Origin of the sequence: Caproiciproducens sp. CPB-2, assembly GCF_036287215.1 — a bacterium.
Taxonomy (GTDB): Bacteria; Bacillota; Clostridia; order Oscillospirales; family Acutalibacteraceae; genus Caproiciproducens.
In genome coordinates this window covers 1,609,189-1,666,859 of sequence record NZ_CP142860.1, presented here as the reverse complement: position 1 = coordinate 1,666,859, position 57,671 = coordinate 1,609,189, and the positions used below count along the sequence as shown (strand labels likewise).

Sequence of the window (57,671 nt, the reverse complement as noted above, 5' to 3'; positions counted from 1 at the left end):
CGTGGGTAGGTCCTTATATTGCACGGCAAATTTGGAAAGCACGCGGATTACGCCGACCAGCTTATTCCTTACCAGCCGCAGAGCCTCCGTCATGATAATAATGTCCGTGTTGTCGCCCACATAGCAGGACGTCGCGCCAAGATGGATAATCGGCATGGCCTTAGGACACTGCTGCCCAAAGGCATAGACGTGCGACATCACGTCGTGGCGCACCACCCTCTCTCTCGCTTCGGCGACCTCATAATTGATGTCGTCCTGGAACCGGATCATTTCATCAATCTGTTCCTGCGTGATGTTCAGCCCGAGTTCTTTTTCAGCCTGCGCCAGCGCAATCCACAGCCTGCGCCATGTCCTGAATTTCTTATCCGGTGAAAACAAATATTTCATTTCGTCGTCCGCATAGCGCGACGAAAGCGGTGATTCATAAGTATTTTTCAATGATATGATCCTCCAAACAGGAATTTTACAGCCGTTTGATCGGTGTGCAGTAGTCATAATTCTTATTTGCAATCAGATAATCCGGCACGGACGCGGGATATTTTCCGGAGAAGCACGCGTCGCAGAAACCGCTGCACCCTCCCATCATTTTCGGCAGATTGTCAAGACGCAGAAAATCGATGGAATCCGCGAAGCTCATCTTCCCGATTTCCTCAATGCTGTGCTGACAGGCAATCAGATCGTCCTTGGACGGAATGTCCGTTCCGTAATAGCACGGCCATAAAAAAGGCGGAGAACTGATCCTGAGATGGACCTCCGTCGCCCCGGCGTCCTTCAGCATGGTGACGATGCGAGCGCTGGTTGTTCCGCGTACAATGGAATCGTCCAGCATAACCACCCGTTTCCCTTTTACGCAGGAGGAAAGCGCGTTCAGCTTGATCCGTACGCTGCGCACCCGCTCGGACTGGCTTGGCTTGATAAACGTCCGCCCGATATAGCTGTTCTTTACAATCCCCTTCTGATAGGGGATACCAGATTCCTCGCTGTAACCGATCGCGGCGTCAATTCCGGATTCCGGCACGCCTATTACGATATCCGCTTCGACCGGCTTTTGCCTTGCAAGCAGGCGCCCGGCTTCCTTTCTTGCCTCATAAACGCTTTTCCCGTCAATGTAGCTGTCCGTTCTCGCAAAATAAATATACTCAAAAACACAGAGCGATTTTTCCACGCTTACAGGGTCCTTGATGGAACGCAGACCGTTGCTGTCCACAACAACGATTTCCCCCGGTTCCACGTCGCGTACATACTCCGCCCCGCACGCGTCCAGCGCGCAGGTTTCGGACGCAAAGACATAGGAATTGTCAAGCCTGCCAATGCAAAGCGGCCGGAAGCCGTGCGGGTCGCGCGCGGCAATCAGCTTCTGCGGGCTCATGACCACGAGGGAATACGAGCCCTGAATTTTCGGAAGCGCGCGGTGGACGGCTTCCTCAATCGAAGGAGCGTCCACGCGCTCCCGCGCAATGATATAGGCGATGACTTCGGTATCGATCGTCGTCTGGAAAATACATCCCCTGTGTTCCAGCTCATGGCGAAGCTCATAGGCGTTCGTCAGATTCCCGTTATGGGCAATCGCGAGGGTTCCCTTGATATACCGCATGACAAGGGGCTGGGCGTTTTCGCGCACGCTGCCGCCCGCAGTGGAATAGCGGACATGGCCGACCGCCATCTGGCCGACAAGATCGTCAAGGATTTTATCGTTGAACGCTTCGGTGACAAGGCCCATGTCCTTCGAGTAGGAAATCACCCCGCGGTCGCAGACGGCAATTCCGCAGCTTTCCTGCCCCCTGTGCTGCAAAGCGAGAAGCCCGTTGTAAGCAGCGTAGGCGGGCGCCGTCCCGCCGTCGGAATAGATTCCGAAAACGCCGCATTCTTCGTGCGGTTTGGAAAGATCGTAATCCATCACAGAGCTGTTCAAATACTCACCATCCCTATACATTATAAGCCGATGCGCTTCATTACCTCGGCGTAAGCCTCTTCCACTCCGCCCAAATCTCTGCGGAAGCGGTCCTTGTCAAGTTTTTCGTGGGTGTTGACATCCCAGAAGCGGCAGGTATCCGGGGAAATTTCATCCGCAAGGATAATCCCGTCGGCGCAGCGGCCGAATTCCAGTTTGAAGTCAATCAGCTCGATGTTGACAGAGAGGAAAAACTCTTTCAGAATTTCGTTGATCTTCAGCGACATGGCGCTGATCTGATCGATTTCTTCCTTTGTGGCGAAATCGGCGGCGAGAATGTGATATTCGTTGACCATCGGGTCTCCCAGTTCATCATTCTTATAGCAGAATTCCAGCACGGTGCTCTTCATCGGGGTGCCTTCCTCCAGGCCGAGCCTTTTTGCGAGGCTGCCGGCCGCTTTATTGCGGACAATTACCTCAAGAGGGACGATTTTGACCTTCTTTACAAGTGTTTCCCGGTCACTCAATTCTTTGACAAAATGCGTTTTGATACCGTGTTTTTCCAGCAGCTGGAACAAATAATTGGACATTTTGTTGTTGACAACGCCTTTGCCGACGATTGTCCCCTTTTTCTGTCCGTTAAAGGCGGTTGCGTCGTCCTTGTAATCGACGATGCAGTAGTCCTTATCATCCGTTGCATAAACCTTTTTTGCCTTGCCCTCATAAAGAAGTTCACATTTTTTCATCATTATTTTCCTCCTATAACTCATTTATATCCATGATCTGAATACGCGGATTTTTCTTATCCATTGTTGAATGGAGCTGTCAGATAAAGTTCAGGAACTTGGAAACCTTCGTGATATCAATCACGGAAAGCTGGGTGGTTTCCACGTGCTGGGCGCAGGTCAGGAACGCATTGGCCGTATCCAGCGAAGTCAGGCAGGGAATACCGGATTCCACCGCGTTTCTGCGAATTTTATAGCCGTCCCTGTTGTGCACCACCCCGCGGGACGGAGTATTAATGACTAAATCGATTTTGCCCGAGGTAATATGGTCGAGGATATCCGGGCTGCCCGTCCCGATCTTATTGGTGCGGATGGTCGGGATATCGTGGTCGTTCAGGAAATCGGAGGTTCCCGCCGTAGCGTAAATCGTCCAACCAAGGTCGTAAAGCCCCCTGGCAATGGGCAGGGCCTCTTCCTTATCGCTGTCTTTCAGGGTGAAAATTACCCTGCCGTTTTTAATCATGTGTACGCCGGCGCCGTAAAACGACTTGATCAGCGCCTCGTCAAAGGTACGTGCAATTCCCAGCACCTCGCCGGTGGATTTCATTTCCGGACCAAGATTGACGTCGGCCCCGTAAAGCTTTTCAAAGGAGAAAACCGGCATTTTGATGGCGATCAGGTCTTTTTCCTTCTGCAGTCCGTAGTGGTAGCCCATGTCCGGCAGGGTCTTGCCAAAGAAGGTGCCGACAGCCAGCGGTACGATCGGGATCCCCGTTACCTTACTGATATAGGGCACGGTCCTGGAGGAACGCGGGTTTGCCTCGATGACATACACTTCCTGATCCTTGACGATAAACTGAATATTCAGCAGTCCCTTGACCTTCAGCGCTTTCGCGAGCCGGCGGGTATACTCCACAATCAGCTCCTGCATATCCTTCGGTACGCCGATGGCGGGATAAACGGAAATGCTGTCTCCGGAATGGATACCGGCGCGCTCAATATGCTGCATGACGCCCGGAATGACCGAGTCGATTCCGTCGCAGACGGCGTCGACCTCCACCTCGGTGCCCATGATGTATTTATCCACCAGAATCGGATGCTCCTGCGCAATCCGGTTGATGATGCCGATCTGCTCGACGATGTCTTCGTCGGCATACGCGATATGCATGCCCTGTCCGCCAAGCACATAGGAAGGCCGGACAAGCACCGGGTAGCCCAGCTCGTTTGCCGCCCGGATGGCTTCCTCACAGGTAAAGACCATACGGCCATCGGCACGCGGAATCTGGCATTCAAACAGGATTTTGTCAAAACGCTCCCTGTCCTCTGCTTCATCGATGCTGTCAAACGAGGTCCCAAGAATCGGAATGCCCATTTTTTCAATGGCCCCGGCCAGCTTGATGGCGGTCTGTCCGCCAAACTGCACGACGGCGCCGTCCGGTTTTTCCAGATCGACAATATGGCGCACATCCTCTTCGGTCAGCGGTTCAAAGTACAGCTTATCCGCAATGTCAAAGTCCGTGCTGACGGTTTCCGGATTGTTGTTGACGATGATGGTTTCATAGCCAAGGTCCCTCAGCGCCCAGACGCTGTGTACAGAACAGAAATCGAACTCGATCCCCTGCCCGATGCGGATGGGACCGGAACCGATAACAAGGATTTTCTTTCTGTCGCTCTGCGGTACGGATTCATTCTGGATGCCGTAGCTGGAGTAATAGTACGGCGTTTCCGCGTCGAACTCGGCCGCGCAGGTGTCGACCATCTTATAGATGGGATGGATGTCCCACTCGTCTTCCATTGCCCGGATTTCTTCTACGGTCTTGCCGCTTAACTGTGACAGGGTTTTGTCCAGGAACCCAAAGTCCTTTGCTTTCAGAAGCAGGGCCTTATCAATCGGCCGCGTGGCAAAAGCTTTTTCGACCTCGATGATCGAGAGCAGCTTGTCCAGGAACCAGAGGTCGATTTTCGTAATATCGTGAATCTTTTCCGGGGTCACGCCGCGCCTCAACGCTTCGGAAACCACCCAGAGCCGCCGGTCGTCGACGACATAAAGCCGCTGCTCCAGCTCGCTGTTCGTAAGGCTGTGGACATTGGGGTCGAGCAGGCTGAAAACATTCTGCTCCAGCGAGCGGATGGATTTCATCAAAGCCGCTTCAAAGGTCGGGGCAATCCCCATGACTTCGCCGGTCGCTTTCATCTGGGTGCCCAGGCTGCGTTTGGCGTAAACAAATTTATCAAACGGCCATCTCGGAATTTTCACCACGCAGTAGTCCAGCGTCGGCTCAAAGCACGCAAAGGTCTTTTTCGTAATGGCGTTCTGAATTTCATCCAGCGTATAGCCCAGCGCAATTTTGGAAGCCACCTTCGCGATCGGGTAGCCCGTCGCCTTGGAGGCAAGCGCGGAAGAACGGCTCACGCGGGGATTTACTTCGATCACGCAATACTCAAAGCTCTTCGGATTCAGAGCGAACTGAACGTTGCAGCCGCCTTCCACCTTCAGCTCCCGGATAATGGCAAGCGCGGCGGAACGGAGCATCTGCGTTTCCTTGTCCGCAAGCGTCTGACAGGGAGCGACGACAATGGAGTCGCCGGTATGGACGCCGACGGGGTCGAAGTTTTCCATGTTGCAGACCGTGATGCAGTTGCCGTTGCGGTCGCGCATGACTTCGTACTCGATTTCTTTCCAGCCGGAAATGCACCGCTCAATCAGCACCTGGTTCACACGGCTGCGGTGCAGGCCGAGTGTTGCGATCGAGAGCAGCTGCTCTTCGTCGGCCGCGATGCCGCCGCCGCTTCCTCCCAGTGTGTACGCGGGGCGCACAACAACGGGATAACCGATTTTCCTCGCGATTTTGACGCAGTCCTCAATATTTTCCGCAACGGCGCTCTGCGCGCAGGGCTGCTGGATGCGCTCCATGGCTTCCTTGAACAGCTCCCTGTCCTCCGCCATCCGGATGGTATCGGCGTTCGTGCCGATCATTTCCACGTTGTTTTCCTTTAAGAAGCCGGACTCCTCCAGTTCCACCGCAAGGTTCAGCGCGTTCTGGCCGCCCAGGGTCGGAAGGATACTGTCCGGATTTTCTTTGAGAATTACTTTTTTGATGGTTTCAACGGTCAGAGGCTCAATATAAACCTTATCGGCGATCTGCTTGTCCGTCATGATGGTCGCCGGGTTTGAGTTGATCAGGATGACCTCTACGCCCTCTTCGCGAAGCGCGCGGCAGGCCTGTGTGCCGGCGTAGTCGAACTCCGCGGCCTGACCGATAATGATCGGGCCGGAGCCGATGATGATTACCTTTTTGATATCTGCTCTCTTCATATCTGGCCTCCTCCTATCAGCTTGAGAAATTGATCGAAAAGAAAGCCTGTGTCAAGCGGGCCCGGAGAAGCTTCCGGATGATACTGCACAGAAAACACTTTTCCATTTTTATAGTTCAATCCCTCAATACTGCCGTCATTCATGCTGATAAAGCGGACGTCGGCTATTGAAGGATTGATCGTGTCGCCATTGACCACAAATCCGTGGTTCTGGGAAGTAATATACACCCTGTTGGTACTTAAATCCTTGACCGGGTGATTAATTCCTCTATGGCCATATTTCAATTTATAAGTATCAAATCCCTGAGAAAGCGCCATCAGCTGATGTCCCAGGCAGATCGCAAAGGTTGGGACGCCGTGAGCGTACACCCTTTTCAGTTCGGAAATAGCCTTTGTGCACTCCTTCGGGTCGCCGGGGCCGTTGGAGAGCATGATGCCGTCCGGCGAAAAAGACATCATATCCTCAAACGAGGCGTCGTACGGGAAGCATTTTACGGTACAGCCGCGCCTCACAAGCGAACGGATAATGTTGCTCTTCACCCCATAATCCGCCAGAGCGATCTTAACAGGCCCGTCGCCGTACACCTTCTGTTCCCCGCCGCTGACAAGAGGGACGCAGGATTCCAGCACAAAGGCGTCGATCTGTTTTTTCATTGCCGAGGGATCAATCTGATCTCCGTAAGCAATCATGCCGCGCATGGTGCCGCTTTCACGCAGCACCTTCGTGATGGTGCGCGTATCCACCCCCTGAATGCCGGGAACGTGGTTCTGCTTCAAAAAGGTGTTCAAATCCACGTCACAGCGGAAATTACTGGCCGCGCCGGAAACGGACCGTACAATAAAAGCCCGCAGCCACGGCTTTGTAGATTCCGTATCATCATAGCAGATGCCGTAATTTCCAATGAGAGGATAAGTCATGACAACACCCTGCCCCGCATAGGACGGGTCGGTCAGCAGCTCCGTGTAGCCGCACATGGCGCTGTTGAACACGACCTCGCAGAGGATGTCATGTTCATCGCCAAAACCTGCTCCCTCAAAGGTCATTCCATTTTCAAGCATCAGCAATGCTTTCATTTAATCACCAACCATTCTTATTATTAACATCAATCGCGATTGTTCAGACAGCAAATCGGCTCGTTACGCTTTGAAGGAACGGATGATTCTCTCCACCGCTTTTTCCGTATTTTCCTTCGTGTTAAAGGAAGTCAGGCGGAAATAGCCTTCGCCGCCCACTCCGAAGCCGGAACCCGGAGTACCGACCACGCCGGTTTTTTCAAGCAGCAGATCGAAAAATTCCCAGGAAGTAAGTCCGTCGGGCGTTTTCAGCCAGACATAGGGCGAGTTCACGCCGCCGTAGACTTCAAATCCCGCCTTTTGCAGGCCGTCCACAATGATCCTGGCATTCTTGAGATAGTAAGCGATATTTTCCCTGACCTCGCGCCGGCCTTTCTCGGAGAAAACCGCCTCTGCACCGCGCTGGACGACATAGGAAACACCGTTCATCTTTGTAGACTGGCGCCGGTCCCACAGCTTGTTCAGAGAGACTCCGCCAAACACCAGTTCCTTTGGAAGGATGGTGTACGCACAACGCGTTCCGGTAAAGCCGGCGGTCTTTGAGAAGCTTCTGAACTCGATCGCGCATTTTTTCGCGCCCTCTATTTCATAAATGCTGTGCGGCATGTCCTCTTCCGTGATAAATGCTTCGTACGCGGCGTCGTAGAGGATAACGGATTGATTCGCAAGCGCGTAATCCACCCACTTTTTCAGCTCCCCGCGGGTGATTCCCACACCGGAAGGATTGTTGGGGAAACAAAGATAGATCATATCGACGCGTTCTTTGGGCAGCTCGGGCAGAAAGCCGTTTTCTTTCCGACAGGGCATGTAAACGATCCTGCTCCATCCCCTGCCCACGCTGTACTCCCCTGCTCTTCCGGCCATCACATTGGTGTCTACGTAAACCGGGTAAACCGGGTCGCACACCGCAACCACGTTATCCACGCCGAAGATATCGCCGATGCTGCCGGTATCGCTTTTCGCGCCGTCGCTGACAAAAATCTCATCGATGTCAATCTGTACCCCGCGCTTTATAAAATCGTTTTCCGCGATCGCGGTACGAAGAAATTCATAACCGGCTTCCGGGCCGTAGCCGCGGAAGGTTTCCGCTTGGCCCATCTCCTCCGCGGCAGCCTGCATGGCCTTTACCACCGCTTTCGGCAGCGGGCGGGTAACATCCCCGATTCCCAGGCGGATAATCTCCGTTTCCGGGTGCTGTCTGGAAAATTCGTTTACCTTTTTCGCAATATCCACAAAGAGGTAGCTTGCGGGCAGTTTTATAAAGTTTTCGTTCACTTTTAACAAAATACTACATTCCCTTCCTCCATGATTTCCGGCAGACAGAAGCTAAATCTCTATCGTCCCGTCAAAGACGAATTCCGCCGGACCGCGCATCAATACCTTATCCGTCTTTTCTTCCCATTTGATATGCAAATCACCGCCCTTGAGATGGACGGTTATACTGCGGCCTGTCTTCCGGTTCGCCGCACAGGCGACCGCCACGGCGCACGCCCCGGTTCCGCACGCCCAGGTTTCCCCGGAGCCGCGTTCCCACACACGCATGTTCACTTCTTCCGGACTCAGCACCTGGACAAACTCAATGTTTGCCCTGTGCGGAAAAATTTTGTCGCACTCCAGCATCGGACCGATTTTTTCAATCTCCGCCTTGGTTACATCGTCGACAAACAGCACGCAGTGCGGATTTCCCATGGAAACGCAGGTCACCCTGTATTCCGTTTCACCGAACACAACAGGCTCGTCGATCATCCGGTCCTTGGGGTACGTCACCGGAATATTTCCGGCCTGAAAATCCGGTCCGTCCATGTCCACGGTAACGGAAACGACTTTCCCGTTCTCGACATCCAGGTAAAGCGTTTTTACGCCGCTCATGGTGTCGACCTTCAGAACGTCCTTTTTTACAATTCCGCGTTCATACACGTATTTGCCCACACAGCGGATCCCGTTGCCGCACATCATTGCCTGCGACCCGTCCGCGTTATAAATATCCATACGGCAGTCGGCTTTGTCGGACGGTTCAATTAAGATAATCCCATCCGAACCGACGCCGAAATGTCTGTCACTGAGCTTTATGGAAAGCCCGGATGGATTTTGGACTTTTTCCTCAAAACAGTTAATATAGATATAGTCGTTGCCGATGCCCTGCATCTTTGTGAATTTCAACAAAATCCACCTCCCTATAAATTCAGAATAATCATTGCGGTTTCTATCATTTTTTTGCCGGAATCCATACTTTTCTTTTGAATAAACCGGTGTGCCTGCGGTTCGGTAAAATTATTGCGTTCCATCAGAATATTTTTCGCCTGTTCAATCACCTGTTTTTCATCAAAGTTCCCGCTGGCGATCTTCTTTTTAATGGTAAGGCTGCTGTAATCGGAAATATTCAGCAGCATATTCACGGAAGAAATCAGGTCCATCCGGTTGATCGGCATGATTAAGCTGGCGCAGGAAAGCGATTCGGAAATATCCATCTGCTGGGACTTTACGATAAACAGAAAATCGTAATTGGAACCGACCGTTCTCGGAAGGTTCAGCGCCGGCATATCCATCAGCTTTACGCTGCAGACCACCACGCCTCCATGATAATGTCTGTTCGCAAAATCGATTACCTGCGAGCCGGTTGTACACACACCACTGACATTCAAACCGCCGGTACGGAGTACGGCCGCTATTTTTTTAGCGTAATCCGCGTTTGAATTCGCTACAAGAATACTGCTCATCTTTAACAACTCCGTAGAAAGGAATGTGGTGTTTACTGCAGCCCAATCAGAATTTATTCAGATACTGATCCAGTTCCCACTCCGTAACCGTAGTGGAAAAGTCGTACCACTCTCTTTCCTTCGCCTCGGTGTATTTGTTAAACACATGGTCGCCCAGGACTTTTTCGATAAAAGGGTCCGCCTTCATTTCCGAAACGGCAATGCTGAGGTCGGTCGGCAGCGCCTCTATTCCCGCAGCCGCTCTTTCCCCGATATCAAAATCATAAATGTTCGCGACAACCGCATCCGGCGGTGTCAGGTCGTTTTTGATTCCGTCCAGCCCCGCCGCGAGCAGCACCGCAAACTCGAGGTAAGGGTTGCAGGCGGGATCGGGATTGCGCAGCTCCACCCGCGTGCTTTGCCCCCTGGAGGCGGGCACACGGATCAGCGCGCTGCGGTTACTTAAGGTCCAGGCGATATTGCAGGGCGCTTCAAAGCCCGGAACCAGTCTCTTGTAGGAATTGACCAGCGGATTGGTAATGGCGCACATCCCCTTGATATGCTTTAAGATACCCGCAATAAAATTATATGCAATATGGCTCAGCCCGGTTTCGCTGTCCGGATCGTAAAAGGCATTCTTTCCGTCTTTAAACAAAGACATGTTGGTATGCATTCCGGAGCCGCAGCGCCCGTAAACCGGTTTGGGCATAAAGGTGGCGCAAAGCCCGTGAGAATCCGCACAGGACTTCACGACCATCTTAAAGGTCAGAATATTATCCGCCGCAGAAAGCGCTTCGCTGTATTTAAAATCGATCTCGTGCTGCGCAAAGGCGACTTCATGGTGCGACGCTTCGATTTCAAACCCCATCTCTTCAAGATTCAGGCAGATATCGCGGCGCGCGCTTTCGCCCAAGTCGGACGGCCCAAGATCAAAATAGCCGGCAGTATCGTGTGTGACGGTCGTGGGATGCCCGAATTCGTCCGTGTTGAACAGGAAAAATTCGCATTCGGGGCCCACGTTGAACGTGTATCCCATCTCCGCAGCTTCCTTCAGCGTCCTTTTCAGGACATAGCGGGGGTCGCCCTCAAACGGTTCTCCGTTCGGCTTATAGATATCGCAGATCAGCCGGGCGACACGGCCGTGCTGCGTGTGCCATGGAAGGATGGTAAAGGAATCCAGGTCCGGTCTGAGGTACATGTCGGACTCTTCAATCCTGACGAACCCTTCAATGGACGAGCCGTCGAACATGCACTGATTGTCAAGCGCCTTTTCAATCTGGCTGGTCGTAATGGCCACATTTTTCAAGGTACCCAGAATATCCGTAAACTGCATGCGGATAAACCGCACATTGTTTTCATCAATCATCCTGATGATGTCGTCTTTTGTATATTTACTCAAATCGATACCTCCCTGAAAATAAAAATAACAAGGGTGCTCCTTTACAGAACCTCCTTGTCTACATAATTTCAATAATAAGTATATTCTATTATATTCTGTAAGCAGTGTCAATCTTTTTCGAATTGAAAGGGACATTTCATTTTAATGCACAAATTTTCAATCGTTCCCCTTTATTTTCCGTCTTTTTGCAGAATTGATACGCTTGTCCTGCAAAATCAAGGATTTTTTTATAAATTTTAATTGTAAATGATTGTATCCGGGCTTTTGCTGTGCTAAACTGTTGAATTGAGAAGTATTATTAAGTCGAATAATACCGTTCTCAATTTTATATAGGAGGATATACCCATGTCTTATGTTAAAGAGCAACTCGCAAACGTAATCCAGCAAAATCCCAGCCAGCCCGAATTCATTCAGGCGGTAACCGAAGTTTTAACGTCCCTGACTCCGGTTATTGAGCAAAATTCCCAGTATCAGAAAGCCGGTATTCTGGAAAGGCTGACCGAGCCGGACAGACAAGTGAAGTTCCGCGTAGCCTGGGTGGACGACGCAGGCAACGTACGGGTAAACCGCGGCTACCGCGTTCAGTTTAACAATGCAATCGGACCGTATAAGGGCGGCCTTCGCTTTCATCCGTCCGTAAACATCGGTATCCTGAAATTTCTTGGATTTGAACAGATTTTCAAGAATTCTCTGACCGGCCTGCCGATCGGCGGAGGCAAAGGCGGTTCCGACTTTGACCCAAAAGGCAAATCCGACCGCGAAGTCATGGCCTTCTGCCAGAGCTTTATGACGGAGCTCTGCCGCCACATCGGACCGGACACAGACGTTCCCGCCGGCGATATCGGCGTAGGCGGCCGCGAAATCGGCTACCTGTTCGGCCAGTACAAGCGCCTCAGAAACGAATACTCCGGGATTCTGACAGGCAAGGGGCTGACCTTCGGCGGCTCCCTTGTCCGCACGGAAGCGACCGGTTTCGGCCTGCTTTACTTCACCGACGCAATGCTCCGTAAAAACGGCAAATCCATCGAAGGAAAAATCATCGATATTTCCGGTTCCGGCAATGTCGCCATTTATGCCTGCCAGAAGGCGCAGGAGCTCGGCGGAAAGGTCGTGACCATGAGCGATTCCACCGGCTGGATCTACGACGCCGAGGGAATCGATCTTAAGGCGATCAAGGAAATTAAGGAAATCAAGCGCGGACGCCTGTCCGAGTATCGGGCATATCGCCCGAATTCCGTATACCATGAAGGCAAAGGCGTTTGGAGTACTCCATGCGACATTGCGCTTCCCTGCGCCACCCAGAACGAACTGCTTCTCGACGACGCGAAAGAACTCGTGAAAAACGGCGTATTCGCCGTGGCGGAAGGCGCCAATATGCCGACCAGCATTGAAGCTACGGAATACTTCCAGGCAAACGGCGTTCTGTTTGCTCCCGGCAAGGCGTCCAACGCCGGCGGCGTCGCAACCTCCGCACTGGAAATGAGCCAGAACAGCATGCGTCTTTCCTGGAGCTTTGAGGAAGTCGATGTAAAACTGAAGAGCATTATGGAAAACATTTTCGCGAACGCCTCCGACGCCGCGGAAAGATACGGCTGCCCGAAGAATTATGTAACGGGCGCCAACATTGCGGGCTTCGTCAAGGTAGCGGATGCCATGCTTGCGCAGGGCACCATTTAATAGCAGGATTTAGAACATATTAATATAAAAAACCGCCGTCCGGAAAATGGTGTGCACCCCGTCAAGAGGACAATGAAAAAATAAAAAGATTTTTAGGACTGCTGTCCGCCGGAACCGGCGGGCAGCAATTTTTACGCAGCTTTTGCGTACTGTGCATGGAACTCCATGGGTGTCATAACAGACAATCGGCGCTGCAGTCGCCGGTAGTTGTAAAAGTAAATATACTCTGAAATGGCTTGCGTGATCTGTTTCCGGTCGGTGAATTTGCGTCCATAGTACATTTCCCGTTTGAGGATACCCCAAAAGCCTTCCATCGGCCCATTGTCAATACAGTGCGCCACTCTGGACATGCTTTGCTTCATCTTGGCGGCATGCAATTTCGAGTGAAAAGAACGGCTGGTATACTGGTACCCCCGGTCACTGTGAAATAGCGGGTGTGCGTCCGGATTAGCGGCCACGGCAGCATCCAGCGTATTGAATACCAACCTGTTGTCATTATGATCGCCTACGGCATAGGCAACGATGCGCCGGTCGTACAAGTCCAGAATAGCGCTCAGATAAACCTTGCGGATTTCCGGGCCGATGAAATACTTGAATTCCGTTACATCGGTCAACCATTTTCGGTTCGGAGCGTCCGCATAAAATTTGCGGTTCAAATAGTTTTTGGCAATGTATTCCGGCGATGCCGCACTTTTTGTGCACCCGTGCCGACGGTATTTGACGCTGGACTGAATATGAAGTGCACGGTCGATGCGGAGTACTCGCTTGTCGTTGACATGAATGCCATGATGCCTGTCCAACTCATCCCGTATTCTGCGGTATCCCATATCCGTATGCAGGCTATGGATTTTCTCGACCTCGCCTGCGATGAGTTCGTTTTCCAACTCGCGGCTGCTTTTCGGGTGCTTCAGCCATCTGTAATACGCCGAGCGCGTGATGTGCAGAAAGCCGCAGAGTTTCCAAACAGGGAATACCCGTTCCGCAGACAGCGTGCTTACCGCGCCGTAAGCCGCCGGATGCCTGATGAAGCTCAACGTCGCCTCCTCTCCAATTCCTTCACTTTTTTTAACAGAGCGTTCTCCATTTCCAGATCATAGTTTTTCCGTTCAAGCTGAGCAACCTTGTCTCTGAGTTCTTCTTCCGGCGTCCGGCTCGGAAGCGTCCCGGCCCGGTGTCCCCGCCGGTCCTCCAGCCCCGCCCTGCCCATATTTCGGTATTTCCTCGTCCAGGTGTAAACCTGCTGGTAAGAAACTCGATACTTAAGCGCTGTACCGCCGTAATCATTCCCGTTGACGATACACGCTTTTACGATCTCCATCCGTTCTTTCGCGGTTGTATCCCGGCCCTTCGTCATGCGACTCCCTCCCGTATGTATCCTGAAGTCTTCATGACAATTATATACCCTCAGCCAATCCCTGAGCTGCCGGGTATCACGGATTCCGTACTTTTCGCAGATTTCCTGAAGAGAACCTTTCCCAGCAAGATAATCCAAAACTGCCGATAGTTTCGTTTCCTTGCCGTATGCCCGGTCGTGTCCGTGGGTCAGAAACCCCGCAGGCCCTTCCGTCTTGTACCGACTGACCCAACGCGCAATCGTCTTGCAATCTACTCCCGCCTGTTTTCCTGCTTCGCTGTATCCAATTTTGCCTGACAAATACAATTCTACAATACGGATCTTTTCTTCGGCTGTTGTCTTCTTCCTATTCGGCATAATTTTACCCCCAGACTGAAGAACAGTGCTTTTTTATTTCACTGTCCTATCTGGGGGTAGCATATCAAAATTTCCGGACGGCGGTTTTTATGTGCTCATACCGTGCGGCCTGCACCGTTCAAAAGCGATTATTTGTGGTATTTGCCGTGATGGATGATTTGAAAGGCGCGGTATATCTGCTCGCAGAGCATCACACGGGCCAACTGATGAGGAAAAGTCATCGGCGACATGGAAAGACGGAAACCGGCCCTTTGTTTTACTGCCTCGCAGAGCCCAAACGAGCTTCCGATGACGAAACTGACCGTGCTGGTTCCGTTCACGGCCAGCGTGTTGATTTGATCGGAAAGCTGCCCGGAGGAAAGCTCTCTTCCTTCAATGCAAAGCGCAAACAAGGCGGAACTTCCCGCGGCGGAAAGAATGGAGTCCCCCTCTGTTTTCAGGGCGGCCCTGATCTGAGCGTCCGACGGATTGTCCGGCAGCCTGCACTCAGGCAGCTCGATGATGGAAAAGCCGCAGAATGGACGCAGCCTTTTTTCGTACTCCGCGCAGGCGTCCCTCCAATAGGCTTCCTTCAGTTTTCCGACACAGATAAGACGAACCGTAAGCATAATTCCACCTAAAAAATAATTCCCTTTCCCGTATTGTTTTCTCTCGGCGCAACGGAAAGCTGGAAATCGACGCCCTCCTTCAGCCCGGCCACGGAAAGAGAACAAAGGGCCGTTTGAAACGCAAGCTCCGGCGTGTTGTTTTCAGCGCTCAGGTGCGCCAGAATAAACCGCGTTGTTCCCTTTTGCGCCAGATTCGTAAGTTCATCCGCGCAGGCCTGATTAGAAAGGTGGCCCGTGTCGGACAAAATTCTCCGTTTCAGCGGGTACGGATATGGCCCGTTTTTCAGCATTCCAACGTCATGGTTTGATTCCAGCACCACCAGATCCGCGCCGGTCAGCTGATCGCGCACCGTGTCGGACAAAAAGCCGAGGTCGGTGGAAAAGCCGACGCTTCGACCGTCGTGGGTCTGCACACGGTATCCGACGCTTTCCGCACAGTCGTGGGAGGTACGGAAGGGCCTGATAAACATACCGGCACATTCCATTCCCTTTTCACCGATCACATCCGCCCGGAAAGTTCCGTTGGCGCACCCCATCTTTTCCAACGCATTTAAAGTGCCGGAAGAAGTGTAGACCGGAATGTGCTTCCGGGAAGCCAACACGCGCAGGCCCCGGATATGGTCGATATGTTCATGCGTGACAAAGATCGCTTTCACCGACTCGATTCCTATCCCGCAGGTTTCCAGCATATTGTTGAGCTGCTTTGCCGTTCTTCCCGCGTCGATCAGAATCCCCGCGCAGGAAGAGCCTATGTAATAACTGTTTCCGCTGCTTCCGCTGAAAAGCGGACATATTCTCGCCATAACGCTCCCCCAAATAAAGAAAAGGGAAAGACCGATGTCAATCCCTTTCAAATCGTTCAAAAATATTCAGATTGCCTGCGCCACTGCCGGCTCAGGAACATGAACCCGCTGAATATCCGCTCCTAAATTCAAAAGCTTCTGCTCTACATTTTCATATCCGCGCTCAATATGATTGATGTCCTCAATCTGAGTGGTGCCCGACGCCGCAAGCGCCGCAATCATCATCGCCGCACCGGCACGCAAGTCGGTTGCCTTTACAGGTGCCGCATTCAGGTGATCAACGCCTTCCACAACAGCAAGCTTGCCGTCAACGGAAATCTGCGCGCCCATTCTTCTGAGCTCTTCCACATAGCGGAAGCGATTGTCCCAGACACTCTCATTAATGATACTCGTCCCATTTGCCATAGAAAGAAGCACCGCGATCTGCGGCTGCATATCCGTCGGGAAACCCGGATGGGGCATTGTCTTGATATTGCATTTGTTCAGTTTTCCCGTCCGGCTGACGCGGACTGCGTCGTCGAATTCCTCCACCTGAACGCCCATTTCCTCCAGCTTTGCGGAAATGGATTCCAAGTGCTTGGGAATTACGTTTTTAACAAGGACATCCCCGCAGGTCGCCGCGGCGGCGACCATATAGGTACCCGCTTCAATCTGGTCTGGAATAATGGAATAGGTGGTTCCGGCCAGGTGGGTCACACCGTATATTTTGATCACGTCGGTGCCGGCGCCCCTGATATCCGCTCCCATGGAATTCAAAAAGTTGGCGAGGTCGACAATATGGGGTTCCTTTGCAGCATTTTCAATGACTGTCATTCCTTTTGCCTTTACAGCAGCCAACATAATATTTACGGTTGCGCCGACAGACACAACGTCAAGATAAATATTGGCTCCTGTTAAAGCCTGCGTATAGACGTCCACCATGCCGCCTTCCAGCTTATAGGCCGCGCCCAGGGCCGCAAAGCCCTTCAGGTGCTGATCAATCGGGCGGACCCCGAAGTCGCATCCGCCCGGCATGGTAACCACCGCGTGGTTAAAGCGGCCAAGCAAAGCGCCTAAAAGGTAATAAGACCCACGTATATGGCGCGCCAGTTCGTAGGACGCCACGTGGGTATGAATCGGTCTTGGATCAATTTCAATCGTCGATTTGTCGATATTGCGAATTTTAGCTCCCATATCATACAGGATCCTTGTAATGGAAGCAACGTCTGTAATATTCGGAATATTTTCAATACAGCACACATCATCTGCCAAAATCGCTGCCGGTATAATTGCAATCGCGGCATTCTTTGCACCGCTGATGCTGACTTCACCGGTCAGACGATTGCCACCTTTAATAACGTACTTGTCCAATGCGGCACGCTCCAATCTAAAGTTAAACAATACTATTATTACATTTTTACGCAAAATATTAAGCGTTTTCAATGAATATATTGTTGTAAATATTTTGAAAGTAATCAAGTAAAATATACGAAAAAAGCAGGAAAAAATAGCCAATTATTGATTTCGTTGCACTGTTAATGATCATAATACACAATGATGGAAAAGTCAATAACCAACAAAACAAATAGTCTGTTTTTGTAAATATTACTAAAAAGCGTTCTTTCCCCCGTTCTGGGAAACAGAACGCTTTCCGTATTTTGCCCAAACGTCACCTGCTGACATAACTCAGCGGATTCACCTTAGTGCCGTTTTTAATCACTTCAAAATGACAGTGCGGACCGGTGGAGTTTCCGGTGCTTCCGACAAGGGCGATTGCCTGCCCTTTGGAGACCCTTTGGCCCGCCGAAACCAGAATTTTGCTTGCATGGCCGTAAAGCGTCTGCAGCCCTCCGCCGTGGCTGATTTTTACACAATAGCCGTAGCCGCTGCTCCACCCCGCCGATACAACGGTGCCGCCGTCGGCCGCAACAATCGTTTTCCCGTAAGCGCTGCCGCCGGATATATCGATACCGGTATGGAAACTGCCCCAGCGCCATGTGAAATAAGTGGTAATGGTGTGAAGGGACGGAACCGGCCACATCAGGCTTCCGCTGCTGACGCCGGCGCCGCTGTATTTCGGACGCTTCTTGGTTCCCGTGATTACCACCTTATCGGTAGACGGCACCACAACGGTTCTGCTGATGACGTCGCGCTTCTGCTCAACGCCGTTTACATAATACACCTTGTCAACACATTTCTGCGTTCCGTTTACTCCCTCGGTCTTCACTTTGGAATAATCGGTATACTGGGAATCATCCTTGATCGTTACTGTTTTATACGAAAGAGGGACTTCATACGTCAAATTTTTGGTCAGCTGAACATCCAGCATAGGGACCGCAACCTGCAGGTTGATCAAATCCCCCGGCATCAGATTGTCCCCCAGCTGGTTGTTGTTGATTTTGTTCAGCTCGGAAATGGTCGTGTGGTTTACCTTGGCAATGGAAGTAACCGTGTCCCCCTCTTTTACGGTATAGGTTACCGCCGCCTGAGAAGTGCCGTTGATCAGTTTATCCATTGACTCGGTAGCCATAATGGTTGTGGTCGGAAACAGCCCGTTGATGGTCTCCACATCCTGCGCAAAGTCCACCGATGCGCTCGTGTCCCCGTCCTTTGCCTTGTTCAGAAAATTTTGCAGCATATAGCGCAGATCCGCGCTGCTTTTCACCGCGCCGAGCAGCTCGCCGTTTACATAAAGGCCGCTCGCTTCCTCAATGATTCCGTTTGACTGCTGGATAATCTTGTCGCAGACCGAATTAACCTCCAGAAAGCTGTTTGCATCCACTACTTCGAGTCGGAACGTGGGGGTGACATTGATATTGATATCACTGTCGGCCGTGTCGTGAACCATGCGCTGGCTCACCATTTCGCTCGCCTGTTCAAAGGTTTTTTCATCCTGAATGGTAGCGACTTCCTTCCCGTCATAAGCAAGAACCAAGCCGTAATTCAGTCCGTTCCAGAAATGCACGGTAGCCCCCAAAAGAAAAATTGCTCCTATGGGAACAACCATATTCAAAATCGAAAACACAAAACCCCTGTGACGGACAAAGCTTTTTCCCGTGACGGTAAGATACTCTTTAAAAACACGTCCGTAGCCCAGTTTTCTCGCCTGCGCGATCCTGTCGCGGGCAATGGAAAATCCTTCCCGGATGGACTGAAACTCTTCTTTCAGGCGGGCAATCCGTTTGCCGACTGTGGCGGCGTAGATCGATTTGCATAAATTCGTAAACGGTCTAAAAAACCGGGAAAGCCTGCGTCCGACTCTTTTCAGGATTCTGACCGTCTGGATACCTACAATATATAAATCATCCGCTGTTTGATTCAACATCTTATAACCGGAATCTCTGCATACGCTTTTTGTTTTCTTTAGCCTCGAGAGCTGCATGAAACAAAATCCTTTCGGGTTAATAAATTGTTACAAGTTTGTAATACGTTTTTAATCATATAACAAATTTGCCTATTTTGCAACCCGTTGGAATCAAATTAACAAATATGCAACAATTTGGCAATTAAAATTCAGCTTAAATAACGGAGCTTCTCCTCAGTCCACCCCATAATCACCGGAAGGAACGCTTTTGCCTCTTTCTTCGCGCCGTCAAGATCGTGTTCCAGATAATTTCCGCACTCCGCCGCCGCGGCCCCAGGGATAGCCCCTTCAAAATCAGCGATAAAGGCAAAGGCCTCGATGATCAGTTGAACAGCGTCCGCGTGGCTCAGGTTTCTGGTCAAAAAATAGAAACCGGTCCGGCAGCCCATTGGGCCAAAATAAATAATATGGTCCTTATGACTGCTGTTGCGTACAAAGGTCGCGAACAGATGCTCGATGGTGTGCATGGCGGCATTCGGGAGAAACGGCGGAATATTCGGCCTTCTCATCCTGATATCATAGGTTACGATATCGCCGTCGATACGGGAAGTGTAAATACCGGGCATCAGCTTGGTATGGTCGACACAAAAACTTGCGATTCTTTCCATTATAAATCTCCTTCATATAAAGAAAATGTTGTCCGTCAATTTTTCAAAATCATCCGTTTCCAGAAAACCGCCGATCAGGTGGAGACTATCCTCAACGGACTGCTCATAAAGCTCCGGAAAACTTTCCGTACGGACGGTCCCACTGTCCGCAGGCCAGCTCCATTCATTGTGCAGGATATTGGCGTAATCACACCCGTCGCCTTCGCTGAGCCCGCGGAAATGGCAGGAAACGGTCCGCTTCCCCTTTCTTTCCCTCCGCTCTATCCATGCCTGCTTCAGAGTGGTGCGGTCGTTTAAAAGGCCGAACACCGTGCGGCAGTCGTTGGTCGCCTGATACAGCGGGACGCCAGCGTCCTCAACCCCGAATAACCCGTGAAGCAAAAAAGCGTACAAATCCGCAATGTGGAGCTGGACATTATCATTCTTCGGGACCGTCTGTTTCAGGTCAAACTCCGTCGGCAGCGCCGCCCTTTCATACCGGAGCAGAATCACGTCGAGCGCGGATTCTATCTGGTTGTGCAGGATTTCTTCATCCTGCATCGGCTCCTGCTCAAGAAGCGCCTTCGCCCCGGACTGAATAAAAGGATGGCAAATCCGGTCCAAGGAGTAATGGCAAAGGAAGCCGTCGATATACGATAAAACCAGTGCCTTATTCGGCTGCCGCAGATAATATTCCCGCATCAGCGCCAGCGTTTTTGAAGGATTCTCCAGATGGAGCTTTCCGGCGTAGTCTTTCAGGCTCTCTCCCCTCTGCCACGGCAGATAGCGGTGGCAGTACAAAAAGTCCGGCCCCTGTGCTCCCCAAAGAAACGCGGCCAGATTCCGTTCACCGTTCGCCTGTGTCTGTTGCAACTGTTCCAGAACTCTTTGCGCATGGAGATAATGCGTGATCGCAGCCGGCATCTTCCAAGAACCACCTTCACAAAAATAAGAGCGCGGTATGTACCGCGCTCTTATTTTATCATATTCGTATTGTTTTTTAAAGAACTTTAGATAAAAAATCCTGCAGGCGCGGATTCTGCGGATGGTCGAAGAACTGATCCGGGGCGTCTTCTTCCAGAACCTGGCCGTCGTCCATAAAAAGTACGCGGGTGGCAACCTCACGGGCAAAGCCCATTTCATGTGTCACCACCACCATGGTCATCCCCTCGGCGGCAAGTTCCTTCATTACCTGTAAGACTTCTCCGACCATTTCGGGGTCGAGCGCGCTGGTGGGTTCATCAAAAAGCATGACGTCCGGGTTCATGGCAAGCGAACGCACAATCGCAATCCGCTGCTTTTGTCCGCCGGACAGCTGAAGCGGGTATGCTTCCGCCTTGTCCGCCAGCCCTATCCGCTCAAGCAGCTGTTTCGCCTGCTGCTCCGCCTGCTCCTGTGTTTTCAGCTTTAGCGTGATCGGCGCAAGCGTAATGTTCTGGAGCACCGTCAAATGCGGAAATAAATTGAAGTGCTGGAACACCATCCCCATCTTCTGACGGAGCTGGTTGATATCGCACTCCGGCACATTGATCTGAACGCCCTCAAACCAGACCTCGCCGTCGGTCGGCTGCTCAAGCAGATTCAGGCAGCGCAGGAACGTGCTTTTCCCGGAACCGGAAGGGCCGACAATTACAACCTTCTCGCCTTTTTCAATATTTTGGTCAATGCCCTTCAGAACATCCAGATCGCCGTTCAGGGTCTGGAACGTCTTATGCAGATTCTTAACGGTTATCACTTCTGTGCAGCCTCCTTTCAAGCTTGCCGAGCAGGGCGGTCAAGCCCATGACGATCAGCAGATAAATGCCCGCAACAGCCAGAAGGGAGGTGTACGGATCATAGGTGATGCTTCTGATGATATCGCCGCCCTTGGTCAGGTCCTGTATCGCGATGTAGCCCGCGACGGAGGTTTCCTTTAAGAGAGCGATAAATTCATTGCCGATTGCCGGCAGGACGTTTTTCAGAGCCTGAGGAAATACGATCTTCACCATGGTATCGCGCTGGTTCAGTCCGAGGGAACGCCCGGCCTCGACCTGCCCTTTGTCCACGGACTGGATCCCGCTCCGGATGACTTCCGCAACGTAAGCGCCGGAATTGATGCCGAACGCAAAGATCGCCGCGACAACCCGGTCCAGATTCACGGGCGGCTGAAAGACGATGTACCACATAATCATCAGCTGGACAACGACCGGCGTACCGCGTATCACCGTCAGGTATACACTGCACACTGCATTGAGAAATTTCAGCTTTGACTTGTCATTATTGTGCGTCACCTTGACAAGAGCGACGATGGTCCCCAGAATAATCCCGATGATGACCGCAAAAAAGGTAATCATAAGGGTATTTCCCAGACCGAACACTATGTTTGTATATCTGTTCTTCAGAATAAACGCATCATAGAATTTCTGCGGGAATTCCGAAAAATAAGAGAGCGGCAGGGCCGCCGTCAGTATATCCATAATTTACCCCCGTTTTTAAACTGAGAAAAGCAGGGGGAGCAGATTTTTCCGCCCGCCCTGCATTCTATTGATAAGTGGGAAAATCAGGCGCCCAGAGCCTCTTTGTACTTCTCAATAATCTTGTCAAGCTCACCGCTCGATTTTAATTCGCTCAGAACACTGTTGACGGTGTCCAGCATCGCTTTATCACCCTTCGGCACCGCGATGGCATACTGTTCGGTGGTCAGCGCCTCATCCAGCTTAACCAGTTTGTCGGAATTTTTTTCCACAAATTTCTTGGCCGGGAAATCGTCGATGACGACCGCGTCGATTTTGCCGTTGATCAGATCGGTGACGGCGTCTACGCCCTTGGCATAGCGCTCGGTGGAGCCAACCTTGATATCGTTCTTTCCGTCTTCATTGGTGCAATAGGTATCTCCGGTCGTCCCCTGCTGCACGCCGACCTTCTTGCCGTTCAGGTCCGTACGGGATTTGATCGCGCTGTCTTTTGATACGATGATCGCCTGGGAAGCGTCGAAATAGGTGTCGGAAAAATCGACATTTTTCTTTCTGTCCTCATTCGCGGTCATACCGGCGGCTACGAAGTTGGTCTTTCCGGAACCAAGCTCCGTGGTAAGAGTGTCGAAAGCAATATCGTTGATTTTCAGCTGAACGCCGAGCTTCTCGGCAATTTTATTGGAAATATCAATGTCGATGCCAACGATCTTGTCTCCGTCCTTGTACTCGAACGGCTCAAATTCCGCGTTGGTAGACATGATGACGACTCCGTCCGCCTTAACCTTATCCACGCTGGTCTGCTCGCCGGCCGAAGCGGCGGTCTGGCTGCCTGTCGCGGACGCCGTGGTTCCCGATTGGGCACAGCCCGCCGAAGAAAGCGTCATGGCGGCAACGAGTAAAAACGCCGCTATTTTAGAAAACTTTTTCATCTTGTTAACCCTCCGTAAAATGAAGTTGGATTTGTTTGTTTAGGATAGTTTGTATTATAGCGCATAAATATGCAAAAATCAAGTATTAATATAAATAAAAATTCATTTTAATGGATTTGTATGCATTTATGCCGTATTTTTACTCTGTTTTTGTGTATTCTTCCATACCGCATCCAGCAAGCAGCGAATGCATATCGCTTGGAAGCGTGCAGGAAAGGTCTGTTTCCCTTTGGGTGACCGGATGAATAAAATGAATATTCATGCAGTGGAGCGCCTGTCTTGAAAGGAACCGCAGGCCGCCGCCGTAAAAATCATCCCCCGCGAGGGGATGACCGATATGTGCCATATGCACGCGAATCTGATGGGTTCTGCCCGTCCTCAGCCGGAAGGAAACCAAGGTGTGTCCGCCGCCGCTGCTCAGCACCCTCCAATGCGTAACCGCCCTCTCCCCTTTTTCCGTGACCTCACGCTGAATGCTGTGCCCCTCTTTCAGCCCGATCGGTTCATCGATCGTTCCCTCTCCCATAAGAATTCCCTCACACACAGCAACATATTCCTTTTCAATTTTGGCGGCGAGCTGCGCCGCGCAGTAAGAATTTTTCGCCAGGACGACCAGCCCGGTTGTATCTTTATCCAACCGGTATACGGGACGGAAGGAAAGCCGCTCCCCTTTGGAAAGAGAATACGCCGCAGCCGCGTTTGCAAGGCTGTCGCAGTCGTGGCCGGGCGTTGGATACATCGGCATACCGGAAGGCTTATCGACAATCAGAAGATCGCTGTCCTCATAGACGACCGCAAGGGGGACGCTGAGCGGTTCGTGCAGCTTCGTGTCGCCCGGCATCCGGATACATACCGTATCCCCCGCGTTTAGCGTTTCCGTCACAATGGCATGCAAGCCGTTTCTCGCAATGCCCATGGGCTCGCGTTTCAACCGGATCATCAGCCGGGCGGAGATTCCGCAGTACGAACGCAGAAAGCTTTTCAGCCTGATTTCCTCGTATTCTTGTGGCACTGAAAAAGAAAGCTCGCGCATAAGTCCTCCTGAAAAGGAAAAGGCGGCGCAACCAACGCCGCCTGAAAAACTTTTCGACAATCGAAATTATTTTACTTCAACAGTCCAGCCGAATTCGTCTTTGATCTTTCCCCATTGAATTCCCGTCAGGGTATCGTAAAGGCGCTGGGAAATCGGCCCGATTTCTCCGTTGTTGATGTCCATTACATCGTCTCCCCATTTCAGATGGCCGATCGGGGAAATGACGGCGGCGGTGCCGGTACCAAACGCTTCCTTCAGCTGACCGTTTTCCGCGGCCTTTGCAAGCTCATCGATGGACAATTTGCGCTCGACGACCTTCATGCCCCATGATTTGAGCAGTTCAATGGAGGACATGCGGGTGATTCCCGGAAGAATGGAGCCCTGCAGCTCGGGGGTTACGATTTCATCTCCAATGACAAAAAATACATTCATGGTGCCGACTTCTTCAATGTATTTGCGCTCTACGCCGTCCAGCCAGAGAACCTGGGTGTAATTCTGCTTTTCCGCTTCATCCTGCGCTTTTAAGGAAGCCGCGTAGTTGCCGGCCGTTTTGGTATAGCCCATCCCGCCCTTGACGGCGCGCACATAGTTGGTTTCCACATAAATCTTCACCGGATCCAGCCCTTCCGGATAATAGGCCCCGACGGGCGAGCAAAGAATAATGAAAAGCAGATGCTGTGCCGGATGTACTCCGATATGGGGATCGATTCCGATAATAAACGGACGGATGTAAAGGGAGGTTCCTTCCGCGGACGGAATCCAGTCCTTTTCAATGGATACCAGCTTCTCGATCGCTTTCTGGCTGAACGCTTCATCGATCAGCGGAATGCAAAGCCGGTCATTGGAAGAATTGAGACGGGCCATATTCTTGTCCGGTCTGAAAAGCAGGATTCTGCCGTCAACCGCACGATAAGCTTTCATTCCCTCAAAAACAGACTGGCCGTAATGCAGGCACATCGCCGCCGGCGATAGTTCAATCGGTCCAAACGGGACAATTCTGGCGTCGTGCCAGCCCTCTCCCTCATCATAGTTCATAATGAACATATGATCTGTAAAGATCGTACCGAATCCGAGTTTACTTGAATCGGTTGGCTTGGATTGTGGATGTTCAGTCAGTTCAACTCTGATTTCCTGCATTTCAAAGGCCCTCTTTCAAATTAATTACCGATTATTATAGCATCCTTTTCGGGTAATTTCAAGCTTTAGCATCTTAAAGTGTTTTGAAATATGCCCGTCAGGAAGAAAGCATCAATGATTGCGCAGCCCTTTGGGATACCGGTTTTTCAGGCGGCCGCCGGAGCATTTTCCGAAGCCCGTGAGAACGCCGTCAACCGCAACGCCGGTAAAGCCGTGACAGCGCGGATCCGACTCCATTTCTTCCCCACGCAAAAAAGCGGCGATCTGTTCCGAATCGTGCGGCAGATCGATGACCGAATTCAGCTCCTGCGGCTTCGCGGACATGAACAGTGCGTGAGCCGGTTCCATACGGTTTTTCTTTGCTTCCCCAAGCAATACGCCCGCGCGGATCACTCCAAGCCCTTTCAAGTAAGGGAGCTCCCGCGGAAGGATCAGGAAGGATTCGCCCACCTGCTCCACCGGGGAGGACAGCTCCATTTTAAAAACCTGTCTGTATAAATCCTCCGCCATCTCCATCATGGAGGGCTTCTTCGGCAAATAAGGAGCCGGATACGCGCTGCTGCCGGAAATCCGGCGCATAACAGCTACGAAATGCCCCTCACCCCCGTCCATGGGGAAAACACGGCGCGCCTGAGGGAGAAAAGCGGGACGGCCGAACGGTACCCCGCAATCGGTCAGGGCAAAGTCTCCTCTTTCCTTCAAAAACGCGGAAACGACTTCTTCGTTCTCTTCCGGGGAAAACGTACAGGTGGAATAGACCAGCACGCCGTTTTCCTTTAAGGCATGGGCGGCGCTGCGCAGAATGGCGAGCTGACGGACGGCGCAGGCTTCCACATGTTCCTGGCTCCAGTCCTGCAGTGCCTGTTCGTCGCGCCGGAACATCCCCTCACCCGAACAGGGGGCGTCCACCAGCACCTTGTCGAAATATCCGGCAAGCCCGCTGCAGAGCGCCTCCGGATGGCAGGAAGAAACCACGGCGTTCCTGACGCCCGTCCGCTCCAGATTGGAAAGCAGCACATTTGCCCTGCTCCTGACGATTTCATTGGACCAGAGCAGCCCGCTTCCCTGTAAAAGAGCGGCGATCTGCGTCGATTTTCCGCCGGGAGCGGCGCACAGATCCAGCACCCTGTCCCCGGGCACGGGGTTCAGCGCGGTTACCGCGCTGGCCGCAGACGGCTCCTGCGAGTAAAACGCACCTGCATGGTGCATGGGCAGGGAGCCGACCTTTTGCGCATCCTGCGGGATATAATAGGAAACCGGCGAAAAAGGCGTCGGCTCCAAAGAAAACGGCAGAGAGGCCTTGAGCGTTCTTTCGCCGCATTTCAGCGTATTCAGTCGGATACCCCGGTAATACGGTTTCTGATAGTCGTTTAAAAACGCCGGATATTCCCCGCCCAGCATGGATTCCATTTTATTTTTAAAGCTCTGCGGCAGCTCAATCAAATCCGTCAACTCCTGAATTGGTCTGTATAATTCGCGTAAAGATACTAATAATACGGGTGAAGGGGGTGAAAATTTTGGATAATCAGACTTCAAAAACGAACCGCGCTTCCAACAACAGTACAAATGAGAGCACAAACCGTGCTTCCAACAGTACGAACCGTGCGTCAAACAACAGCACGAACACCAGCAACAACAATCATTACAGCAACAAAACTTCTAACAATGCAACACAGGCTACAAACAAATCTTCCGATAACTGCAAATAACGGAAAAGCGGCAAGCCAAAGATTGATTCACCAATGCGGGAACAGGCGATTCTGTATGGAAATACAAGACCGCCTGTTCTTCATTTTTCATTTTTCTTTGCATTGACGTGCGCAATCAGTTCTTTCAGCGTCTTATCTTCCGCTTTGACCTGACGGAAGCCCTCGCCGGAAATTTCTCCCGCATCGCCGATAATCATAAACGCGTCGTGGTCGTGCGAGCGGACAATGTCCTTCACCTTGACGACCTCGTAACGGCGGACAGCACACAGCAAAACCTCTCCCTCTCGTCCGCTGTACGCGCCGCGCGATTTCAGCACGGTGACCCCGCGGTCCATATCGGTCAAAATATCCTGCGCAATTTCGTCGTTTTTCACAGACATGATAAACAGCAGCTTCCCGGTCCCGGTGTCGGTGCCGTAGAGGAGCGCGTCGATCAGGCGGGTGGAAACGAAAATGGTGATCGTGGCGTAAAGCGCGCTTTCAATATTGCCGTACACAAAGGCGGAGGCGACGACAACCATCATATCCACACAGAGCATCAGCTTTCCCATGGATAGATTGCGCAGCCTTCTGCCGAGCAGACGGGCCACAAGGTCGGTGCCGCCCGTGGTTCCCCCGCGCATGAATACGAGAGAAAGCCCGATTCCCTCAATGATTCCGCCAAAAATGGCAGCCAGCATCTTTTCGCCGGTATAAGCGGGCACGATTTTTCCGACCAGGTCAATGGAAACCGATACGAATACCGTCGCCACAATCGTTTTGCCGACGAGCTTGTACCCGATTTCCATAATCGCCCAGATGAAAATAGGAATATTCAGCAGCAGGCCGGTCATACCGATCGGCCAGCTGAACAGATAGTTAATCATCGTACTGGCGCCGGTAACGCCGCCCGGCGCAATCTGGTTCGGGGCGGTAAACACATTGACGGAGACCGCGTAAATCAGGCTGCCGACAACGAAAAACAGAATATCCTTTAAAAGGCCTATTGCTTTTTCCTTCGGAGTTTCGGAAAGCATAACAGCATCTCCCAAATCAAATTAAATCGTCACACACAATCTTAAAAATCTCGCGCAGACGTTCAATGTTACCGGAAAGGTAAATATAGCCGAACAGGGCTTCAAAAGCGGTTGCGGCGTGATAGTCCTCAACCGCCGCATTTTTTGGGACATGGTTCGTGTGCGCATTGCGGCCGCGTTTGAAGACCTCCAGCTCCTCTTCCGTCAGAAGGGGAAGAAGCCTTTTGGAAGCCTTTGCCTGCGCGCCGCAGCAGACCTGTTCCACCGACTTTTTATGAAGGGATTTGACCGGGCAGTTTCCCTGACACACAAGGCGTTCGCGTACAAAAAGCTCAAAGACGCCGTCGCCCACGAAAGCGAGCGTCAGCGGGCTTAACAGTTTCGGATTACAATCTGCGGGAAATAATCGTTCCAAGCAAAGCGCTCCTCGTCATTGATAGATTGGAAAACATGAGTGGAGATTACTCCATAAAGTCAAATTCAATATCGTAGATACTGACGGTGTCGCCTTCCTGAACACCCGCCTCACGCAGCGCGTCGATGACGCCGGAATGGATGAGCACGCGCTGAAAATACTGAAGCGATTCATAATCGTCAAAATTAACCGAATTGATGACGGGCACCAACCACTCGCCCTCCACCACAAACACGCCGTCCTGGTTGGTCACCTTCACGTCATTATGTCCGATTTCTTCCACAGAAACAAGCGGAGCGGGCTCCGGCTCGAACTGCCTGACAGGCGGCAGCTTGCTGAGCATCTCTGAAATTTTATTGAGCAGCGGGTCGACCTGATAGCGGATCGCCGCCATAATCGGGAAAAACTCATAGCCCAGCTTTTCCGCATAATTTTTGAAATCCTCAATCTGCTCGTCCGTCGCGAGGTCGCATTTGTTGCCGGCAACAATCATCGGCCTTTCGGCTAAGTCGGGATTGAATTTTTTCAGCTCCGCGTTGATGGTCTGAAAATCCTGTTTCGGGTCCCGGCCTTCGCTGCCGGCGACGTCGACGATGTGTACGAGCATCCTGCAGCGTTCCACATGCCGCAGAAACTGGTGCCCCAGCCCCGCGCCTTCCCCCGCGCCCTCGATCAGCCCGGGAATATCGGCAATGACGAACGATTTGCCCTCACCCATGCGGACAACGCCGAGCACGGGGGTAATCGTCGTAAAATGATAATTGGCGATGGTGGGTTTTGCCTCGCTGACGACGGAAACAAGAGTCGATTTTCCCACATTCGGATAGCCGACCAACCCGACATCCGCCAGAAGCTTTAGCTCCATCAAAAGCTCCATGGACTCGCCCGGCATCCCCGCTTTCGCAAAGCGCGGAGTCTGGCGTGTCGCGGTCGCGAAATGGGTGTTGCCCCAGCCGCCCCGGCCGCCTTTCGCAATCGTCTGCGGCTCGTCGGCGGACAGGTCCGCGATCAGCCTGCCGGTCGCGGCGTCCTTTAACAGGGTTCCCCGTGGGACCCTGATTATCAGGTCGTCCGCTTTTTTCCCAAAGCAGCGTTTTCCCCGGCCGTCTTCGCCGTTCGGAGCAACATATTTTCTTTTATAACGGAAATCCGCCAGCGTGGAAAGGTTGTCGTCCACCTGAAAGACGATATTTCCGCCCCGGCCGCCGTCGCCGCCGTCCGGACCGCCGGACGCCACATATTTTTCACGGTGAAACGAAACCTTGCCGTTGCCGCCGTTTCCCGCTTTGATCGTAATTTTTGCACTGTCAATAAACATGAGCCTTACCGCCATTTCTGTGAAATATTGCCTTCGATTAGTATATCATGTTTTGTTCGGAAAAGCCAAAAAATCCCGGGCGAAAACGGCCCGGGATTTTCATTCACCTGAAAAGGCTTATTGCTCCACCGCGTAAACGCTGACCTTTTTGCGGTCACGGCCAAGACGCTCAAACTTTACATGACCGTCAACCAGGGCAAAGAGGGAATCGTCGGAGCCGATGCCGACGTTCTCACCCGGATGAATATGGGTTCCGCGCTGTTTGACAAGGATGTTTCCGGCAAGTACAAACTGGCCGTCCGCACGCTTCACACCAAGACGTTTGGATTCTGAATCACGGCCGTTCTTGGTGGAACCCATTCCTTTTTTATGCGCAAATAACTGAATATTTATCTTTAGCATTTCCTTACACCTCCGTATAGCTTACATGAATATTTTGAGGATACTGTTCTTCAAGCTCCAGCATATGGAGTTTGAAACCCGCGAGAATGTCGCGGCAGTCTTTCGCCTCATTTGATGAAATTCTGACGAGCATATAACCGTCTTCAACAGTAACCTGGGCATTTGCTCTGACAACTTCCGTAATGGTGTTGGCTGTCATATATGCCGCAGAGGAAACCGCCGCACAGACGATATCCCTGCCCGCTGCCCCGTTATGACCGCTCAGGGAAAATCCCAGAAGAGCGCCGTCAGGCCGGGTGAAAAATTCTGCACAAATCATGACAATTATGCGTTAATTGCGGTAATCTGTACTTTGGTATAGGGCTGTCTGTGACCCATCTTACGCTTCTCGCTTTTTTTCGCCTTGTAAGTAAAGACCGTGATTTTCTTTCCCTTACCGTTTTTAAGAACCGTACCGGTTACGGTAGCTCCCTCAACATAAGGAGCACCCACTTTGAGTCCGTCGTCGCCGTCAAGTGCAACCACTTTGAAATCGACGGAGGAATTTTCTTCTGCCGCAAGCTTCTCGATATAAATGACATCGTCATTTTGTACCTTGTACTGCTTGCCGCCTGTTTCAATTACTGCAAACATGAATGAAAGGTCCTGCCTTTTCTCTAAACTCGCTATCACCGGGCGGGTTTCCCGCTTATAAAGCCCGTAATATGCGGCTTAACAATATTATCATATTCCGTCAATTTTGTCAATAAACATGGCAAAATTCCTTACTTTTTACGAACGGCCAGTTTTTTTGCAAATTCGGTAAGGTATTCGGCTTCCTTGCCAAAGCAGCCAAGCGCCTCCACGGCCTTCGCGGTCAGCTCGTTGACGGTTTTCGAGGCGTTTTCCAGCCCCATCAGGGAAACATAGGTGCTTTTATTGTTTTCACTGTCGCTGCCGGCCGGTTTCCCCAGCGTCCGGGTATCCCCCGTCACATCCAGAATGTCGTCCACGATCTGAAACGCCAGGCCGATTGCCCGCGCGTAGCTTTCGGCGGCCCGCATCTGTTCGTCTCCGGCCCCGGCAAGGACGCAGCCCATCTGCGCGGACGCCAGAATCAGCGCGCCGGTTTTATTTTCATCCATTTTCTTCAGAGTTTCCAGCGAAATGGCCCGGCCTTCGCTCATCAGGTCAATCACCTGTCCCCCGACCATGCCGTACGCACCGGCGGCGCGGGCAAGATATCCCGCGGCCTTTGCGGCCCTTTCGGCCCCGGCAAGCCGCACGGCTTCCTTGGAGAGCATGGCTTCAAAGGCCATGGTCAGCAGCGCGTCCCCCGCGAGCAGGGCAATATCCTCGCCGAACACCTTGTGGTTGGAAGGGCGTCCGCGGCGCATATCGTCGTCGTCCATGCAAGGCAGGTCGTCGTGGATCAGCGAATAGGTGTGGATCATTTCGACCGCACAGGCAAAAGGCAGCGCAGCTTCTTCCTCCCCGCCGCAGAGCCTGCAGAATTCCAGCACCAGAATCGGCCGGATTCGTTTGCCCTCTCCGAGCAGGCTGTAGCGCATGGCGTGGATCAGGTCGGCCTGTATGATTTCTTCTTCGGGAAGGTACTGTGCCAGTTTGGCGTCTATCCTCTCGATCAGGTGTTTTTCCCGCAGATCAAGCATTTTTTTCACCGCCGGATTCTTCGAGTTCGGTGATCTGCCTGATTTTCTGCTCGGCGCCCTCCAGCTTGCCGTAGCACAGGGCGGCCAGCGCGGAACCTTCCTCAAACAGCTTCAGAGAGCTTTCCAGCGACTCATTGCCGTTTTCCAGCCGGTCGACGATTTCGCTCAGTTTGATCATGGCTTCTTCAAAGCCCATTTTCTTATTCATGTTTCTCCTCCATGCTGTCCACTACACAGCCCAGCGTTCCTTCGTTTAACAGCACCGAAATCCGTTCACCCGTTTTAACGTCGGAAACACGGGTGACGACATGTCCGTCCTGACCGTAAATAATAGAATATCCCCGGGAAAGCGTTGCCAGCGGGCTTAGGGCATTCAGCCTGCCGCTGACGGAAGAAAGCGCGGACCGGGCATCCGCCGTTTTCCTGCGCATGGATTGATTGAGCCTTACGGCAAGCTGATCCGTACGAATCCGCTCCAGTTCAATCCGATTCAAAGGATCTTTAAAAGAATGGTGGGAGGTCAGCGCGTCCAGATTCTGTTTGAGGCCCGCGAGCTTTTTCCGCATGCTTTGCTTTAGCCTCGACAGGTCGTAGCGAACCGTATACTCCAGCTCCGCGCGGTCGGGCACGGCGAGCTCCGCGGCAGCCGACGGGGTCGGCGCGCGAAGGTCGGCCACAAAGTCGCAGATCGTAAAGTCGGTTTCATGCCCCACGGCGGAAATGACCGGAATTTCGGAGGCGGCTACGGCCCTCGCCACCATTTCCTCGTTAAAGGGCCAGAGGTCTTCCAGCGAACCGCCGCCGCGCCCGAGAATAATCACATCAGCACACAAAAGACGGTTGAAACGGGCAAGCGCGTCCACAATCTGCGGCGCCGCGCCCTCTCCCTGTACCAGCACGGGACAGAAAACAATTTCAGCCAAAGGGTACCGCCGCGCGAGAATCGAGGTAATATCGTGTACTGCCGCACCGGTAGGCGAGGTAATCACACCGATCCGTTCCGGAAAAGCGGGCAGCGGTGTTTTCCGCTCCGGGGCGAACAGGCCCTCCGCTTCCAGCTTTGCTTTCAGCTGTTCAAAGGCCAGGTTCAGCGCGCCGAGACCATCCGGCTGCATATCGTCAATATAAAGCTGATACTGTCCCGTCGCCTCATAGACGCTTACGCGGCCCCGCACGATCACCTTCATGCCGTCCTGCGGCAGAAAACGGATACGCCGGGCGTTCTGGGCAAACATCACCGCCCGAATCACGCATTTTTCATCCTTGAGGGACAAATAGAAATGTCCGGACTTATAATGATTGGTGAAATTGGAAATTTCACCGCTGACAAAAACATGCGCCAGATTTTCGTCGCCGTCAAATTTGGATTTGATATAAGTGTTCAGCTGCGTTATGCTCAGCACAACCGGAAAATCCACCATAAGTCATTATGCCCCCTTTATTGAGGTTAAAACCGCAATTCCCGCCGCGTTGTCCGCTGAAAATTCCGGGGCGGCGAAAGCGGCGCCGTATTTTTCCGTCATTGCGTCCCGGATCAGGCTGTTGGACATGACCCCGCCCGCAAACAGCAGGGGAAGCTTGCCGTATTGCTTCAGCAGTTCGGCGGTCATTCCGTCCAGCGCCGCCAAGATCGAGCACAGGCAATAGGCCGCGACTTCTTCTTTCGGCGCTCCTGCTTTCAGCATTCCGGCACATTGGTTTTCCACGCCGGAAAGGGAACAGTCCGCCCCCCTGAGCGACGGTCTGATACAATAGGTTTTATTCGCCTGCAGAGCCAGCTGCTCCAGCGCTTTCCCCGAAGGAAACGGCAGGCCGAGCATGGCCCCCACCCTGTCCACAGCCTGTCCGCCTTTTAAATCCAGAGACTGCGCGATGATCCGCGTGCGGAAGATCGTCCGTTCGTCCGGCGTGACAAGGACCGCCTCCGTCGTACCGCCGGAAACATGGAACGCAATGAATTTTTCGTGAAGCAGGTTCAGTTTGCCGGCGGAATACAGCGCGGCGGCAATGTGCCCCGCCTGATGGGAAAACGGATACAGCGGTACCCCCAGCGAAAGCGCAACGGCCTTTGCGGTACCGAGCCCGACCGTAAAGCAGGGCATGTAAGAGCCTTCCAGATCGCGCGGTCTGTCCGACACCCCTACCGCGCCGACGGAAAGCTTTTTCCGAATCAGCGCTTCCAGCACCTGCGGCAGCTGCTGCACATGGTGGAACACGGCGTCGCTCTGCCGGAGTCCGAGCTCTCCCTGCTTTACGGGCAGAAGCATTTTCTGCTGAGAAATCGTCCCGCCCTGAAAAAGAGCAGCGGAGGTTGTGTAATTGCTGGTGTCGATGCCAAGCGCGTCAATCGGCTCTCTCATGGGATTCCTTCTCACCAAGCTCTTTTGCCACCGAACCCAGCACGCCGTTGACAAACGGAGCGTCGTCCGCGCCGCCGTATTTTTTCGCAAGGTCGACCGCCTCGTTGATGGAAACACTCACGGGAATGTCCTTCTCAAACATCATTTCGTAGATGGAGAGCTTCATCAGAGCCAGAGCCACCTTGGAAAGGCGGTTCATTTTCCAGCCGCGAATATTTTTTTCGATCCGGGCGTTGAGGGCATCTTCGTTTTCTTCCACGCCGACGGCGACTCTTTCGGCAAAATCATCGACGATAATATCTCTGGACAGGCCGGCCGCGTCAATAATCTGTTCCGTTGGATCGTGGTTGATACTTCTTTCAAAAATCAAGGCAAACGCCTGTTCCCTCGCCTCGTGTCTTTTCATTTTCTTCCTCCGTCTTTTCAGCCGTCTTTCTTCCGTATATGAAAAGAACCCTCCACTGAACTGTGGAGGGTTTTAACCGCTGATTATATTTTCAAACATCCACGGGTACATTATACCACAATCTTTTTCAGAATCAAATATTTTATCTGATACTACAGCAATTCCATTTCAGCTTGCAAGATAAAACGCGTTCCTTCCCCGCCTTCGGCGGGGAAGGAACGCAACCTTGTTGCAGAATCAACTGGAAATGCTGTAATTTCTCAATAATCAGCAGAAATAACTTTCGGTTTCTCCTGTTGTTTATAGAAAATCAGCATAAACAGAAAGGAATTGAAAATTCTATGTGCGGCAATCAGGTTGTAAAATCCGGGGACGCTATTTTACTTCGACGATTTTAATCTTGTCATACGAGACGCCCGACTGGCCGGAAACAATGTCTTTGATGACAATCGCGTTGTTCTGTGAAGAATCGTTCGTTTTCACCACAACATTGCACTCCGAGTTCTGGAGAAAGACCACGCAGTCCGAAAAGCCCTTTGCCTTGATCAGGCTTTCGGCATTGTTCTCCTTCAGAGTATTCTGCGCGATAACGGCCGCCTGTGCGACCGCATCCTTTTTCGCCGCATCGTTGGACTTCGCGTCGGTCAGAACCTTTTCCAGAAGCTCAACCGCCGTGTCTCTGGCTTTCTGGCGCGACAGGCGCGCCTCACTGAAATAGCTGGCCGCAGGCGCGTTCGCCTGTACGGATGATGATGAGCCGGAAGTCGTCTTGGACGACCCGGATACCGGAGCATCCGCAAGCTGGGCTTCCCCGAATTCATGATCCACCGTTGAGGTAACCGCGTTGGTGGCGAGCAATTGATTGTCGCCCGAGAACTGCCAGTTTAAATACACCGCCGCACCGAGCGCCACAATCAAAGCCGCAAGAACAAGCTGACGCTTTCCCATAGTCATAGAATAAATTCCCCCCGTTTAAAATTATTTTGCTTTTATAACGCATACCCGCACAGAAGTAATATCCAGCGCTGTTGTCACAGCTGAAATAATATCCTGCTGTACGGCCGGATTGTCGCCGCCGTCACAGACAACGACAACACCCTTTATGATCGGCTGAACCTCAGTTACCGCAAGCGCTTTCTGGGCGCCGTCGGCATCCTTGACAAGTATGTAAGTGGTCTCCGTGTTGTCATTCGCCTCGTTTTTGGTGGTAGAACCGTCGGATTTGTCCTCGGTGGTCTGATTGCTTCTTTTTTCCTCGGTAGCGTACACATACTGCTTACTCCGTTCAAGCGTTACCAGGACCTTGGCCTCCCCTGCCCCCTGTATCCGGTTCACAATATCCGTCAGGCTGGTTTCCAACTCTTTGGCGTACTGCTCGGCCGTAACCACGGACTGGGACGACACGTCTTTCGTATCGGTGCGGTCATGGTTCAGATAGCCCGAGAGGAAAATCAGGGCGATTCCGATCAAACCGCCGATAATAATGAGCTTGCGGTAAAAATCGTTTTCCACCAGCTTAGAGAAAACCGTCTTCTTTTCCTCCTCAAAGCCGCTATCCTTAGCTTTCATCGGAAGATACCTCCATTTTCAGTCCTAACGTTTTTTCCAGATGAGCCGAAGCCTTTTCTCTGTCCTTGCCATATCCTTTTGCCAGAATGACAACCACCTTGTTAATTGATATGCTGCCATCTTCGTTTGTATCCATAATCACATTAACATTTTTGCATTTAATATCGATATTGTTCAACTCCGATACGACCAAGTTCGTAATACTCTCCTGCGCGGCGGCGGAATACTGCTTTTCCACCGTTTTTTCAAGCTGTGAATTGACCGGGCTGTCTGAATCCGTCTGAATGCTCATGGAGATTTCCGGCACGATTTTTGCGAGCGGAACGATCAGCGCGCAGATCACAAAAGCGCCGATGACAAATTTGACCATCCTTTCCATGGAGCCGCTTGGAACAAGCCCCTGCAGCATTGCGGCGACAAGGGCCGCCATGCAGATTGCAGCCGACCATTCCCTGACCGCGTTCATGACCCACCTCCGATAATCAGCAGAATCACGGTGGAAACCATCAGGATCATCATACAGCACAGAATAATACTGATCAGCGTTTCGATCACGTCTCCCGAAGCCTTCAGCAGCGAGCTGATTTCCTTCAGTTCAAAGATATCGCCGATCCCGATGCAGACCTGAAGGGTCAGCAGCCAGACAAGGCACTGAATAAGAATCGGCAGGAAAACAAAAAGCCCCGCAAGCAATCCGAACGCACTGACACCGGATTTCAGCATTTTGACGCACCCGTTGATGGTATGGAGCGCCTCCCCCAGCGCGTTGCCCACCACGGGTACGAAACTGCTGACGACAAACCTTGCCGCGCGGGTCCCCGTCGTGTCCAGCGCGGTTGCGACAATGCCGTGCATGGTCAGCAGTCCGGTAAAGATGGTCATACAGAACCCCATAATCCATTTCACTGCCTTGCTGAAAGCTGCACACAGCCCGTTCAGGTTGATATTCGGGGAAATCGCAGACACAATGGAAAGCGCCAGAAAGATATTCATCATCGGAACCAGAATATTGGAAGACAGTAGAGAAATCACATTTCCCGCCGCCATCATCAACAGATTGTAGGAACCGGCCGTAGCAGGTTGTCCGGCCACGATCATGATTCCCGCCAGGACCGGAACACAGGCCAGCAGAAACCCGGCGGCCGTTTTGATCACCGCTGCCGCGCTGGAAATACACGACACAATCGGATTCACAACGATCACACAGATACAGAGCGTGGAAACCATGCCGATGACTCCGCCCAGCGACTTTTCCCCGAAGGAAAGCTTCATCCCGTTCAAAAGCGCGCACAGAAGCATGACCGCGATTACCGAAACCGCCGCCCGGAACGGCTCCCCCGTTTTGCCCGCTACCACGGAAAGGATCTGGTCAAACAGGCTTTTCGGCGTGATGGAGGGAATGCCTTCCCAGTTGGTATCCTCAATTCCCATCTCTTCCAGCGCTTTTCTGGTGTCATTGGGCAGTTTGTCCGCAAGGTCCGCCGCCCCGCTTTCCTGAAGCTGGCGGGAGTAATAATCGTCCTGTTTCGACGCGGCGTGCACCGGCAGGGAAAACGCCGTCATCAGGAGCAGCAGAACGGCTAAGCATACAATTTTTTTCATCCTTATCCACCAATCAATCCTACCGCCGTGCTTGCGATCTTTTCAAAGAGCGGCAGCGACAACACCACAATCGCGATTTTTCCGGCGAGCTCCACTTTCGAAGCCAGCGCGCTTTCCCCCGCATCCCGGCAGGAATCGGCGGCGAACTGCGCCAGAAAGCAGATTCCAAGGGATTTGAAAAGAATTGCGGCGTACTCCGCGGAAAGTCCTGCCGAGGAAAGCAGGGTATTGATCTGCTGAACCGCGGGGGCAATATTCTCCAGTATCGCAAACAGGATGAGAGCACCGGCGCAGATACTGACGACGACGGAATATTCCTGATGATACCGCCTCAGCATAACCGCAAGAATCGCCGCGATCACTGCAATTCCCGCAACGGCAATCATATTCATGGCTTACAAACCGAATATGGATTTAATAGACTTAAACAGAGCGTCTATTTGCTGGATAATCATCATGAGCACTACGATCAGACCGGCAATAGTCGTCATCATTGCCTGGTCTTCCCTGCCCGAACGAATCAGCAGCTGGTTCAGCACCGCAACGATGATGCCGATCGCAGCAATTTTAAAAATCAAATCCACATCCATTTTTTGATTCCTCCATCCTTAACATAGCAGGAGTGCCGCCGCCATTCCGGAAAACACGCCAAACATTTGATACAGCCTTGATTTTCGTTCCTTTTCGCCCCTTGCCTCTTTCAGGTTCTGGGCTGTGAGCTCATAATAGAGAGCGCAGTGCGAAAGCTGCCCATCGGTATCGCTTACGCCGAAGCCGCTCCCAAAGCCTTTCAGCAATTCCACATCTTTATCGTTAAACCCGCCGCTTTTCGCACAGCCTTTGACCCCGGCCTGCCACGCGGACTGGAAGTCTCCGCTCTTTTGAAAAGAGTCCCCGCACTGCCGCAGAAACTCCAAATCGCTGCCGTGCCTCTGCACGATCTGCTCTACCGGCAGCGCGGAAAAGCGGATTTCCGTCTGTGCGGAGGAAACAAAACGCAGAAACCGTTCGAGCTGCTCCACCCGCACGGCAAGCCTATGCGACTCCATATACCCCGCAAGCGCCCCTGCGGCTATCAGAATCAAAGCGCCCGTCAATTTTAGCAAGCAAATCACCAGCCTTGTAAATTCCTTGTATTTTTCCCGGTTCCCTGTGCCCGTTCAGCATGGCCACACAGCCGAAGGCCCCTGTTTTCAAGAGGCGCACCGCCTGTTTTTTCATCAGGAATTCCTCAATGCTGCCCGCGTGAATGGAGGAAATCATGCTGACGCCCGCGTTCAGGCTCTGCTCCACCGCGGCAACCTCGTCGTTTCCGCCAAGCTCGTCACAGATTATGAATTCCGGAGAAAGACAGCGGACGGCCTGCATGATTCCTTCCGCCTTGGGGTACCCGTCCAGCACGTCGCAGCAGAAGCCAAGGTCGTTCTGCGGTATCCCCAGACAGATACCGGCCAGTTCCCCGCGTTCGTCGACCACGACCACCTTCCGGATATCCCCGCAGGTGCCGCTGGACAGCTGGCGGGCAATGTCGCGCAGGAGGGTGGTTTTTCCGCTTGCGGGCGGGCCGGCAATGAGCAGGCCGGAATGAATCTCCTTTTTCAGGGAATGAAAAATTTCGGCAGCCGATCCGGGAATCTCCCGGGAAACGCGGATGTTGATGGAGGAAATATCCCGGATACCGGTAATTTCACCGTTCTGGAACACTGCGGTTCCGCTGATGCCGACCCGGTGCCCCCCGGCCAGCGTGACAAACCCGTTTTTGATCTCATTCTGATGGCTGTAAATCGAATAGCTGCAGATATTCCGGAAGCATTCCTCAATATCTTCCCTGGTGGAAATCATGGCATCCCTGCCCGGATAGCACGTCAGTCTTCCGGTTTGATTCAAAAAGTAGATTCCGCCCGTACAGCAGATGGAAATTGGTTTATTGACGCGGAGCCTGATCTCCTGCGCCTGTTTTTTAATGTCTCCGGGCAAAAGCGAGAAATGGCCTGCGATTCTGCCGCAGATTGCTTTTGCCGCCGAGTCAAATCTTGGGTCGCTGTAGTTATCCATATCCCTTGTCCTCTCTTTCAATAACATAGATATGGACAACTTGGCCGTGTTAGAACCAAAAAAATAACTCCGCGGGAGGATTTCCCGCGGAGCCGATTTCTCTTTTTATTCCATTGGAAGGCGGAGAGCCGTCCATTTCTGCAGATTCATCTGCTGAAATTCGATTTTCTGCGGATTCTGATCCCGCAGAAAATTTTCCAGATCCTTTTTTAAGGAAGCATCCTTTGTATTCCGGTACAGTTCCAGCGCATAGGGCTTTGCAGCATCCGGAGCGCCGTACATGATACCTACGTCGACCGTTTCCAGCGTCCCGCTTTGGTACCGGCCGATATTATACCTGACAATCCTTCCGTCGATATTTGCGTAGCAGAGGATCAGAAAGCTGACGGCGCAGGTCAGTACGATGCTGCGAGCCAGATTGATCTTTTTAAACCGGGAGACGATAATAAGGACAAAAATCACCGCCAGAACCGCCATGAACCAACTGGTATATACCCGTTTCGGGGTCAGCCCGTAGCGGGCGATATACAGAATCATCTTGCTGAGGGCGGAAGCAATCAGCAGAAGGGTCTCCGTTGAAAGGAAAATATGAATGGCCCTCATCAGGCGGAATTCCCCTTCCTCCCTCCGGATCAGTACGGAGGAAAAAGTGATCACGGCAAAGTTGATCGTCGCGACTTTGCAGAGCTCAAAGAACCCCCGCCGGGCAAATTCCGCAAGCGTCAGCCCGTTCTGCCCCTGCCCCGAAAAGGCGCTGAACAGGGAGGCTGTCTGCGCCCCGAAGAAAATCAGGTACAGAATGCACAGGAGCACGATTCCCGTTACAGCGGCGGCCGTGGGAACGACTCTGCACTTTTCGGAAAATTTAGCGGCTTTCTCAGCCGTAATTGAGTCGGCCCGCCTTTTCTGGATATTGCCGTACAGCAGGCCGAACAGATAGCTTCCCGTCAGAAAGGCCGGAAGAAGCCGGAACAGAAAATTGACGATATGGGTTCCCACGTCGGCGTAAAACTGCTTCACCAAAGCCTGAAATGCCCCGTCCGCCTGCATCAGAAGCGAAAGGACAATCCAGAGAACCGGAAGCGCCGCCAGCGCGCCGCCCAGTGAAGCCAGAAGGACCCTGCTTTTCTTGTTTTTCACCGCCGAACGCCGGATGATTTTGGAAGCGCAGCCGAAATTCAAAAACGGGATTTTGAAAAGCTGATTCACCATATCGGGCATAAAACAGGCACCCAGCCTTTCTTCCATCCGGCCCGAGGTCAGTACCGCGACCCAATAGACCGCGCAGCCCATCAAAAACAGAAAGTTGAGAAACTGCAGAGAGACATTGGTGAACAGGGAAAAATTGACGGACGACAGAACCACCAAAGCCAGCCAGAACCAGCTGTTTTTCGGAACGGGTTTTCCACGGTTTTTCAGGTACAGAAGTACCAACGTACAAAACGCAGCGGTAAAGAGGGTCACGCCCAAGCCAAAGCATTCCGGCGTAATCAGCCAGACAAAAAGATAACCGCACACCAGAAACAGCAGTGCAAACAGGGTATCCGTACCGGTAAAAGGAATCGGGATTTCCGATCTTTTAGCGGCGGGAATTTGGCCGTACCCCAGCGTTGAGGGCAAAACAGGCGCACCTGTGGTTACGGGTACCGAAGCGGTCCCGTTTTCTTCAGCGATATTCATAGTAATCTCCTTTATTCCGTATCGGTATATTCCAAAATATCCGCGGGCTGGCACTTCAGCTCACGGCACAAAGCTTCCAGAGTGGAAAAGCGGATTGCCTTCGCCTTATTGTTTTTTAAGATGGATAAATTCGCCGGCGTGATTCCTACCTTTTCCGCAAGATCACCGGAGGTGATTTTCCGCTTCGCCATGACGACGTCTAAATTAATGATAATGGGCATATTTTTCCATCCTTTAAATCGTGAAGTCATTTTCGCTTTTCAGCTCAATCGCCTGCTCAAAGACGTTTTTAATGACACGGATAATCAGCGCAAAGAAAGCGCAGGCTACCGCGACAATAAAAAACGAGGCATAATAAAAGCCCGAACCAAAAGTGATGACGCCAGCGGCGATACAGCTCCAGGAAATAATCCGCAGCATTTTTGTGTTTTCCAGCACAAAAACGCTGCCCACACGGATATTTTTCAGCAGGGTATTCAGGCAGTAAAGCAGGATAAAACCCGGTACCGCGCAAAGATAGATGGTGACGCGAAACGGCAGGTGCAGCGCCTGTATCGTCGGAGCATCCCCGAAATACCAGCTGACAATCGCGGGCGCGGCGCATACGCCCACCGCCAGCAGGACGGCAAACAGTCTGGTACAGAAAATAGAAAGCGTCAACGATTTTGAGTTGTTCCACATACAGCAGAATCCCCCTCCTGTGTTTTCCTTTGTATTATATCATATCAATTACTAATTATCAATATTATTTTATTGTTTATCGATATATTTTATTCGTTGTTCAATAATTCTGATGAAATATATTTGCAGCCAAAGGATTTATTTGCGCTGCTAAAAAAATGACATAAAAAAATCGCGGAACACAAAACGTGCTCCGCGGATTTTAAAGCATTCTATAAAAAGTCACTATTGAATCATCTCATTGAATTCCTCTTCGGAAATGACCGTTATTCTTAGCTGCTGCGCCTTTGTCAGCTTGCTGCCGGCGTCTTCTCCCGCCAATACATAATCGGTCTTTTTAGAAACGCTGCCGGACACCTTCCCGCCCATCTTTTCTATGATGGCGCCCGCCTGCGTCCGGGTCAGGGTCGGGAGCGTTCCCGTCAGCACAAAGGTCTTGCCGTAAAAGCGGTTGTCGTCCACCACTGTTTTACAGAGCATATTGACCCCCGCGTCGCGCAGCCGGCCGATCAGATGCGCCGTATTGTCCAGTGCGAAAAACTGAACGACACTGTCCGCCATTACCCCGCCAAAGCCGTCGATCGCGGCGATTTCTTCCGCCGTAGCATGGAAGATCGCGTCCATATTCCGAAAACAGGAGGAAAGCAGTTTGGCGGCCTTCAGGCCGATATGGGGAATTCCGAATGCATAGACCAGCCGGTAAAGGTCGTTTTCCTTCGACCTCTCAATTGCGTCGATCAGATTCTGAGATGATTTTTCACCCTTGCGTTCCAATGACACGATCTGGTCGTGACGCAGAGTATATAAATCCGCAGGAGAGGAAAGCAGTCCCTGCTGAATCAGCTGTTCAAGCACCGCCGGGCCAAGTCCTTCAATGTCCATGGCATCGCGGCTGGAAAAATGGATCATGTGGCGCAAAAGCTGCGCCGGACACTCGGGATTGGTGCAGCGCGTAGCCGCCTCACCCTCCTCGCGCGCCACCCTGACCCCGCAGGACGGACATACCCCGGGCATGACATACGGTTCGGAATCCTGCATATGAGATACAACGGAAACGACTTCCGGAATGATTTCCCCGGCTTTTCTCAGGATGACGGTATCACCGATACGGATATCTTTTTCATGGATAAAGTCTTCATTGTGAAGCGTGGCGCGGCTTACCGTCGTTCCCGCCAGCGTGACCGGCTCAAAAACGCCCGTCGGGGTCAGGACGCCGGTACGCCCGACATTGATTTCAATACTGAGCAGCCTGGTTTCCTTCTCTTCCGGCGGATACTTGAACGCTTCCGCCCATTTGGGAAATTTTGAGGTGCTCCCCAAAACATCGCGCTGAACAAAGGAATTGACCTTGATGACGGCGCCGTCGATGGAATAGTCCAGCGAGCCGCGCAGCTCCCCGATCCGGTTGACCTCGGCTATGACCTCCTCCACCGTGGAACAGGAGGTAAAAAAAGGCGGTACGGCAAATCCCAACTCCTTTAAAAAGTTCAGGGCATCATCATGGTTGTGAAGCTCCTCTCCGACCAGCTGCTGCACATTGAACACAAAAATGTCCAGGGTGCGGGAAGCGGTAACCCTGGAATCCTTCTGCCGGAGGGAACCCGCCGCGGCATTGCGCGGATTTTTAAAGGGCTTTTCATCGTTCAGCTCCTGACGCTCGGAAAGGCGGAAAAAGCTCTCATGCGACATATATACCTCACCGCGCACTTCCAGAAACGGCAGCGGCCGGGTCAGCTGTTTCGGTACGGTGCGGATGGTTCTGAGATTATCCGTTACATCCTCTCCAACCGTGCCGTCTCCACGGGTGGAACCCCTGACAAACTGGCCGTCACGGTACTCCAGCGAAACGGAAAGACCGTCAAATTTCGGCTCAACAATGTAGACCGGGCGGTCCACGGCAGCACGCACCCTGCGGTCAAAATCAATCAGCTCCTGCTCGGAAAAGGAATCGTGCAGGCTTTCCATGGGAACGGTGTGCACGACGGGCTGAAATTTATTCAGGACCTCCGCGCCAACCTTCTGCGTGGGAGAATCGGGAGTGACCAGCTCCGGAAACTGTTCTTCAAGCTGCTGCAGACGGCGGTACATCATATCGTACTCATAGTCGTCGATTTCCGGCGCGTCTTCCGTATAGTACTTTTTATTATGATATTCGATTTGCTTCCTCAGTTCTTTCAGCTGCTTTTTCGCTTCTTTAACATCCATGAAAATCAACCCTCTCGCTACTAATAATAGCAGATTAATTTATGTTTGCAACTACCTGCGGTACATCGCCTACAATGATTGTTTCCGCAACGGGGACATTGGTGTCCACTTCCGTAGTGGTATCAAAACCCGGCAGAAAAGAATACACACTGGTGTGCACATTCAGAATGATCTGATGCTTCGTCTGGTTGATTCCGGCGGACTCAAAGGTGCTTTTGAAGTCCGCGTTCACGTTTCCGGAAAGCGTCAGCCTGAGCGGCACCTTCGGGCCCCAGCCATGAAGCAGATCACTGCCTGTAAGCGTTCCCAAAGGAACGCCTACATCCATATGGCCGTCGTCTCCGATTTCCTTCTGTACATTGGAGATAATGGCAGATTTCAGTTCATTCATCTTTACCATCTGCGTTGTAATCGCCAATATTTTGCCCCTACTGTCCCGTTCCACCGATACCAGATCCTGATAGGTCACCCCGTTTTGGGCCAGCTCTTCGGTTACGGCGTTGTTAATGGTGTCGATGGATTGAATGCGGGCCTGATTGGTCGTAATCGATTTGATGATGGGACGAAAATGGGAATCAATTAATATTATAAACCCCAGACAAAGAATTATGACAATCAGCGATTTCCAGTAAATTCGCGTATGTATACGGTTACCATATCCGAACCTGTGCCACCTTCTCATAGCAACACCTCCCAAGTCTCATACCTTCATAATACTCGGAAGGAATCAAAATGTGAAAGGACAGCAAAAAAGCGCAAAGAAACCTGAGTTCCTTTGCGCCGTTTACGATCGAAAATTATTCGGCAGGTACCTCTTCGACAGCCTGCTCAACAGGTTCGAGCAAAGCTCTGATCGAAAGGCTGACACGCTTTTTGTCAAAATCGATCTCGGTGATTTTGGCTTTTACAACGTCGTTGACCTTCAAAACATCCTGCGGCTTTTCGATTCTGTGATCGGCGATTTGAGAGATATGTATCAAACCGTCGATACCAGGAATAATTCTTGCGAAAGCGCCGAAAGCGGTCATGCCGACAATCGTAACATCGCAGACTGTGCCCACAGGATAATCACGCTTGAGGATTTCCCACGGATTGTCCTCCGCACGCTTGTAGCCAAGGGAAATCTTACCCTTTTCCTGATCGAGTCCCTTGATATAAACCTGAACCGTATCGCCGACATTGACGACCTCGGAAGGGTGCTTGATCCTGCCCCAGGAGAGCTCGGAAATATGGATCATGCCGTCGATGCCGCCCAGATCGACAAACGCGCCGTAAGCGGTCAGAGACTTGACAACACCGGTATATTCCTTGCCTTCCTCCGCGGTTTCCCAGAACTTCTCCGCCTGTGCTTTTCTCTCGTCCTTCAGTACGGAACGGATGGAGCCGACAGCGCGTCTGCGGCCGCGGTTTACTTCGATAATGCGGAATTTGACTTCTTTCTTCAGCAGGTCCTCCAGCGGATCGCCGCGGGAAGCGGTAGCCTGAGAAGCGGGGATAAACACGCGTACGCCGTTTGTGACAGCGATGACGCCGCCCTTGATGACTTCGGTGACAACGCCGGTCAGAACAGCTTCGCTTTCCTCAGCTGCGGTAACGGCTTCCCAGCCCTTCGCGGCATCCAGGCGCTTCTTGGAAAGCATGATGGTGCCTTCCTGATCGTTGGTACGCATGATGAGAAGATCCATCTCATCGCCTACCTTAACAAGGTCCTCGGGCCGTACGTTGGGATCGGCGGAAAGCTCCGCAGCAGGAATAAAGCCGGCCTGCTTTCTGCCTACGTCGACATAAACTTCGCTGGGAGTAATGCCGACAACTACACCGTGTACCTTTTCATCTGTATTTAAATTCTTTAGGGATTCCTCGAGCATTTCCTCGAAGTTTCCCTCGGCATTATTCTCCATTAAATTTTGACCAGCACCCTCATTGATTTCTGACATGGTATCAAGTACCTCCTTTATAATGCTTGCCGGCGTTGAAGCACCGGCAGTAATGCCAATACATTCGGATTCTTTTAGAACGGACAGCGGCAGCTCGTCCGCTGTTTCTATCAGATAAGTGGTGCAGTTTTTCATGCACACATCACGAAGTTTTGCTGTATTGGAACTTTCCCTGCCGCCGATCACAATCATTGCGTCGCACTGTCTGGACAGAAACTCCGCTTCCGATTGACGCTTAGCAGTCGCATTACATATTGTATCAAAAATTGTTGCATTTGTATATACCCTTTTTAGCATTTCCAAACAATTTTCCCATTCAGAGACGCTGAAAGTCGTCTGAGCAACCACACAGGGAGAATCTTCCTGTGCAACCGGAAAACGTTCCAAAATATTTTGCAGCTCCGCGGCATTTTTGAAAACATAACATTTTCCTGTGCAGTGCCCCCGGATACCCTCTACTTCCGGATGATGGGCATCGCCGGCAATCAGCACCGTTTTTCCCTCAGCGGAAACTTTTGAAACAATATGGTGTATTTTTGCGACGAAAGGACAGGTTGCGTTCACAAAATCGGCTTTTTTCTCAAGCAGGCTGTCATAAACCGCCTTCGGCACTCCGTGGGAGCGGATGACCATGGTCGAATCCGGAGGTGCCTGATCGGGCGAATCCACGATTGTCACACCGCGCGAGGCAAGCTGCTCCAAAGTCTGCGGATTGTGAATAATCGGGCCCAGCGTGCAGACCTTCTTCCCCTGGTCCAAAAGCCCATTGACCATTTCCACTGCCCTGTTCACGCCGAAACAGAAGCCAGCGGAACGGGCGACGATGATTTTCAATGTTTTTCCTCCAGCATGTTGTTGATTTTTTCCGCGATCATTCCCGCCGCCGCGCGGAGGGAAACGGACGAATGGTCCTTCAGTCCCAGTTCCTCAAAAGGAATCGGCTCCCCGAAACGGACGGTCACCCGGCGAAACGGCCTGATGACGCCGTCGCAGTAAATGGATACCGGCAATACAGGCGCCTGTGCTTTATAGGCAAGCATGGCCACCCCGGCTTTCGGACGGAACGGCGCGTTGTCAAAGACGCATTTCCCCTGCGGGAAAATCCCCAGAATCCCGCCGTCATACAGGATATGCAGAGCGGTCTTCATGGACTGCGCGTCGGCGCTTTCCCTTACAACCGGGAACGCACCCATGCGGTACAGCCACCAGCAGACCAGCCTTCCGTGATTTTCAAAGAGTTCGGACTTCGCCATATAACGGACCTGCCGCCTGAAAGGCGCCGCAAGAAAAAGCGGGTCGATCACCGATTTGTGATTGCTGCAGACAATCAGCTTTCCGCTGCCGGGAATATTCTCGACTCCCCTGTACTGTACCCGGTAAATGAGCCGGGCCAGAGGGGCAGCCAGACGAAGACAGAAAAAATACAGCATTCTTTTAGACCCTTGCGGCCAGAAAAGTGTCCAGGTCCCGCTCGCGAAGCTCGGCTATTTTCTCCATCACAAAACGGGAAGCACTGCGATACTCGCTGCCGGAGCCGTTTTCAATGCCGAGTTCGTCCGGCTGGATCAGCTTCCCGTACGACACCATGCATTTGTGGAACATTTTCGGCACCCCGCCGTCCTTTGCAGTAATGCAGCACGGCAGAATCGGGGCGTTGTATTTATGGGCAAGCATCACCGCGCCCGCCTTCGGCTGAAGAAACTCCCCCGTTTTGGAGCGCGTACCCTCAATAAAGACACCCAGCGCCTGCTCGTTTTCAAGCAGCTCTCCCGCACGGTTGATCGCTGTTTTATTGCTTTTTCCCCTTTGTACGGGGAAAGCGCCGAGTGAAGAAAGCAGCAGCCCCAACGCTTTGTTTTCAAACAATTCCGCTTTGGACATGAAAAAGATCTGACGCTGCTGCGTAAAAGCCAGCCGAACCGGATCCGACAGGCTGAGATGGTTGCAGCACACAATCACCCTGCCGTATTCCGGCATATTTTCCCTGTTATTCACCCGATAGGGAATAAAATATTTCAGAAAGCCCTGAACAAAAATCTTGCCAAAATTATAAAGCGGCGTACGTTTCATAGTCTCACCAGTTTCATTTATTATATTGCAGATTTTCTTTAATAATTGCAACCAGCTGTTTCACCGACTGCTCCAGCGTATTGCCCGTAGTGTCCACGATCACGGCGGCTGCAGCGGGGACAAGGGGCGCGACGGTACGGTGCGAATCGTTGTAGTCCCGCGTTTTCAGATCGCTCAGCACGTCGTCATAATCCGCATGCTCACCCTTTTTTATCATTTGCTCGTATCTTCTTCGGGCCCGTTCCTCCGGAGAAGCAGTCAGAAAAATTTTGACCTGCGCGTCCGGCAGCACGACCGTTCCGATATCGCGGCCGTCCATAACCACATCATTGTTCTTTGCGATATCCTTTTGCAGGGAAAATAAGAAATCCCTGACGGCGGGAATCGCCGAAACGTTGGACGCCGCCATGGAAACCTCCGCGGTGCGGATCGCGCTGGAAACGTCTTCTCCGCAAAGGATCACCTTCTGCTCCCCGTTTTGAAAGGTCAGCGTAAGATGGACCTGCCGAAGCAGCGGAGTCACGGCACGGGCGTCCGACGTGTCCACTCCCTGTTGCAGCATATAAAGCCCGACGGCACGGTAAAGCGCGCCGGTATCTACGTAAATAAAGCCGATTTCCCTGGCCGCACGGCGGGCGATCGTGCTTTTGCCCGCTCCGGCAGGCCCGTCAATGGCAACTGCAGTCATTCGTTTTCCTCCTGCCTGTTCAGTGAATTTGCCGCAAGGCGGCCGGTGCAAAAAGCGATCTGCAGATTGAAGCCTCCTGTGTATGCATCCACATCGAGCACTTCCCCGGCAAAATAAAGTCCCCTGACCAGCTTTGATTCCATGGTTTTGGGATTGATTTCCGAGGTTTTCACTCCGCCGGAAGTGACAATGGCTTCCTCGATCGGCCGGAAACCAGAAATGGAAATTTCAAAGGATTTCAGCAGGCCCGCAAAAGCCCTGCGCATTTCTTTGGTGATCTGGTTGCATTTTGTTTCAGCGGGAATCCCGGATTTTTCTACGACGATGGGAATCATTTTACTGGGCAGCAGAGCCGACAGCGAATTTGAAAAGTCCTTGTTATGGTTCAATTCAAAATCGCGCTGAATCCGGGCGTCAAGCTGCTCCGGAGAAAGCGCCGGCTTCAAATCGATCGAAACACGGTAGCGCCCCGGCGACATCTCCCCCATATGGGCGCTCGCGCTCAGAATCATGGGGCCGGAAACGCCGAAATGCGTAAAGAGCATTTCTCCGAAGTCTTCGTAGATATTTTTTTTCTTTACCGTATCCCACACCTTTATGGCGACATTTTTCAAAGAGAGCCCCATCATCCTGCGGCACTCTTCGCCGTAAGCGGTCAGCGGAACCAGAGAAGGACGCAGCCGGGTCACCGTATGCCCGGCCTGTCTGGCAAGGCGGTAGCCGTCGCCGGTGGAACCGGTCCCGGGATAGGAAGCGCCGCCGCAGCAGACCACAACGGAATCGGCCGGAATTTGGGAACCGTTCTGCAATTCCACGCCGAAAACTACATGGTCTTTTAAAATCAGCCGTTTTACCTCGCCGGTTATGACGTCCGCCCTACTGTCCCTCACAAAATCGACCAGCTTATCGACTACGTCGGCCGCTTTGTCCGACTGCGGGAACACCCGGTTTCCTCGCTCCGTTTTGACCGGAAGTCCCAGCTCCTCGAAAAAGCGGATGGTGTCCTGCGGGGAAAACCGGTTGGCGGCGCTATAAAGGAACCGTCCGTTTGACGGAACGGAAGCGATGAAGGTCTGCACGTCGCAGTTGTTGGTGATATTGCATCTGCCCTTCCCCGTAATCATCAGCTTCCGGCCGGAGCGGGTGTTTTTTTCGACCAGGCAGACGCGCAGCCCGTTGCCCGCAGCAGTCCCGGCGGCCATCAGGCCTGCGGCTCCGCCGCCGATAATCAGCGCGTCATAAGGCCGGTTCAATGGATTTATCATCTACCTTTTCATACACTCCGTATTCATCCCAAATATCTTCCAGACGCTTAAACACCTGAGAAACCTCTTCCGACTTCTTCAGCGTGGTCGTAACAATCAGCGCGTTGATCAGGCTGAGCGGCGCCACCAGCGAATCCACAATGGATGCGATATCGCTGCGGGCAAGCAGAAGGTTGTCCGCCTCCATTGCCAGAGGGGACAGCGCGCTGTCCGTAATGGCAACGACCGTAGCACCCCGGTTGTGGGCAAAGTTCAGCGCTTTGACCGCCTTTCTGGAGTACCGGGGGAAGCTGATGCCGATCACAACATCCCGCTCGTCCACGCGGATCATCTGCTCAAAAATCTCACCTTCGCTGGTAGACTGCACCAGAAGGACGTTTTCAAAAATCAGATTGAAGTAATAGGATAAAAAGGTGGCCAGAGCTAAAGAGCTTCTCGCACCTAAAATGTAAATTTTGCGCGCCTTGACAATGGCGTCCACCGAACGGTAGAAGTCCTCGTGCGGCGTTTCCTCCATGGTCCTGCGGATAATATCGATGTCCTGATTGAAAACGGAATCAAGGATATCGTTGTTGCCGATGCGGCTCGCCGTTACTTCCATTCTCTGGACGGAGGTAAGCTTGTTTCGGATCATCTCCTGCATGGCCTGCTGAAGCTCCGGGTACCCGGTGTACCCTATTTCCGTCGCGAAACGGACGACCGTCGACTCGCTGACCCCGACGGTTGCGCCCAGCTTGGAAGCGGTCATAAACGCCACCTTGTCGTAGTGTTCCTCAATATATTTTGCAATCAGCTTTTGCCCTTTTGAAAAGTCGCCCATCCTGTTTTTTATTCTGACGGCTAACAAATTATTCATTCTACCAACTCCTGTTACTCATATTAATTCGAAACGGAATAAAAATCAAGTGCCTTTCTATGTTTTTGCAGGAAGTAATTCCCCGCGATTCATTTTTCTGCCCTTCGCAAAAAAAATCCCCCTTTACAGGGGTAGTATTAGCATAACCATCTCTTATTTCAGCCATTTGCCGACAAACCGGTGGAATCTCTGAAAATACAGGGCAACGAGGGAGGAAATCGCGTAGTCATACACGGCGAACACAAAATTGCCGGCAACCAGAAAGACCCACGGAAGATAAATCCCGAAAACGGTAAAGCTGTCTTCCGGTACGCCGAGCACCCGGATGCTGAGAAAAAATCCCAGGATCATCGCGGCATTAAAGACTCCAAATTTCAGGAAATAAGACAAAACACGGCGGTGCAGCCCTTCAATCTGCGCTTTCAGAATCGGGTAATAGCCGAAAAAAACGATGAACAGCATGGCGGCCTCTTTATCCCCCGCAAGCAGAAGAGAAAGAACCGACGACGCAAGATAGACAGGCCACGCCCAGCCCACACCCAGCTCGACGACGACCACGATGAGTAAAATGCCTGCAAACGCGGGCAAGGCATAGGTTCCGATGGAAATCAGTCCGGTCAAAAACATCGTCACGGTGCAAAGCGCCGTTATGACTCCGCAAAAGGCCAGACGAATCGTTCTGCTCAAGTCGATTCCTCCCCGAACAAAATCAGCAGCAGGGGATCAAATCTCCGCCCATACATTCGCAGCAACAGTCGGTACAAATCAAGGAAGAGCAGATATCGCACCCGCTGCAGCTGCCGGTGCGCGGCACATTGGGGTTGTACCCTCCATACACGCCGTTGCGCTGATTGGTAACCTGATTCATAGCGGCGCGGTACTCGCCGTTGTAGGGGTCCATCTGGCAGGCCCTGGCAAAATTATTGTAGGCCTCTTCCAGCCAGCCCCTTTTGTACAGCACGGTCCCCTTTAAGAAATACCATTCGGCATTCCTGCTCTCCGACGGAACGCCGTTGAGAATCTGTTCCGCGTCCGCAATGCGGCCCAGCATAATCAGATTCCGCACGTCATTGAAGCCGGAGGAATAGGAATTCCCGTAGCTCTGGCCGGTATAGCCCGTATTTGGCGCCGTATACCCGGCGTAGCCGCCGTTTTTCTGCTGTTTTCTTTGTGCGACAACCGTATCGTAAGCCTCGTTAATTTCTTTCATCTTTTCACCGGCAAGGTCGGCGATCGGACTTCCGGAATAATTATCGGGGTGATATTTTTTGGCAAGTTCGCGGTAAGCGGCTTTTATCTCGTCGTCTGTCGCGTTTGGAGATACTCCCAATACCTTATAAGGATCTGACATGCACTTTCTCCTTCTTAAATAGTAATTCTTTTTGTATTTCCGGCAAGCCCTTCAAAACAACGTTCTGAATGATCTCGCCAAAATGATCCAAATCCAAAATATTCAAAGCGGCCGTCAGTTGGGAAAGCGTCAGGTTCAGAACCTCATTTGCATAGCTTTTCGCCTTTTCCAGTTCCTCCGGACTGCTGGCATCATTTAAGCCGCATTGGATAATAAACGGGTTGAACGACGCTGTTTTCAGATCCTTTTCCATATCGTCCGCAGCGTCAATAATATATACCCAGCGGCCTAAAAAATAACCAAACTGCCGCAAAATCCGTACTTTGGGAGAATCCGGTTCCCCGTCCTCCCCGGCAGAAGCCTCAAAAACCTGCTGCAGCATCTTTGCCGTCGGCTCCGCGCAGGAATCAAGGCACGGGTCGGGCGACTGCTCCGCGGCATTCTGTTCTTCCATGGAAGCCGAAATAATCGCGTCCAGCCGGGGAAAATCGGCGGCAGCTTTTCTGTGCGCCCGCGTAGCGAGAAGCAGCAGGGCATAAGCGCGAAACTTTCCCCAGAAGCGGGAATCCGCAATATCGTCCCTGATTTTATAGTAAGTCATAATGACGGAAAGGGCTGAAGCAGAGACGAATTCCGGTTCCCCGGAACTGCAGAAGGTGCATTTTTTTAACGGATTGACAACGCAGCGTCCGCTTTGAAAGCCGGGACACTCCGGACGAAACGCAAGCAGCATCAGTGCATAGAAAGTGCAGTCATAGCTTAAAGTAAGACGCGACACCATTCCGTAGCTTTTGCCCAGCTGACGGCACAGGGAACAGTATACCCCCTTGTACTGTTCATACTCACGGACAAGCAGCTCCGATTTTTGCGGTCTTACATAACCAAACACAGAATCATCCTTATAATCATAGCATATTTTAAAGTATTCGTATATTATTTTACTATATCTGACACCATAATTTAATGAACGATATGTAAATTTTATAGATTCCACATTCAAAGGAAAAAAATGGCTGAAATTTTTTCCAATTTTATTTTCAAAACTAATTTTTGCACAAATTCATTCACTTGCAATTGTGCATAATGTATGGTAATATCATTATATAAAGAAAAGGATTCTTTTCTTTGATACTCTTATTTAAGACAGTAAAGAAAAGATCCATCGGCGGGTTATTGTATTTGTCAAAGGCACATGCTATAATTTGCTCAGAAGGAAATCCCATTATTTAGGAGGTTAAGAATATGAAGCTGTACGACATTGATGTGGTAAAACTGATTGAACTCTTGGACAAAGCAAAAGGGAATGTCTACCTGATTACCGAGGACGGAAACACCCTGAATCTGAAGAGCAAGCTCTGCCAGCTGTACGGTGTGCGGGCGCTTTTGGAAAGCGCGAAAAATTCGACGGTTTCAGCCGAACTGAACGTAGAAAATCCGGAAGATGAACTGATGTTTATCAACTATATGATGAGCAAATAAATTTTTACCGATAATGACAGCCGCCGCTGCAGTACTGCAGCGGCGGCTGTTTTCATACAATGCCGGTTATTTTTTCAGTTCAAACCGCGCGACCCTGTCGCGGAGCAGACCGGCCTGAGCGGACAGTTCTTCCGCGGCGGCGGCGCTTTCCTCCGCAGTTGCCGAATTGTTCTGGACCACCGCTGAAATCTGCGAAACACCCACATCGATCTGTTCAATGAAATTGGCCTGCTCGCTTGAAGCGGCGGCGATCTGCGTGACCAGATGATTGACTTCCGTGGATTTCTGAACGATCTGATTGAGCAGGTCCGCCGTTCTATCGGCGATTTTGGTTCCGTTGTCCACAGCCCTGACGGAATCCTCAATCAGCGTGGTGGTATGCTTCGCCGCCTCCGCGCTCTTGCTGGCGAGGTTTCTGACTTCGTCGGCCACCACGGCAAAGCCCCTGCCGGCCGCACCCGCCCTGGCCGCTTCCACCGCGGCGTTCAGCGCCAGAATATTGGTCTGGAAAGCGATATCGTCAATGGTTTTAATGATCTTTGTAATTTCGTCGGACGATACCCGAATGCGGTCGATCGCCCCGGTCATCTCCCCGATTGTCTGTTTGCCAATATCCAGCTGCCGTTCCGCGTCCTGCGCAAGCTGTTTGGCGTTGCCCGCGTTCTCCGCATTCTGTTTGACCTGCCGCGATACTTCATTGATGGAGGCCGACAGCTCTTCCAAAGAGCCCGCCTGTTCGGTCGCCCCGCTGGAAAGCGCCTGCGCCCCGTTGGCGATTTCGCCCGCCCCGCTGGCTACCTGCTGGGCCGCCACTTCAATTTCCCCGAACACCTTATTCAGAGAATCAATGATTTCCAGAAGCGCCTTTTTAATAGGGGCAAAATCCCCGACATAGTCCTGCTCAACTTTCAGACGCAGGTTTCCGTTGGACATATTGACAAGCACGTCGGATATTTCCTCTATGTAACTGCTCAGCTTTCCGGAAGTATCTTTGAAAATAGCCGCCAGTTCGCCGAGTTCGTCCCTCGTATGTACCTCAATATCGGAATGGAGCTTTCCGTTTCCCATATCCGTCGACAGCGCGACAATACTGTCAATCGGAGAAAGCGACCGTCTGATCTGATAAAATACGACGGATCCGATGGCGGCGATCCCTATGAGGCCGACAATTCCGACGAGAACGATCAGGACGCTGATTTCCCTCAGGGCTTCCGACTTCTGGACAACAAACGTGCTGGTCCAGTTTTCGTCGATTCCCTCAATTTTCAGCGGCTGGGTAACCCTGAACTCCTGACTGCCTGTCTTGCCGTCGTATTTGGTCCCCGCCTTTGTCTGATCGGCCGTATTGGAAACATAGTTCGAACCGGCGGAAAGAATATAATTGCAGGAGGTGGAATATCCGCCCAAATCGTAACTGAGATGATTGATGGTATCCGTCAGGATATCGGTGTTAGCCACTCCCAGAAAATTGTTGTCCTCGTCCAGAATCGGATTGCTGATGGTAATCAGCCAGACCGTTTCCCCGGAACTCAGCTGATAGGAATACGGCTCCGAAATATGCGGCTTTTTCGTCTGTTTGCTGACCGCATAATATTCCCCGTCCTTGTAGGTACTGTAATCGCTTAACGTATCCAGCTTCTTTTCGGTGCCGAATTTATAGGCGTAATAGGACCGGCCGTCCGCGGTCTGTTCAAACATGGCGTTCGGTTCAAACGCCACATAGGCCGAAAAGATGCGCGAGTCGTCCAGATATGCGGACAGATCCTTTTTGATAAACTGATCGCGCGTATAGGAGTCCAGCTCCTTGTAGCGATAAACTTCGAGTGCCAACGCTTTTGACAGGGTCTGCATGTTGTTCAGATAGGAGGACGCCATATAGGCGTTGTTTTCAGCCAGATTATTGATATTGTTCACGACCGTTTTTTCCTGTGACGCAGACAGGTAGATGTTCAGGAACACACACAGCGCCACCATCATAACGGCAACGGCAGAAATAATCCGGAGCGGGATTTTGAATACCAGCTTATTTTTGTCGGCTTTCAGATGAATCTTTCGAAACCGAATTTTATTGAAATTCAGTTTTGGAATTTTGACTTTGGGTAATTTGATCTTTTTCATTTTTTTCTCTCCTCTCAACCGCGCCGCATCAGGGTTATAGCCGCGCCCTGATGATTAATGTTATATATCGACATCTTTTTTGCAAAATGAAGCAAGCGGGATATGAAAAAAGCATTGTTGTAAAAATGATATGCTCCCTTTATGAGAGACAGTGAAAAAGAAAAACACTGTTGATCATGAAGGGAGCATTTTGATGTCAAGTAAGTCAAAAATAGCAATTGCGAAAAAGGTAAGAATCACCCGGGAATATATAACTGGAAATATCTCAAGGGAAGAAGCCGCGAAACGGGCGGAAGTCGCACCTGATGTCATAACAGATTGGGCACGGATTTATCGCCAAGAGGGAGTTCTGGGCTTTGCGTCAGGAAAAAAGAATCACGTCTACAGCCAAGAGCTCAAAAAGCAAGCGGTGCTGGAATATTTATCAGGCGGATGTAGTCAGCACGCCATATGCGAGAAATACAAAATCCGGTCAAGAAAACAACTTCGATGTTGGATAAAGAAGTATAATAATCATGGAGAATTCAACTCCGTCAAGCATTCCGGAGGAGGAAGCTACATGAGAAAAGCACGCAGCACAACGCCAGATGAACGTATTCGAATCGTGAAAGATTGTATTGCATCCGGTAAAAATTACGGCGAGATGGCGCTTAAATATAATGTAAGCTACCAGCAGGCACGCACCTGGACGCTGAACTTTGAGAAAATGGGTGAAGCTGGTCTGCAGGATAGGCGTGGGCAGCGAAAAAAAGATCAGGCACCACGCACAGAGTTGGAGCAGGCACAAATTGAGATCGAACAACTTAAACACAAGCTGTATCTGGCGGAAATGGAGAATGCCCTGCTAAAAAAATTGGACGAGGTGGAGAGGAGGGATGCCTCTCGCAAGTAAGGCAAGGCCATATTTACACATCCATAAAAGAATGCCGTGCGGAAGCGGGATATCCCATCGAGACTGCCTGTAAGCTACTTCATGTCGCCCGTTCCGCCTACAATAAATGGGCGTCGGGGAACCAAAGCCGCAGGATTGCCGAAAACGAGTGGCTTGCGGAAAAGATCGAGAAAATCCATATGGAAAGCCCAGACAAAGGCTACCGCCGTATCAACGATGATTTGCGACACGACCACGATATCCACATCAATGACAAGAGGGTACTTCGCATCTGTCGGGCAAAGAACATAAAATCCACCATCAAGTACAACAACCACGGTTGCACAAGGCAGGCAAAGAATCCGCAGTATCTTGCCGAAAACCTTCTTGACCGCCAGTTTTTCGCCTCTCAGCCGAATGAGAAGTGGCTCACCGACGTTACTGAATTTAAGTGGTACGAAGGTCTTGAAGTACACAAGGTTTACCTCAGTGCTGTTTTAGATCTCTATGACAGGCGCATCGTAGCTTTCGTAATTAGTGAGCGTAATGACAATCCTCTCGTATTCAAGACCTTTGACAAAGCTG

At 51.8% G+C, this 57,671-nt stretch carries 62 protein-coding genes (2 of these 62 only partly in view); 5 read left to right on the top strand and 57 right to left on the bottom strand.

Annotation, left to right across the window (positions count from 1 at the left end):
• The 9 genes from purB to glnA all read right to left on the bottom strand — a co-directional run.
• On the bottom strand, positions 1-438 hold the 5' end (the start) of the coding sequence (purB, locus tag VXK30_RS08240) for an adenylosuccinate lyase (RefSeq protein ID WP_275715594.1). It extends 993 nt beyond the left edge of the window; 438 of the gene's 1,431 nt are visible here — the first part of the coding sequence; it begins with the start codon at positions 436-438; the stop codon falls past the left edge of the window.
• Positions 439-463: 25 nt separating this feature from the next.
• Positions 464-1,897, bottom strand: a complete 1,434-nt coding sequence (gene purF / locus VXK30_RS08235) for an amidophosphoribosyltransferase (RefSeq protein ID WP_442868004.1) — start codon at positions 1,895-1,897, stop codon at positions 464-466.
• A gap of 35 nt (positions 1,898-1,932) precedes the next feature.
• Positions 1,933-2,637 (bottom strand): phosphoribosylaminoimidazolesuccinocarboxamide synthase, encoded by a 705-nt coding sequence (gene purC / locus VXK30_RS08230; RefSeq protein ID WP_275715959.1) that lies wholly within the window; start codon positions 2,635-2,637, stop codon positions 1,933-1,935.
• A gap of 79 nt (positions 2,638-2,716) precedes the next feature.
• The gene (gene carB / locus VXK30_RS08225) at positions 2,717-5,932 is read right to left on the bottom strand and encodes a carbamoyl-phosphate synthase large subunit (RefSeq protein ID WP_275715590.1); all 3,216 of its coding nucleotides are present in this window, start codon (positions 5,930-5,932) and stop codon (positions 2,717-2,719) included.
• Positions 5,929-7,005, bottom strand: a complete 1,077-nt coding sequence (locus VXK30_RS08220) for a carbamoyl phosphate synthase small subunit (RefSeq protein ID WP_275715588.1) — start codon at positions 7,003-7,005, stop codon at positions 5,929-5,931. The genes carB and VXK30_RS08220 overlap by 4 nt, the downstream gene beginning before the upstream one ends.
• 63 nt (positions 7,006-7,068) lie before the next feature.
• Entirely contained in the window at positions 7,069-8,289 is a 1,221-nt protein-coding gene (locus tag VXK30_RS08215) for an LL-diaminopimelate aminotransferase (RefSeq protein WP_275715586.1), read from the bottom strand.
• 42 nt (positions 8,290-8,331) lie between these two features.
• Positions 8,332-9,165, bottom strand: a complete 834-nt coding sequence (gene dapF, locus VXK30_RS08210) for a diaminopimelate epimerase (protein ID WP_275715957.1) — start codon at positions 9,163-9,165, stop codon at positions 8,332-8,334.
• 14 nt (positions 9,166-9,179) lie between these two features.
• The gene (locus VXK30_RS08205; protein ID WP_275715584.1) at positions 9,180-9,722 is read right to left on the bottom strand and encodes an ANTAR domain-containing response regulator; all 543 of its coding nucleotides are present in this window, start codon (positions 9,720-9,722) and stop codon (positions 9,180-9,182) included.
• Between the two features lie 46 nt (positions 9,723-9,768).
• Positions 9,769-11,100: a type I glutamate--ammonia ligase gene (glnA, locus tag VXK30_RS08200; protein WP_275715582.1), complete on the bottom strand. Its 1,332-nt coding sequence runs from the start codon at positions 11,098-11,100 to the stop codon at positions 9,769-9,771.
• 345 nt (positions 11,101-11,445) lie between these two features.
• On the opposite strand from glnA, the gene gdhA reads away from it, so the two are divergent.
• Entirely contained in the window at positions 11,446-12,777 is a 1,332-nt protein-coding gene (gene gdhA, locus VXK30_RS08195) for an NADP-specific glutamate dehydrogenase (protein WP_275715580.1), read from the top strand.
• A gap of 131 nt (positions 12,778-12,908) precedes the next feature.
• Here gdhA and VXK30_RS08190 read toward each other — a convergent pair whose 3' ends face one another.
• The 14 genes from VXK30_RS08190 to VXK30_RS08125 form a co-directional block, all read right to left on the bottom strand.
• On the bottom strand, positions 12,909-13,811 hold the full coding sequence (locus tag VXK30_RS08190) for an IS3 family transposase (protein WP_329493117.1): 903 nt from the start codon (positions 13,809-13,811) through the stop codon (positions 12,909-12,911).
• A complete protein-coding gene (locus tag VXK30_RS08185; protein WP_329493119.1) occupies positions 13,808-14,488 on the bottom strand; it encodes a helix-turn-helix domain-containing protein in 681 nt (226 codons plus the stop codon). The genes VXK30_RS08190 and VXK30_RS08185 overlap by 4 nt, the downstream gene beginning before the upstream one ends.
• Before the next feature lie 128 nt (positions 14,489-14,616).
• A complete protein-coding gene (gene rlmH / locus VXK30_RS08180) occupies positions 14,617-15,096 on the bottom strand; it encodes a 23S rRNA (pseudouridine(1915)-N(3))-methyltransferase RlmH (protein WP_275717833.1) in 480 nt (159 codons plus the stop codon).
• An 8-nt stretch (positions 15,097-15,104) separates the two neighbouring features.
• The gene (locus tag VXK30_RS08175; protein ID WP_275717832.1) at positions 15,105-15,899 is read right to left on the bottom strand and encodes an MBL fold metallo-hydrolase; all 795 of its coding nucleotides are present in this window, start codon (positions 15,897-15,899) and stop codon (positions 15,105-15,107) included.
• Positions 15,900-15,965: 66 nt separating this feature from the next.
• Positions 15,966-17,249 carry a UDP-N-acetylglucosamine 1-carboxyvinyltransferase gene (locus VXK30_RS08170; RefSeq protein ID WP_275717831.1) on the bottom strand — a complete coding sequence of 428 codons (1,284 nt, stop codon included), beginning with the start codon at positions 17,247-17,249 and terminating at the stop codon, positions 15,966-15,968.
• Between the two features lie 298 nt (positions 17,250-17,547).
• A complete protein-coding gene (locus VXK30_RS08165) occupies positions 17,548-19,203 on the bottom strand; it encodes a M23 family metallopeptidase (protein WP_275717830.1) in 1,656 nt (551 codons plus the stop codon).
• Between the two features lie 188 nt (positions 19,204-19,391).
• Complete coding sequence (locus VXK30_RS08160) at positions 19,392-19,850, bottom strand: S-ribosylhomocysteine lyase (protein WP_275717829.1); 459 nt, start codon at positions 19,848-19,850, stop codon at positions 19,392-19,394.
• Between the two features lie 12 nt (positions 19,851-19,862).
• Positions 19,863-20,753 (bottom strand): zinc dependent phospholipase C family protein, encoded by an 891-nt coding sequence (locus VXK30_RS08155; RefSeq protein WP_275717828.1) that lies wholly within the window; start codon positions 20,751-20,753, stop codon positions 19,863-19,865.
• Positions 20,754-20,829: 76 nt separating this feature from the next.
• A complete protein-coding gene (locus tag VXK30_RS08150; RefSeq protein WP_275717827.1) occupies positions 20,830-21,564 on the bottom strand; it encodes an amino acid ABC transporter ATP-binding protein in 735 nt (244 codons plus the stop codon).
• The gene (locus tag VXK30_RS08145; protein ID WP_275717826.1) at positions 21,551-22,285 is read right to left on the bottom strand and encodes an amino acid ABC transporter permease; all 735 of its coding nucleotides are present in this window, start codon (positions 22,283-22,285) and stop codon (positions 21,551-21,553) included. The genes VXK30_RS08150 and VXK30_RS08145 overlap by 14 nt, the downstream gene beginning before the upstream one ends.
• A gap of 83 nt (positions 22,286-22,368) precedes the next feature.
• The gene (locus VXK30_RS08140) at positions 22,369-23,211 is read right to left on the bottom strand and encodes a transporter substrate-binding domain-containing protein (protein ID WP_275717825.1); all 843 of its coding nucleotides are present in this window, start codon (positions 23,209-23,211) and stop codon (positions 22,369-22,371) included.
• Positions 23,212-23,350: 139 nt separating this feature from the next.
• Entirely contained in the window at positions 23,351-24,244 is an 894-nt protein-coding gene (locus VXK30_RS08135) for an RluA family pseudouridine synthase (protein WP_275717824.1), read from the bottom strand.
• Between the two features lie 66 nt (positions 24,245-24,310).
• A complete protein-coding gene (locus VXK30_RS08130) occupies positions 24,311-25,381 on the bottom strand; it encodes a branched-chain amino acid aminotransferase (RefSeq protein ID WP_275717823.1) in 1,071 nt (356 codons plus the stop codon).
• Between the two features lie 111 nt (positions 25,382-25,492).
• Positions 25,493-26,824, bottom strand: coding sequence for an RsmB/NOP family class I SAM-dependent RNA methyltransferase (locus VXK30_RS08125; protein ID WP_275717822.1), 1,332 nt, complete (start codon positions 26,822-26,824; stop codon positions 25,493-25,495).
• A 74-nt stretch (positions 26,825-26,898) separates the two neighbouring features.
• On the opposite strand from VXK30_RS08125, the gene VXK30_RS08120 reads away from it, so the two are divergent.
• Complete coding sequence (locus VXK30_RS08120; protein ID WP_052010555.1) at positions 26,899-27,090, top strand: hypothetical protein; 192 nt, start codon at positions 26,899-26,901, stop codon at positions 27,088-27,090.
• A gap of 80 nt (positions 27,091-27,170) precedes the next feature.
• Here VXK30_RS08120 and VXK30_RS08115 read toward each other — a convergent pair whose 3' ends face one another.
• The 33 genes from VXK30_RS08115 to VXK30_RS07955 form a co-directional block, all read right to left on the bottom strand.
• Positions 27,171-28,106, bottom strand: coding sequence for a YitT family protein (locus VXK30_RS08115; RefSeq protein WP_275717821.1), 936 nt, complete (start codon positions 28,104-28,106; stop codon positions 27,171-27,173).
• Between the two features lie 16 nt (positions 28,107-28,122).
• A complete protein-coding gene (locus tag VXK30_RS08110; RefSeq protein ID WP_275717820.1) occupies positions 28,123-28,521 on the bottom strand; it encodes a Mini-ribonuclease 3 in 399 nt (132 codons plus the stop codon).
• Positions 28,522-28,567: 46 nt separating this feature from the next.
• Complete coding sequence (obgE, locus tag VXK30_RS08105) at positions 28,568-29,839, bottom strand: GTPase ObgE (RefSeq protein WP_275717819.1); 1,272 nt, start codon at positions 29,837-29,839, stop codon at positions 28,568-28,570.
• Positions 29,840-29,956: 117 nt separating this feature from the next.
• A complete protein-coding gene (gene rpmA, locus VXK30_RS08100; protein ID WP_038323988.1) occupies positions 29,957-30,241 on the bottom strand; it encodes a 50S ribosomal protein L27 in 285 nt (94 codons plus the stop codon).
• A 4-nt stretch (positions 30,242-30,245) separates the two neighbouring features.
• Complete coding sequence (locus VXK30_RS08095) at positions 30,246-30,560, bottom strand: ribosomal-processing cysteine protease Prp (RefSeq protein WP_275717818.1); 315 nt, start codon at positions 30,558-30,560, stop codon at positions 30,246-30,248.
• Positions 30,561-30,565: 5 nt separating this feature from the next.
• Entirely contained in the window at positions 30,566-30,874 is a 309-nt protein-coding gene (gene rplU / locus VXK30_RS08090; protein WP_038323986.1) for a 50S ribosomal protein L21, read from the bottom strand.
• Positions 30,875-31,005: 131 nt separating this feature from the next.
• Positions 31,006-31,893, bottom strand: a complete 888-nt coding sequence (locus tag VXK30_RS08085; protein WP_275717817.1) for a polyprenyl synthetase family protein — start codon at positions 31,891-31,893, stop codon at positions 31,006-31,008.
• On the bottom strand, positions 31,886-32,101 hold the full coding sequence (locus VXK30_RS08080) for an exodeoxyribonuclease VII small subunit (RefSeq protein WP_038323985.1): 216 nt from the start codon (positions 32,099-32,101) through the stop codon (positions 31,886-31,888). Before VXK30_RS08080 ends, VXK30_RS08085 begins: the two co-directional genes overlap by 8 nt.
• Positions 32,094-33,314 (bottom strand): exodeoxyribonuclease VII large subunit, encoded by a 1,221-nt coding sequence (xseA, locus tag VXK30_RS08075; RefSeq protein ID WP_275717816.1) that lies wholly within the window; start codon positions 33,312-33,314, stop codon positions 32,094-32,096. The genes VXK30_RS08080 and xseA overlap by 8 nt, the downstream gene beginning before the upstream one ends.
• 6 nt (positions 33,315-33,320) lie before the next feature.
• Positions 33,321-34,253, bottom strand: coding sequence for a peptidase M22 (locus VXK30_RS08070; RefSeq protein WP_275717815.1), 933 nt, complete (start codon positions 34,251-34,253; stop codon positions 33,321-33,323).
• Positions 34,237-34,659 carry a transcription antitermination factor NusB gene (gene nusB, locus VXK30_RS08065; protein ID WP_275717814.1) on the bottom strand — a complete coding sequence of 141 codons (423 nt, stop codon included), beginning with the start codon at positions 34,657-34,659 and terminating at the stop codon, positions 34,237-34,239. Before nusB ends, VXK30_RS08070 begins: the two co-directional genes overlap by 17 nt.
• A gap of 375 nt (positions 34,660-35,034) precedes the next feature.
• A complete protein-coding gene (locus tag VXK30_RS08060; protein WP_275717813.1) occupies positions 35,035-35,613 on the bottom strand; it encodes a SpoIIIAH-like family protein in 579 nt (192 codons plus the stop codon).
• A gap of 24 nt (positions 35,614-35,637) precedes the next feature.
• A complete protein-coding gene (locus tag VXK30_RS08055; protein WP_275717812.1) occupies positions 35,638-36,228 on the bottom strand; it encodes a stage III sporulation protein AG in 591 nt (196 codons plus the stop codon).
• On the bottom strand, positions 36,218-36,694 hold the full coding sequence (locus VXK30_RS08050) for a stage III sporulation protein AF (RefSeq protein ID WP_275717811.1): 477 nt from the start codon (positions 36,692-36,694) through the stop codon (positions 36,218-36,220). Before VXK30_RS08050 ends, VXK30_RS08055 begins: the two co-directional genes overlap by 11 nt.
• A complete protein-coding gene (locus tag VXK30_RS08045) occupies positions 36,691-37,830 on the bottom strand; it encodes a stage III sporulation protein AE (protein WP_275717810.1) in 1,140 nt (379 codons plus the stop codon). Before VXK30_RS08045 ends, VXK30_RS08050 begins: the two co-directional genes overlap by 4 nt.
• 2 nt (positions 37,831-37,832) lie before the next feature.
• Complete coding sequence (locus VXK30_RS08040; protein WP_275717809.1) at positions 37,833-38,222, bottom strand: SpoIIIAC/SpoIIIAD family protein; 390 nt, start codon at positions 38,220-38,222, stop codon at positions 37,833-37,835.
• A 3-nt stretch (positions 38,223-38,225) separates the two neighbouring features.
• The gene (gene spoIIIAC, locus VXK30_RS08035) at positions 38,226-38,420 is read right to left on the bottom strand and encodes a stage III sporulation protein AC (protein WP_038323975.1); all 195 of its coding nucleotides are present in this window, start codon (positions 38,418-38,420) and stop codon (positions 38,226-38,228) included.
• A gap of 18 nt (positions 38,421-38,438) precedes the next feature.
• On the bottom strand, positions 38,439-38,879 hold the full coding sequence (locus tag VXK30_RS08030; RefSeq protein ID WP_275717808.1) for a stage III sporulation protein AB: 441 nt from the start codon (positions 38,877-38,879) through the stop codon (positions 38,439-38,441).
• Positions 38,866-39,885, bottom strand: coding sequence for a stage III sporulation protein AA (locus VXK30_RS08025; RefSeq protein ID WP_275717807.1), 1,020 nt, complete (start codon positions 39,883-39,885; stop codon positions 38,866-38,868). Before VXK30_RS08025 ends, VXK30_RS08030 begins: the two co-directional genes overlap by 14 nt.
• A gap of 105 nt (positions 39,886-39,990) precedes the next feature.
• A complete protein-coding gene (locus VXK30_RS08020) occupies positions 39,991-41,565 on the bottom strand; it encodes a DUF4153 domain-containing protein (RefSeq protein WP_275717806.1) in 1,575 nt (524 codons plus the stop codon).
• Positions 41,566-41,576: 11 nt separating this feature from the next.
• Positions 41,577-41,786: a helix-turn-helix domain-containing protein gene (locus tag VXK30_RS08015; protein WP_275717805.1), complete on the bottom strand. Its 210-nt coding sequence runs from the start codon at positions 41,784-41,786 to the stop codon at positions 41,577-41,579.
• A gap of 13 nt (positions 41,787-41,799) precedes the next feature.
• Entirely contained in the window at positions 41,800-42,246 is a 447-nt protein-coding gene (locus VXK30_RS08010; protein WP_275717804.1) for a DUF2975 domain-containing protein, read from the bottom strand.
• A 225-nt stretch (positions 42,247-42,471) separates the two neighbouring features.
• Positions 42,472-44,451 (bottom strand): NAD-dependent DNA ligase LigA, encoded by a 1,980-nt coding sequence (ligA, locus tag VXK30_RS08005; RefSeq protein WP_275717803.1) that lies wholly within the window; start codon positions 44,449-44,451, stop codon positions 42,472-42,474.
• Between the two features lie 34 nt (positions 44,452-44,485).
• A complete protein-coding gene (gene yunB / locus VXK30_RS08000) occupies positions 44,486-45,133 on the bottom strand; it encodes a sporulation protein YunB (protein ID WP_275717802.1) in 648 nt (215 codons plus the stop codon).
• 115 nt (positions 45,134-45,248) lie between these two features.
• Positions 45,249-47,222 (bottom strand): bifunctional 4-hydroxy-3-methylbut-2-enyl diphosphate reductase/30S ribosomal protein S1, encoded by a 1,974-nt coding sequence (locus tag VXK30_RS07995; RefSeq protein WP_275717801.1) that lies wholly within the window; start codon positions 47,220-47,222, stop codon positions 45,249-45,251.
• Positions 47,219-47,818 (bottom strand): lysophospholipid acyltransferase family protein, encoded by a 600-nt coding sequence (locus tag VXK30_RS07990; RefSeq protein WP_275717800.1) that lies wholly within the window; start codon positions 47,816-47,818, stop codon positions 47,219-47,221. The genes VXK30_RS07995 and VXK30_RS07990 overlap by 4 nt, the downstream gene beginning before the upstream one ends.
• A 4-nt stretch (positions 47,819-47,822) precedes the next feature.
• A complete protein-coding gene (locus VXK30_RS07985; protein WP_275717799.1) occupies positions 47,823-48,458 on the bottom strand; it encodes a lysophospholipid acyltransferase family protein in 636 nt (211 codons plus the stop codon).
• Between the two features lie 13 nt (positions 48,459-48,471).
• Positions 48,472-49,146, bottom strand: a complete 675-nt coding sequence (gene cmk / locus VXK30_RS07980) for a (d)CMP kinase (protein WP_275717798.1) — start codon at positions 49,144-49,146, stop codon at positions 48,472-48,474.
• Positions 49,143-50,411: an NAD(P)/FAD-dependent oxidoreductase gene (locus VXK30_RS07975; protein WP_275717797.1), complete on the bottom strand. Its 1,269-nt coding sequence runs from the start codon at positions 50,409-50,411 to the stop codon at positions 49,143-49,145. The genes cmk and VXK30_RS07975 overlap by 4 nt, the downstream gene beginning before the upstream one ends.
• A complete protein-coding gene (locus tag VXK30_RS07970) occupies positions 50,383-51,267 on the bottom strand; it encodes a MurR/RpiR family transcriptional regulator (RefSeq protein WP_275717796.1) in 885 nt (294 codons plus the stop codon). The genes VXK30_RS07975 and VXK30_RS07970 overlap by 29 nt, the downstream gene beginning before the upstream one ends.
• A gap of 153 nt (positions 51,268-51,420) precedes the next feature.
• Positions 51,421-51,954 carry a hypothetical protein gene (locus VXK30_RS07965; protein WP_275717795.1) on the bottom strand — a complete coding sequence of 178 codons (534 nt, stop codon included), beginning with the start codon at positions 51,952-51,954 and terminating at the stop codon, positions 51,421-51,423.
• A 22-nt stretch (positions 51,955-51,976) separates the two neighbouring features.
• Positions 51,977-52,618, bottom strand: a complete 642-nt coding sequence (locus VXK30_RS07960; protein ID WP_275717794.1) for a J domain-containing protein — start codon at positions 52,616-52,618, stop codon at positions 51,977-51,979.
• The gene (locus VXK30_RS07955) at positions 52,602-53,507 is read right to left on the bottom strand and encodes a DUF5685 family protein (RefSeq protein ID WP_275717793.1); all 906 of its coding nucleotides are present in this window, start codon (positions 53,505-53,507) and stop codon (positions 52,602-52,604) included. Before VXK30_RS07955 ends, VXK30_RS07960 begins: the two co-directional genes overlap by 17 nt.
• A 353-nt stretch (positions 53,508-53,860) precedes the next feature.
• Between VXK30_RS07955 and VXK30_RS07950 the strand changes: the two genes are divergently transcribed.
• Positions 53,861-54,097 (top strand): hypothetical protein, encoded by a 237-nt coding sequence (locus tag VXK30_RS07950; RefSeq protein WP_141825118.1) that lies wholly within the window; start codon positions 53,861-53,863, stop codon positions 54,095-54,097.
• Between the two features lie 66 nt (positions 54,098-54,163).
• Here the strand turns inward: VXK30_RS07950 and VXK30_RS07945 are convergent, their stop codons facing one another.
• Positions 54,164-56,215 (bottom strand): methyl-accepting chemotaxis protein, encoded by a 2,052-nt coding sequence (locus VXK30_RS07945; protein ID WP_275717792.1) that lies wholly within the window; start codon positions 56,213-56,215, stop codon positions 54,164-54,166.
• Positions 56,216-56,366: 151 nt separating this feature from the next.
• Between VXK30_RS07945 and VXK30_RS07940 the strand changes: the two genes are divergently transcribed.
• Positions 56,367-57,107, top strand: a complete 741-nt coding sequence (locus VXK30_RS07940; protein WP_275718016.1) for a transposase — start codon at positions 56,367-56,369, stop codon at positions 57,105-57,107.
• Positions 57,068-57,671, top strand: the 5' portion of a protein-coding gene (locus VXK30_RS07935; RefSeq protein ID WP_329494549.1) for an IS3 family transposase. 323 nt of this gene lie beyond the right edge of the window; only the first 604 of its 927 coding nucleotides appear in the window; it begins with the start codon at positions 57,068-57,070; its stop codon lies beyond the right edge, outside the window. Before VXK30_RS07940 ends, VXK30_RS07935 begins: the two co-directional genes overlap by 40 nt.

Coding starts and splice junctions, on each gene's coding strand:
- VXK30_RS08145 (WP_275717826.1), bottom strand. CDS start 22,285: ATGGATATACTGACGGCGGCCCTGCCGCTCTCTTATTTTTCGGAATTC.
- VXK30_RS08085 (WP_275717817.1), bottom strand. CDS start 31,893: ATGCTTGATCTGCGGGAAAAACACCTGATCGAGAGGATAGACGCCAAA.
- cmk (WP_275717798.1), bottom strand. CDS start 49,146: ATGACTGCAGTTGCCATTGACGGGCCTGCCGGAGCGGGCAAAAGCACG.
- VXK30_RS07945 (WP_275717792.1), bottom strand. CDS start 56,215: ATGAAAAAGATCAAATTACCCAAAGTCAAAATTCCAAAACTGAATTTC.
- spoIIIAC (WP_038323975.1), bottom strand. CDS start 38,420: ATGGATGTGGATTTGATTTTTAAAATTGCTGCGATCGGCATCATCGTT.
- VXK30_RS07950 (WP_141825118.1), top strand. CDS start 53,861: ATGAAGCTGTACGACATTGATGTGGTAAAACTGATTGAACTCTTGGAC.
- VXK30_RS08070 (WP_275717815.1), bottom strand. CDS start 34,253: ATGAGAGAGCCGATTGACGCGCTTGGCATCGACACCAGCAATTACACA.
- VXK30_RS08030 (WP_275717808.1), bottom strand. CDS start 38,879: ATGGAGTCGCATAGGCTTGCCGTGCGGGTGGAGCAGCTCGAACGGTTT.
- VXK30_RS08040 (WP_275717809.1), bottom strand. CDS start 38,222: ATGAATATGATTGCCGTTGCGGGAATTGCAGTGATCGCGGCGATTCTT.
- VXK30_RS08135 (WP_275717824.1), bottom strand. CDS start 24,244: ATGCGCGAGCTTTCTTTTTCAGTGCCACAAGAATACGAGGAAATCAGG.
- VXK30_RS08205 (WP_275715584.1), bottom strand. CDS start 9,722: ATGAGCAGTATTCTTGTAGCGAATTCAAACGCGGATTACGCTAAAAAA.
- VXK30_RS08115 (WP_275717821.1), bottom strand. CDS start 28,106: ATGCTTTCCGAAACTCCGAAGGAAAAAGCAATAGGCCTTTTAAAGGAT.
- VXK30_RS07970 (WP_275717796.1), bottom strand. CDS start 51,267: ATGAATAATTTGTTAGCCGTCAGAATAAAAAACAGGATGGGCGACTTT.
- VXK30_RS07985 (WP_275717799.1), bottom strand. CDS start 48,458: ATGAAACGTACGCCGCTTTATAATTTTGGCAAGATTTTTGTTCAGGGC.
- nusB (WP_275717814.1), bottom strand. CDS start 34,659: ATGAAAAGACACGAGGCGAGGGAACAGGCGTTTGCCTTGATTTTTGAA.
- VXK30_RS08185 (WP_329493119.1), bottom strand. CDS start 14,488: ATGCCGAATAGGAAGAAGACAACAGCCGAAGAAAAGATCCGTATTGTA.
- yunB (WP_275717802.1), bottom strand. CDS start 45,133: ATGAGAAGGTGGCACAGGTTCGGATATGGTAACCGTATACATACGCGA.
- VXK30_RS08020 (WP_275717806.1), bottom strand. CDS start 41,565: ATGAATATCGCTGAAGAAAACGGGACCGCTTCGGTACCCGTAACCACA.
- VXK30_RS08095 (WP_275717818.1), bottom strand. CDS start 30,560: ATGATTTGTGCAGAATTTTTCACCCGGCCTGACGGCGCTCTTCTGGGA.
- obgE (WP_275717819.1), bottom strand. CDS start 29,839: ATGTTTATTGACAGTGCAAAAATTACGATCAAAGCGGGAAACGGCGGC.
- VXK30_RS07975 (WP_275717797.1), bottom strand. CDS start 50,411: ATGATAAATCCATTGAACCGGCCTTATGACGCGCTGATTATCGGCGGC.
- VXK30_RS08015 (WP_275717805.1), bottom strand. CDS start 41,786: ATGCCCATTATCATTAATTTAGACGTCGTCATGGCGAAGCGGAAAATC.
- ligA (WP_275717803.1), bottom strand. CDS start 44,451: ATGGATGTTAAAGAAGCGAAAAAGCAGCTGAAAGAACTGAGGAAGCAA.
- VXK30_RS08130 (WP_275717823.1), bottom strand. CDS start 25,381: ATGCAGGAAATCAGAGTTGAACTGACTGAACATCCACAATCCAAGCCA.
- VXK30_RS08160 (WP_275717829.1), bottom strand. CDS start 19,850: ATGGAAAGAATCGCAAGTTTTTGTGTCGACCATACCAAGCTGATGCCC.
- rplU (WP_038323986.1), bottom strand. CDS start 30,874: ATGTTTGCAGTAATTGAAACAGGCGGCAAGCAGTACAAGGTACAAAAT.
- VXK30_RS08050 (WP_275717811.1), bottom strand. CDS start 36,694: ATGAACGCGGTCAGGGAATGGTCGGCTGCAATCTGCATGGCGGCCCTT.
- gdhA (WP_275715580.1), top strand. CDS start 11,446: ATGTCTTATGTTAAAGAGCAACTCGCAAACGTAATCCAGCAAAATCCC.
- VXK30_RS08025 (WP_275717807.1), bottom strand. CDS start 39,885: ATGGATAACTACAGCGACCCAAGATTTGACTCGGCGGCAAAAGCAATC.
- VXK30_RS08155 (WP_275717828.1), bottom strand. CDS start 20,753: ATGCCGGCTGCGATCACGCATTATCTCCATGCGCAAAGAGTTCTGGAA.
- VXK30_RS08010 (WP_275717804.1), bottom strand. CDS start 42,246: ATGTGGAACAACTCAAAATCGTTGACGCTTTCTATTTTCTGTACCAGA.
- VXK30_RS08220 (WP_275715588.1), bottom strand. CDS start 7,005: ATGAAAGCATTGCTGATGCTTGAAAATGGAATGACCTTTGAGGGAGCA.
- rlmH (WP_275717833.1), bottom strand. CDS start 15,096: ATGCTTACGGTTCGTCTTATCTGTGTCGGAAAACTGAAGGAAGCCTAT.
- VXK30_RS08045 (WP_275717810.1), bottom strand. CDS start 37,830: ATGAAAAAAATTGTATGCTTAGCCGTTCTGCTGCTCCTGATGACGGCG.
- VXK30_RS08055 (WP_275717812.1), bottom strand. CDS start 36,228: ATGAAAGCTAAGGATAGCGGCTTTGAGGAGGAAAAGAAGACGGTTTTC.
- VXK30_RS08165 (WP_275717830.1), bottom strand. CDS start 19,203: ATGTTGAATCAAACAGCGGATGATTTATATATTGTAGGTATCCAGACG.
- purF (WP_442868004.1), bottom strand. CDS start 1,897: ATGGATTACGATCTTTCCAAACCGCACGAAGAATGCGGCGTTTTCGGA.
- carB (WP_275715590.1), bottom strand. CDS start 5,932: ATGAAGAGAGCAGATATCAAAAAGGTAATCATCATCGGCTCCGGCCCG.
- xseA (WP_275717816.1), bottom strand. CDS start 33,314: ATGGTGGATTTTCCGGTTGTGCTGAGCATAACGCAGCTGAACACTTAT.
- VXK30_RS07990 (WP_275717800.1), bottom strand. CDS start 47,818: ATGCTGTATTTTTTCTGTCTTCGTCTGGCTGCCCCTCTGGCCCGGCTC.
- VXK30_RS08140 (WP_275717825.1), bottom strand. CDS start 23,211: ATGAAAAAGTTTTCTAAAATAGCGGCGTTTTTACTCGTTGCCGCCATG.
- rpmA (WP_038323988.1), bottom strand. CDS start 30,241: ATGCTAAAGATAAATATTCAGTTATTTGCGCATAAAAAAGGAATGGGT.
- purC (WP_275715959.1), bottom strand. CDS start 2,637: ATGAAAAAATGTGAACTTCTTTATGAGGGCAAGGCAAAAAAGGTTTAT.
- VXK30_RS07960 (WP_275717794.1), bottom strand. CDS start 52,618: ATGTCAGATCCTTATAAGGTATTGGGAGTATCTCCAAACGCGACAGAC.
- VXK30_RS08175 (WP_275717832.1), bottom strand. CDS start 15,899: ATGGCGAGAATATGTCCGCTTTTCAGCGGAAGCAGCGGAAACAGTTAT.
- VXK30_RS08060 (WP_275717813.1), bottom strand. CDS start 35,613: ATGACTATGGGAAAGCGTCAGCTTGTTCTTGCGGCTTTGATTGTGGCG.
- VXK30_RS08080 (WP_038323985.1), bottom strand. CDS start 32,101: ATGAATAAGAAAATGGGCTTTGAAGAAGCCATGATCAAACTGAGCGAA.